This window comes from Pseudomonas sp. MF09156 (genome assembly GCF_059862305.1).
Map to the genome: position 1 here is coordinate 1 of NZ_JCBCUR010000016.1, position 57,671 is coordinate 57,671.

General features: G+C 60.6%; 44 protein-coding genes, 1 tRNA gene and 3 pseudogenes (1 of these 48 running past the window's edge). 21 read left to right on the top strand and 27 right to left on the bottom strand.

What is annotated here, in order from left to right:
* Positions 1-84: 84 nt before the first annotated feature.
* Both AC19YY_RS24780 and AC19YY_RS24785 read right to left on the bottom strand, forming a co-directional pair.
* Complete coding sequence (locus tag AC19YY_RS24780; RefSeq protein WP_500605028.1) at positions 85-789, bottom strand: hypothetical protein; 705 nt, start codon at positions 787-789, stop codon at positions 85-87.
* A 313-nt stretch (positions 790-1,102) separates the two neighbouring features.
* A pseudogene (locus AC19YY_RS24785) lies at positions 1,103-1,351 on the bottom strand (phage portal protein); the annotation flags it as partial.
* On the opposite strand from AC19YY_RS24785, the pseudogene AC19YY_RS24790 reads away from it, so the two are divergent.
* The 3 genes and pseudogenes from AC19YY_RS24790 to AC19YY_RS24800 all read left to right on the top strand — a co-directional run.
* Positions 1,347-2,546, top strand: a pseudogene (locus AC19YY_RS24790) (DNA cytosine methyltransferase); the annotation flags it as partial. The pseudogenes AC19YY_RS24785 and AC19YY_RS24790 overlap by 5 nt on opposite strands.
* Positions 2,543-2,752, top strand: coding sequence for a hypothetical protein (locus tag AC19YY_RS24795; RefSeq protein WP_500605029.1), 210 nt, complete (start codon positions 2,543-2,545; stop codon positions 2,750-2,752). The pseudogene AC19YY_RS24790 and the gene AC19YY_RS24795, both read left to right, overlap by 4 nt.
* A gap of 94 nt (positions 2,753-2,846) precedes the next feature.
* Positions 2,847-4,013 (top strand): Arm DNA-binding domain-containing protein, encoded by a 1,167-nt coding sequence (locus AC19YY_RS24800; RefSeq protein ID WP_500605030.1) that lies wholly within the window; start codon positions 2,847-2,849, stop codon positions 4,011-4,013.
* Positions 4,014-4,097: 84 nt separating this feature from the next.
* Here AC19YY_RS24800 and AC19YY_RS24805 read toward each other — a convergent pair whose 3' ends face one another.
* Both AC19YY_RS24805 and AC19YY_RS24810 read right to left on the bottom strand, forming a co-directional pair.
* Complete coding sequence (locus AC19YY_RS24805) at positions 4,098-5,438, bottom strand: hypothetical protein (protein WP_500605031.1); 1,341 nt, start codon at positions 5,436-5,438, stop codon at positions 4,098-4,100.
* A 378-nt stretch (positions 5,439-5,816) separates the two neighbouring features.
* Positions 5,817-5,906, bottom strand: a tRNA-Ser gene (locus AC19YY_RS24810).
* Positions 5,907-6,239: 333 nt separating this feature from the next.
* Here AC19YY_RS24810 and AC19YY_RS24815 point away from each other — a divergent pair.
* The 3 genes from AC19YY_RS24815 (at position 6,240) to AC19YY_RS24825 (ending at position 8,919) form a co-directional block, all read left to right on the top strand.
* Positions 6,240-6,929 carry a crotonase/enoyl-CoA hydratase family protein gene (locus AC19YY_RS24815; RefSeq protein WP_169956995.1) on the top strand — a complete coding sequence of 230 codons (690 nt, stop codon included), beginning with the start codon at positions 6,240-6,242 and terminating at the stop codon, positions 6,927-6,929.
* A 216-nt stretch (positions 6,930-7,145) separates the two neighbouring features.
* Positions 7,146-7,868 carry a 1-acylglycerol-3-phosphate O-acyltransferase gene (locus AC19YY_RS24820; RefSeq protein ID WP_500605032.1) on the top strand — a complete coding sequence of 241 codons (723 nt, stop codon included), beginning with the start codon at positions 7,146-7,148 and terminating at the stop codon, positions 7,866-7,868.
* A 79-nt stretch (positions 7,869-7,947) separates the two neighbouring features.
* Positions 7,948-8,919: a magnesium and cobalt transport protein CorA gene (locus AC19YY_RS24825; RefSeq protein WP_169956993.1), complete on the top strand. Its 972-nt coding sequence runs from the start codon at positions 7,948-7,950 to the stop codon at positions 8,917-8,919.
* A 24-nt stretch (positions 8,920-8,943) separates the two neighbouring features.
* On the opposite strand, the gene AC19YY_RS24830 is transcribed toward AC19YY_RS24825, so the two are convergent.
* From AC19YY_RS24830 to AC19YY_RS24840, 3 genes are all read right to left on the bottom strand, one after another.
* Entirely contained in the window at positions 8,944-9,666 is a 723-nt protein-coding gene (locus tag AC19YY_RS24830; RefSeq protein ID WP_169956992.1) for an amidotransferase, read from the bottom strand.
* A gap of 98 nt (positions 9,667-9,764) precedes the next feature.
* Positions 9,765-11,909: a 3-hydroxyacyl-CoA dehydrogenase NAD-binding domain-containing protein gene (locus tag AC19YY_RS24835; protein ID WP_500605033.1), complete on the bottom strand. Its 2,145-nt coding sequence runs from the start codon at positions 11,907-11,909 to the stop codon at positions 9,765-9,767.
* A gap of 16 nt (positions 11,910-11,925) precedes the next feature.
* Positions 11,926-13,131, bottom strand: coding sequence for an acetyl-CoA C-acetyltransferase (locus AC19YY_RS24840; RefSeq protein ID WP_169956990.1), 1,206 nt, complete (start codon positions 13,129-13,131; stop codon positions 11,926-11,928).
* Between the two features lie 686 nt (positions 13,132-13,817).
* Here AC19YY_RS24840 and AC19YY_RS24845 point away from each other — a divergent pair.
* Positions 13,818-14,630: a c-type cytochrome gene (locus tag AC19YY_RS24845; protein WP_500605034.1), complete on the top strand. Its 813-nt coding sequence runs from the start codon at positions 13,818-13,820 to the stop codon at positions 14,628-14,630.
* Positions 14,631-14,666: 36 nt separating this feature from the next.
* Here AC19YY_RS24845 and AC19YY_RS24850 read toward each other — a convergent pair whose 3' ends face one another.
* From AC19YY_RS24850 to AC19YY_RS24870, 5 genes are all read right to left on the bottom strand, one after another.
* Entirely contained in the window at positions 14,667-15,206 is a 540-nt protein-coding gene (locus AC19YY_RS24850) for a C40 family peptidase (protein WP_169956988.1), read from the bottom strand.
* Between the two features lie 144 nt (positions 15,207-15,350).
* On the bottom strand, positions 15,351-15,980 hold the full coding sequence (locus tag AC19YY_RS24855) for a C40 family peptidase (protein WP_057438759.1): 630 nt from the start codon (positions 15,978-15,980) through the stop codon (positions 15,351-15,353).
* A 213-nt stretch (positions 15,981-16,193) separates the two neighbouring features.
* The gene (hda, locus tag AC19YY_RS24860) at positions 16,194-16,898 is read right to left on the bottom strand and encodes a DnaA regulatory inactivator Hda (protein ID WP_029292403.1); all 705 of its coding nucleotides are present in this window, start codon (positions 16,896-16,898) and stop codon (positions 16,194-16,196) included.
* 215 nt (positions 16,899-17,113) lie between these two features.
* Positions 17,114-18,187 (bottom strand): AI-2E family transporter, encoded by a 1,074-nt coding sequence (locus AC19YY_RS24865; RefSeq protein ID WP_500605035.1) that lies wholly within the window; start codon positions 18,185-18,187, stop codon positions 17,114-17,116.
* A 43-nt stretch (positions 18,188-18,230) separates the two neighbouring features.
* Positions 18,231-19,289, bottom strand: a complete 1,059-nt coding sequence (locus tag AC19YY_RS24870; protein WP_170043286.1) for a DUF2066 domain-containing protein — start codon at positions 19,287-19,289, stop codon at positions 18,231-18,233.
* A gap of 358 nt (positions 19,290-19,647) precedes the next feature.
* On the opposite strand from AC19YY_RS24870, the gene purM reads away from it, so the two are divergent.
* From purM to AC19YY_RS24890, 4 genes are all read left to right on the top strand, one after another.
* The gene (gene purM / locus AC19YY_RS24875) at positions 19,648-20,706 is read left to right on the top strand and encodes a phosphoribosylformylglycinamidine cyclo-ligase (protein ID WP_169956985.1); all 1,059 of its coding nucleotides are present in this window, start codon (positions 19,648-19,650) and stop codon (positions 20,704-20,706) included.
* A complete protein-coding gene (purN, locus tag AC19YY_RS24880; RefSeq protein ID WP_169956984.1) occupies positions 20,706-21,356 on the top strand; it encodes a phosphoribosylglycinamide formyltransferase in 651 nt (216 codons plus the stop codon). Before purM ends, purN begins: the two co-directional genes overlap by 1 nt.
* 8 nt (positions 21,357-21,364) lie before the next feature.
* The gene (locus AC19YY_RS24885) at positions 21,365-22,078 is read left to right on the top strand and encodes a DUF3108 domain-containing protein (RefSeq protein ID WP_170043285.1); all 714 of its coding nucleotides are present in this window, start codon (positions 21,365-21,367) and stop codon (positions 22,076-22,078) included.
* A 367-nt stretch (positions 22,079-22,445) separates the two neighbouring features.
* Positions 22,446-22,634, top strand: coding sequence for a hypothetical protein (locus AC19YY_RS24890; protein WP_032857031.1), 189 nt, complete (start codon positions 22,446-22,448; stop codon positions 22,632-22,634).
* 93 nt (positions 22,635-22,727) lie between these two features.
* Here AC19YY_RS24890 and AC19YY_RS24895 read toward each other — a convergent pair whose 3' ends face one another.
* The 6 genes from AC19YY_RS24895 to AC19YY_RS24920 all read right to left on the bottom strand — a co-directional run bounded on the left by AC19YY_RS24895 (position 22,728) and on the right by AC19YY_RS24920 (position 38,470).
* Positions 22,728-23,273 carry a DUF2058 domain-containing protein gene (locus AC19YY_RS24895; RefSeq protein WP_076963006.1) on the bottom strand — a complete coding sequence of 182 codons (546 nt, stop codon included), beginning with the start codon at positions 23,271-23,273 and terminating at the stop codon, positions 22,728-22,730.
* Between the two features lie 25 nt (positions 23,274-23,298).
* Positions 23,299-24,132 carry a nucleoside triphosphate pyrophosphohydrolase gene (gene mazG, locus AC19YY_RS24900; RefSeq protein ID WP_170043284.1) on the bottom strand — a complete coding sequence of 278 codons (834 nt, stop codon included), beginning with the start codon at positions 24,130-24,132 and terminating at the stop codon, positions 23,299-23,301.
* 166 nt (positions 24,133-24,298) lie between these two features.
* Positions 24,299-26,542 (bottom strand): GTP diphosphokinase, encoded by a 2,244-nt coding sequence (gene relA / locus AC19YY_RS24905; protein WP_169956980.1) that lies wholly within the window; start codon positions 26,540-26,542, stop codon positions 24,299-24,301.
* 120 nt (positions 26,543-26,662) lie between these two features.
* Positions 26,663-28,015: a 23S rRNA (uracil(1939)-C(5))-methyltransferase RlmD gene (rlmD, locus tag AC19YY_RS24910; RefSeq protein WP_170043283.1), complete on the bottom strand. Its 1,353-nt coding sequence runs from the start codon at positions 28,013-28,015 to the stop codon at positions 26,663-26,665.
* The gene (cysM, locus tag AC19YY_RS24915) at positions 28,015-28,917 is read right to left on the bottom strand and encodes a cysteine synthase CysM (RefSeq protein WP_169956978.1); all 903 of its coding nucleotides are present in this window, start codon (positions 28,915-28,917) and stop codon (positions 28,015-28,017) included. The genes rlmD and cysM overlap by 1 nt, the downstream gene beginning before the upstream one ends.
* A gap of 193 nt (positions 28,918-29,110) precedes the next feature.
* Positions 29,111-38,470, bottom strand: coding sequence for a retention module-containing protein (locus tag AC19YY_RS24920; RefSeq protein ID WP_500605036.1), 9,360 nt, complete (start codon positions 38,468-38,470; stop codon positions 29,111-29,113).
* Positions 38,471-38,936: 466 nt separating this feature from the next.
* Between AC19YY_RS24920 and AC19YY_RS24925 the strand changes: the two genes are divergently transcribed.
* Genes AC19YY_RS24925 through AC19YY_RS24935 form a run of 3 tightly spaced genes read left to right on the top strand, consistent with a single transcriptional unit; the run spans position 38,937 to position 43,843 of the window.
* Positions 38,937-40,295 (top strand): TolC family outer membrane protein, encoded by a 1,359-nt coding sequence (locus AC19YY_RS24925; RefSeq protein WP_169955621.1) that lies wholly within the window; start codon positions 38,937-38,939, stop codon positions 40,293-40,295.
* A 22-nt stretch (positions 40,296-40,317) separates the two neighbouring features.
* A complete protein-coding gene (locus AC19YY_RS24930; RefSeq protein WP_500605037.1) occupies positions 40,318-42,477 on the top strand; it encodes a type I secretion system permease/ATPase in 2,160 nt (719 codons plus the stop codon).
* Positions 42,478-42,487: 10 nt separating this feature from the next.
* Positions 42,488-43,843, top strand: a complete 1,356-nt coding sequence (locus AC19YY_RS24935; RefSeq protein WP_169955619.1) for an HlyD family type I secretion periplasmic adaptor subunit — start codon at positions 42,488-42,490, stop codon at positions 43,841-43,843.
* A 120-nt stretch (positions 43,844-43,963) separates the two neighbouring features.
* Here AC19YY_RS24935 and AC19YY_RS24940 read toward each other — a convergent pair whose 3' ends face one another.
* A complete protein-coding gene (locus AC19YY_RS24940; RefSeq protein WP_169955618.1) occupies positions 43,964-44,560 on the bottom strand; it encodes a tRNA-uridine aminocarboxypropyltransferase in 597 nt (198 codons plus the stop codon).
* Between the two features lie 2 nt (positions 44,561-44,562).
* Positions 44,563-45,456 (bottom strand): LysR family transcriptional regulator, encoded by an 894-nt coding sequence (locus AC19YY_RS24945; protein WP_169955617.1) that lies wholly within the window; start codon positions 45,454-45,456, stop codon positions 44,563-44,565.
* A 287-nt stretch (positions 45,457-45,743) separates the two neighbouring features.
* On the opposite strand from AC19YY_RS24945, the gene speB reads away from it, so the two are divergent.
* Positions 45,744-46,694: an agmatinase gene (speB, locus tag AC19YY_RS24950; protein WP_170043278.1), complete on the top strand. Its 951-nt coding sequence runs from the start codon at positions 45,744-45,746 to the stop codon at positions 46,692-46,694.
* A gap of 51 nt (positions 46,695-46,745) precedes the next feature.
* Positions 46,746-48,129 (top strand): annotated as a pseudogene (locus AC19YY_RS24955) (sodium:solute symporter family protein).
* A gap of 197 nt (positions 48,130-48,326) precedes the next feature.
* Here AC19YY_RS24955 and AC19YY_RS24960 read toward each other — a convergent pair.
* Positions 48,327-48,449, bottom strand: coding sequence for a PA1414 family protein (locus tag AC19YY_RS24960; RefSeq protein ID WP_003210728.1), 123 nt, complete (start codon positions 48,447-48,449; stop codon positions 48,327-48,329).
* Between the two features lie 139 nt (positions 48,450-48,588).
* Positions 48,589-49,482 carry a putrescine utilization regulator PtrR gene (gene ptrR, locus AC19YY_RS24965; RefSeq protein WP_170043276.1) on the bottom strand — a complete coding sequence of 298 codons (894 nt, stop codon included), beginning with the start codon at positions 49,480-49,482 and terminating at the stop codon, positions 48,589-48,591.
* A gap of 101 nt (positions 49,483-49,583) precedes the next feature.
* On the opposite strand from ptrR, the gene AC19YY_RS24970 reads away from it, so the two are divergent.
* On the top strand, positions 49,584-50,747 hold the full coding sequence (locus AC19YY_RS24970; protein ID WP_500605038.1) for a YbfB/YjiJ family MFS transporter: 1,164 nt from the start codon (positions 49,584-49,586) through the stop codon (positions 50,745-50,747).
* Here AC19YY_RS24970 and AC19YY_RS24975 read toward each other — a convergent pair.
* Positions 50,737-51,144 carry a DUF2177 family protein gene (locus AC19YY_RS24975; protein ID WP_170043274.1) on the bottom strand — a complete coding sequence of 136 codons (408 nt, stop codon included), beginning with the start codon at positions 51,142-51,144 and terminating at the stop codon, positions 50,737-50,739. The two genes, AC19YY_RS24970 and AC19YY_RS24975, sit on opposite strands and share 11 nt — an antisense overlap.
* A 66-nt stretch (positions 51,145-51,210) precedes the next feature.
* Positions 51,211-52,047, bottom strand: coding sequence for a CvfB family protein (locus tag AC19YY_RS24980; RefSeq protein ID WP_038446825.1), 837 nt, complete (start codon positions 52,045-52,047; stop codon positions 51,211-51,213).
* 334 nt (positions 52,048-52,381) lie between these two features.
* Here AC19YY_RS24980 and AC19YY_RS24985 point away from each other — a divergent pair, with 334 nt between their 5' ends.
* The 3 genes from AC19YY_RS24985 to AC19YY_RS24995 all read left to right on the top strand — a co-directional run bounded on the left by AC19YY_RS24985 (position 52,382) and on the right by AC19YY_RS24995 (position 54,433).
* Positions 52,382-52,561: a PFL_1563 family small protein gene (locus AC19YY_RS24985; protein WP_007946007.1), complete on the top strand. Its 180-nt coding sequence runs from the start codon at positions 52,382-52,384 to the stop codon at positions 52,559-52,561.
* Positions 52,562-52,777: 216 nt separating this feature from the next.
* A complete protein-coding gene (locus AC19YY_RS24990) occupies positions 52,778-53,500 on the top strand; it encodes a TorF family putative porin (protein WP_169955611.1) in 723 nt (240 codons plus the stop codon).
* A 66-nt stretch (positions 53,501-53,566) separates the two neighbouring features.
* Positions 53,567-54,433, top strand: coding sequence for a DUF6279 family lipoprotein (locus AC19YY_RS24995; RefSeq protein ID WP_170043273.1), 867 nt, complete (start codon positions 53,567-53,569; stop codon positions 54,431-54,433).
* Between the two features lie 15 nt (positions 54,434-54,448).
* Here the strand turns inward: AC19YY_RS24995 and AC19YY_RS25000 are convergent, their stop codons facing one another.
* The 3 genes from AC19YY_RS25000 to AC19YY_RS25010 all read right to left on the bottom strand — a co-directional run bounded on the left by AC19YY_RS25000 (position 54,449) and on the right by AC19YY_RS25010 (position 57,511).
* The gene (locus tag AC19YY_RS25000; protein WP_500605039.1) at positions 54,449-55,276 is read right to left on the bottom strand and encodes a copper resistance protein B; all 828 of its coding nucleotides are present in this window, start codon (positions 55,274-55,276) and stop codon (positions 54,449-54,451) included.
* A gap of 10 nt (positions 55,277-55,286) precedes the next feature.
* Positions 55,287-57,023, bottom strand: a complete 1,737-nt coding sequence (locus AC19YY_RS25005; RefSeq protein WP_500605040.1) for a copper resistance system multicopper oxidase — start codon at positions 57,021-57,023, stop codon at positions 55,287-55,289.
* A gap of 98 nt (positions 57,024-57,121) precedes the next feature.
* Positions 57,122-57,511 (bottom strand): transcriptional regulator, encoded by a 390-nt coding sequence (locus tag AC19YY_RS25010; protein ID WP_169955607.1) that lies wholly within the window; start codon positions 57,509-57,511, stop codon positions 57,122-57,124.
* A gap of 155 nt (positions 57,512-57,666) precedes the next feature.
* On the opposite strand from AC19YY_RS25010, the gene AC19YY_RS25015 reads away from it, so the two are divergent.
* A protein-coding gene (locus tag AC19YY_RS25015; RefSeq protein WP_170043270.1) for a hypothetical protein crosses the window boundary here: on the top strand, positions 57,667-57,671 show its 5' portion. The gene runs 271 nt beyond the window's last position; 5 of the gene's 276 nt are visible here — the first part of the coding sequence; the start codon lies at positions 57,667-57,669; its stop codon lies beyond the right edge, outside the window.

Here is a 57,671-nt window from a genome sequence, read left to right on the forward strand (position 1 = left end):
TTAACACGGAGAACCGGGCGGAAAACGCTCCGCTGCACACTGTATTAGGCCGTTTTCAGGGAATAGCGCTGATTGCCTGGTGAATTACGGCCTGCCATCGCTGCGCGGCAAGTTGATCGGAGCATCCTTAGCAGTTAACGCTGCAATAGCAGTTTCAAGCAGCTTTGCCTCGTAAGCCGCTGTCAGCGACTTATGCCGCTCATAAATTATATCGTCGTCAGCGGTCACTCCTTGCCTACGGAGACGAGACATACCTTTGGCAAAATCAATAGGTGTCTTACCAATAGGGTTGCTACCATAAAATACTTCGCTTGCTTTAATCTGCTCTTGGAGATCGGCACTCTTTTGTGCGATCAGAGCATTGTGCAAAGACAGCTCATGCGTAAGTTTCTCAACTGGCGTATTACCGGAATCTGGATTGCTTGCCTTTAATTCTTCAATCTCTTCCTTTAGCAAAGTTTCCTGATTTTTTAGCACCGCTTCATACTGCTGCTTGATTTTAGACTCTTGCGCACCAAGCGGCCCCCTTACCATGCCAACCCAACGCGCACCTCCAGGGCGATTTTCAGGATCAAATCCCAATAGCTGTGTCCATTTTTCATTGTGGGCACGAAGGGAATTATCACTATCATAACCCCCACCCATTCCATACATTGAAAACTTTGGAATTTTCCCTGCGGTGATAATAGTAGGCCCGATTTCTAATGGCCCCCCAGAAGTAAATCCACCGGTTCCACCGGACGTAGGCGGAGTAATAGGCACTTTTACAAGAATGTTCTTTTCTGTCATATCGATTTCCTTTTCAACTTAACTAAAGTAAACCTGGTCAAATGTTTAAACCAGAATTTCCGGGTTTCCTTACCTGACAGTTCTCAGCATCAGTGATGTTTAAGAGGGAGAAAGCAAGGCACACAAACACTGTACATAAACACAGTTAAAAACATCAAGAAAAATATGCACTGGTGCATATTTTTCCAGATGAACGGTATTGATATACGTTTGCATTTACTGCTAAGGCGACCGTCAAAACCAGTTTTTTGACGGCTAAGGACGGGCCGCAGTTGACGCGTAGGTTTGACTCCTCGTTTGCTGCGCAAGGGGTTTAAGCCCCTGCAGGAACTGCATAGGGGTTGAAGCGAACAACCTCCTCCCCGAGCCATTCATTCACTTGCGACATACGAGCCTGAATCGGCTCCAGCTCATTGGCCGCTTAGATCTGCGCCGCCTCCCTGATCGATCCAAACCCACCCGCGTTTTGCGGCACGATGCCCATCAGTTGCGGAGGAATGCGCAAGCTTGCAAGCACGTCGTCACGGGTCTGATTTTTGATCGAGTTGAATTCGTCTTTGGCCACCCGTGGCCGGCACCTGCTGGACCAAATCAACAAGCTGCTGAACCACTACGGTTATGCAGTTGCAGAAACCACTCACGACTGCGGCGTAATCGGCGGCCTGGCCCAGAGCCGCAAGCGTTTCTTGCTCGTTGCCAGGCACATCGAGAAGGTGCCGCCCTTCCTGTACGAGCCACAGAAAAAGACGCTCAAGTCTGTGGGTTCGATCCTGGACCGCATGCCAATGGCTGGCGATGTTGCCGCCGCGGGCCCAATGCACCGGGTTCCGGCGCTGCAATGGAAAACGTGGGTTCGCCTCGCCCTGGTCGAAGCTGGTAAGGACTGGCGCTGCCTGAACGATTTAGCGATCGAGGACGGCTACCTACGCGATCTGGTCATTGTTCCCCAGTTCCGTGACGGTTTCCTGGGCGTGCATGACTGGAACGAAACCGCCGGTACCGTCGCCGCACGCAGCGGCCCAACCAACGGCAAGTTTTCGGTAGCTGATCCACGGGCCAGAGCCGGCGCACTGCAATACCAGCAGTACGGTGTCCGGCGCTGGGACGAAACCAGTGGCGCGGTAATCGGCGTCAAGTCACCCGGGCAAGGGACGTTCAGCGTTGCTGACCCACGTGACCCTGGTATCGGACACGCAAAATACAACGTGGCTCAGTGGGATGGCACCTCACGCACCGTAATTTCCGGCAGCACCACAGGCCAGGGCGCTTTCGCCGTTCAGGATCCACGCCCCGGCATGAAACGCACCAAAGGCGATGCCTACCTAACTGGCGGCCATTACGGCGTTGTAGGTTGGAGCGACCAGTGCGGCGCGGTTTCAGCCAGCGCCCGCCAGGACAATGGGCGCTGGTCTGTTGCAGATCCCCGCATGCCAGAAGCCAACGAGCGGCTGACCTGCGTTATCGAAAGCCTCGACGGCACCTGGCACAGGCCGTTCACCACGCTGGAGCTAGCCGCGCTGCAAAGTCTGGTTGAGCCAGAGGAATGGTTTGAGCTGGACGGCCTGAGTGATCAGGCATGGCGAGAGCGGATCGGGAACGCAGTTCCACCGGCAGCCGCCGAAGCAATCGCCCATGTGATGGGCACCACCTTGCTGCTGGCCCAAGCCGGCGAAACTTTCATGCTCAACAGCATGCCAATTTGGGTACAACCAGTCGCGATTGCCCTGAGCGTGGCAGAGCGGGAGGTCGCTCTATGAACAACGGTAAATCCTTCCCCTGGAACCTCGACTTGACTGGCGTCTGCGACCAATGCGGCAGATCGCGTGCCCACGGCAACCACCAGAAATGCAGCAAAACGCGCCAGGCCCTCAACGCCAAGCGGCGTGCCGAGGAGGCTCAAGCAGGGGCCACACCGGCACCTAGAAAAAGTGCTGGCCTGTTCTGGTTACTTCGCCAGCAGTGATCGGCAACACTAAAACCGCAATACATCAGGCCCGGCAACGGGCCTTTTTTCTTCCTGTTGGCAGAATCTTTCGATACTTCGCGTGGGGACGCATATGGCAGATGGCGTAGAGGCCCGTGGCAATTCGGTACGGGTCTATTTTCGTTTCAATGGCGAGCTGTGCCGGGAGCTGGTGCCCGGCGGCAACACTCCGGCCAACCGGGAGCACGCAAAGCGCCTGGTCACGGTGATCGAGTACGAAATTCAGGCCGGCACCTTCGATTACCGCCGGCATTTTCCAGAGTCGAGCAAATTGGCCGAGAACAGTTTCGGGCATTACCTGGACCTGTGGCTGACCATCAAGAGCAACAGCGTGGCGGCGACCTCTTTCCGTGGGTACAAGAACAAAGCCGAGGTGCATGTGCGGCCGCGCTGGGGTGACATTCAGATCGATCAGATTGACCACCTGGACCTGCAAGAGTGGATTCAAGGACCGCTGTCGAAGCGCCTGAAGAACAAGACGATCCGCGACATCATCAGCAACGTACGCCAGGTGTTCCGGCTGTACCGCACCAGGAAGAAGGTCGCACACGACCCAACCGAGGGATTATTCGTCCGCCTGCCCGATCCAGAGGCACCGGACCCGTTCACCAGGGCGGAAATCAAGCAGATCCTCGAAACACACACCAGTCGTACCCAGGAGCTGCTGATGGTGCAGTTCATGATCTGGGCGGGCCCCCGGATGTCGGAGACCATTGCGTTGGCCTGGGAGGACGTCGACCTGAAACAGGGGACAGTGACTTTCCGACGTTCCAAGGTGCGCGGGGCCTACCGCGTGACCAAAACCCGGCGCTCGACGCGTAAGGTACAACTGCTGGAGCCCGCGTGGGATGCCCTGCGCAAACTAGACGCCATCAACCAGCTCAAAACTGTGGACACGGTCAACGTCGTCGAGCGGGACAACAAGACCGTCCGTAAGCACAAGCTGCACTTTGTATTCCTCAACACCAAAAGCGGCCTGCCGCACGTCAGTGACTTCGTCGTGAGGGACAGGTTCTTCAAAGCGCACTTGAAAACGGCCGGCGTTCGCTACCGCGGCCCAGGCCAGTGCCGCCACACCTACGCCAGCCAGTTGCTGACCACCGGCGTGGCATCGGTTGACTGGATCGCCGAGCAGATGGGTCATACCAGCGCGAACATGATCCGGCAGCACTACGGCATGTGGATCAACGAGGATGGCCCGGATGTGATAGGTATGTTGCAAATCGCTTTAAATATTTAAAACTGCTTAATACCTACTATACAAATCATTAAAAAACCACCTCGAGTATAATTTCGGCAGTGCTTTTCTCCCCTAATAAAAAATTTATTCACCCTCTGCGTCCTCAGGCTCAAAAACATCATCCAGCTCTGCATATACGTCAACAAACTCAAAACCGCCTAAAGATCTCTTTCCAACTTTAAGCCGACTCCTAATCTCGACTGATATATTCATTGTTCGCATAGGCGCAACGCTGTACTTCCTATGAGCCCCCTTCGCGTAGGCTTGGAACTTGGTAGTAAACCCCAGCTCAAAGACTGATATATTTACAGCTTCAAACTCCACCTCATCAAAGATTGAATCCGACTCCGCTATCGCGATCGCAACACTATCAAAATTAAACAGAGAATACTTATTCTCTTCAAAAAACCCTATAGCCCTCTCTTCTAAAGCATCCAAATCAACCAATTCAAAAGGGAAATCATCAAACATCATCAAAACGTGATCAAACAACAAATCCGAAGTTAGGTTAACACTGCGAAAACCTTCTACAAACACTATATTCTCTAACTTTCCTGCCAAATCATCCGAATCATAATAAATATACTCAACATTGGAAAAAGCGTCATTATTAAAACCATCATCATCCAATACAGACTGAAAATCTTTATAACCAAAAATCGCCGCCACCACCTCACCAATAGACATCAGCGAGAGGGTTATATCATCCGACTTCAGGCTATCATCTAATTTAGACATAAAAACATAGACCGAAGGAAAACGATGCGAAGCTAGCGTCGCTCTTAACTTAGCACTAGTTACATTAAATTTCTGCTTATCCAGTTCTGCTTGCTTTTTCTTACTATCTTCTTCGAGTTCAGCAATAGCAGCCCTGCTTTTCGCCTCAGCGGTATTCGCCTCCGCTTCAACTTTTTTCCTCTCCTGCTCGTCAAGTTTCGCTTGCAAACGTTCGGTACGCAACTTTATATGCCCTAGCACCTCAACCTTACGGTCAATATCCCATTGAACAGTCTGCTCTAAAAACTGTTTTTCGGGGTTAGAGCGCAACCTAGCTTTATTCAACTCTTCTTGCTGCCGTATATTATCAAGCTCTACATCAACCGCCTGCTTATGCAGCCGATCATTAACATTTTTTAATATATACTTAAAAACCAAAGACAACCAAGGAAAAGCAAACAGGTAAAATAATGCGAGCATTAACGGAATAACAAACACTGAATTAAAACCAAAAAGACCAGTCAGAGAGAGATATTTTTGAAATTCATTCACCCTGTCGGATACCGTTCCACCGCCCCACAAAAGAAGAGCTATATGATTCCAGTTACATATAATCCATGAAATGGTAAATGTTCCAATAAACGGATCACTAACCCTAGTTTTAGCAACGCCAGACAAAGAAGCTAAAATATCATCCAGAACTTTCACAACCGAATCATCCTTGTTTTAGTAGAGACATTTAATTCACGCTAAAAATTAGTGCCCCTACCACTGCCTTTGGATACCACATTTGAACGTTTAAGAAGCCACATAAGGCCAAAATTCAAACGCCCATAGCAGCAGCTCACTCTAGGGTTAGGCCTGGTCGACTACCAATACCCACCCCAGTCGATAACACATCAACGCTAATGCGTTCCTTTTGCACGCCAGTTCGACAGAGCCACCATATAGACACCACTCTATCGTACATCAAGCGAATATCGAATTTGTTCCCATACCTGTTCCCATATGAGCTTTTTTCAGACGCCAAAAACCACAAACCCCCGACTTTCTCTAGGAAAATCAGGGGTTTGTGTTTACAGAATGTGGCGGTGAAGGAGAGATTCGAACTCTCGATACAGTTTCCTGTATACACACTTTCCAGGCGTGCTCCTTAAGCCACTCGGACACTTCACCGTATCTCGTCAAACTGATTCAGTCTGTCGAGGCGCGCTAATGTAGTCGAAAGCTTTTCCGATGGCAAAGGTTTTTTTCAGAATTTTCATGCGCTTAGACGGTTATCCCATGCCGCCTCCCTCTGGCACGGCGTGGAGGGCGGCGATTGTGCCATTCTCAAGGCGTGTCGGTATGGGGCCAAGGTGGCTGGCGAGCCCTGACGTAGCCTACTCTGGGCCGGGAGGTTGGGAAAAGTCTGACTGGCCAGTCAGTCATGGCGCTTTACCGGGGCGGCCATGCTGGGTAACGTCTGCGGCCTGCCCTTCTATTAAACGTATTACAAGGAATCGCGTCATGAGTGAGTTGATTGCCTACCACCTCGAAGACGGTATCGCGACCCTGACCTTGAGCAACGGTAAGGTCAATGCCATTTCCCCTGCCGTGGTCAGTGCGTTTAATGAAGCGCTGGACCAGGCCGAGAAGGATCGCGCGGTGGTGATTATCACCGGTACGCCGGGGATTCTGTCGGGTGGTTATGATTTGAAGGTGATGACGGCCGGCCCTAAAGAGGCGGTCAGCCTGGTGACGTCGGGTTCGACCCTGGCGCGTCGCCTGTTGTCGCACCCGTTTCCGGTGATTGTCGCGTGCCCTGGGCATGCGGTGGCAAAGGGGGCGTTCCTGTTGCTGTCGGTCGATTACCGGATTGGTGTCGAGGGGCCCTTTAGCATTGGTCTGAATGAAGTGATGATCGGCATGACCATGCACCATGCCGGGATTGAACTGGCCCGCGATCGCCTGCGTAAGTCGGCGTTTCATCGTTCGGTGATCAATGCCGAGATGTTCACCCCGCAAGACGCCCTGAGCGCCGGTTTCCTCGATAAGGTGGTGGCACCCGAAGAGCTGCAAGCCGCGGCCCTGGAAGCGGCGCGGCAGTTGAAGAAGATCAATATGAACGCCCACAAGCAAACCAAGCTGAAGGTGCGTAAAGCCCTGCTGGATCTGCTGGATAACGCGATCATTCAGGACCAGGAACATCTGGGCTGAGTCTCCCGAGACCGCATCAAACAAAGCCCGACCCTGTGTCGGGCTTTTTCTTACAGCGCGTTCTGAATCACCTTGCAGCCGCTCTAGATGGCATCTGTCTCCATCTGCTGAAACATGTACTTAAACATCGCCCATCTCCTACCTCTACAGGGGTAATTGCCGAATACAGTGCACGTCCGTACACTGCGCCACCTTTTGTCCCGATGGTCCGTGTCGATGCTCTATTGTTTACGCATGTTATTGATGGGCCTGCATTTTCTGATTGCCGGCGTGCTGGGCGTGCTGCTGGGGATCTGCCGGCCATTCAACCCGGATAACAGCCGCCTGTGCGCACGCCTGTATGCTCTGCCGGCCATGTGGATCCTGCGGCTGCGGGTCAAGCCGCAAGTGGACTCGCTGCGCAACAAGCCGAGCAGTTGCGTGATTATTGCCAACCACCAGTCCAACTATGATTTGTTCGTGTTCGGCAATGTGGTGCCCTATCGCACCGTGTGCATCGGCAAAAAAAGCCTGAAGTGGGTGCCACTGTTCGGGCAACTGTTCTGGCTGGCGGGCAATGTGTTGATTGACCGGGGCAATGCGCAGAAGGCACGGCGGTCGATGTTGACCACCACCCATACCCTGCAACACGAAGAAACCTCGATCTGGGTGTTTCCGGAAGGCACACGCAACCTGGGTGAATCGTTGCTGCCGTTCAAGAAGGGCGCGTTCCAAATGGCGATTGCCGCCGGAGTGCCGATTGTGCCGGTGTGCGTCAGTACCTATGTGACGCAGATGAAGCTCAATCGCTGGAACAGCGGCGATATCTTGATCCGGTCATTGGCGCCGATTCCTACAGCAGGATTGACGATGGATGACATGCCCGGGCTGATGGAGAAGTGCCGGACGCAAATGGTCGAGTGCATTGAAGCCATGGATAAAACACTGCAAAAAACCTGACGGCAAGCCGGCTCCTACAATGTGGCGTTTCAGGCTAAGCTGGCCGGTTACTGCCACTTGTGAAGAAGCGATCAGCATTATGGGTAGAGTTGTTGCGGCGGCCGTCTATAGCGCCGGTAAAAAAGTCCGGGATATCACCCTCGATGAAGGCGCCGCCTGGGCGGCCAAGCCTGATCACTTTGTATGGATCGGCCTGGAAGAGCCCGACGCCCAGGAACTGGCCAACCTGCAACGCCAGTTCAACCTGCATGAACTGGCCATCGAAGACGCCCTCGAAAAACACAGCCGGCCGAAGCTGGAAACCTTTGGCGACGCACTGTTTATCGTGACTTATTCGCCGGTGCGCCATGAAGGCAAGCTGGAGTTTATCGAGACCCATATTTTTGCCGGCAACGGCTATATCATCACCGCGCGCAACGGCCACTCGGCGTCCTACGGCTATGTACGCCAGCGCTGTGAGGCGCGGCCGCTACTGCTGGAGCACGGGGAAGATTTCGTACTCTATGCCCTGCTGGATTTTGTCACCGAAAACTACCAGCCCGTGAGTGAGGCGATTCATGCCGAGATCGATGCGCTGGAGCACAACGTGTTGTGCAACTCCCTGAACGAGCGCGATATCCAGAACCTGCACGGCCTGCGCCGCGACGTACTGCGGCTGCGCCGGCATGTGGCGCCAATGGTGGAAATCAGCGAGGAATTGCAAAAGCTGAGCTTCCCGTTTATCGACAAGAACATGCGCCCATACTTTCGCGATGTAGAGATCCACGTCACGCGGCAGATGGAAGACCTTTCGACCCTGCGCGACATCGCCAGCCAGACCATCGAGATCGGCGTGCTGCTCGAAGCCTCGCGCCAGAGCGTGGTGCAGCGCAAGTTTGCAGCCTGGGCGGCGATCCTCGCCTTCCCCACGGCGGTGGCCGGGATCTATGGGATGAACTTCCAGAACATGCCGGAACTGCAATGGCACTACGGCTATTTTGCGGTGCTGGGATTTATCGCGGTGGGGTGTACGGGCCTGTGGGCCAGCTTCAAGCGCTCGGGGTGGCTGTAACCTGCCCACCCCGGCCGGCCGGGGTCAGGCGACCTGCGGCTTGTGGGCTACAAAACGCATCATCCATTCCGCCACGGTTACCCCGTGGTGGTCATGAGCAAGGCTGGCGACGCCCTGCTGGTAGATCTGTTCGCCAAGGTTGAGCTGGCGAATGTCGAGCAAGGCCCGGGAGTAATCGTGGATAAACTCCGGATGCCCCTGGAAGCACAGCACCTGATCATTGATGTGATAAGCGGCAAACGGGCAGAAATCGCTGGAGGCGATCACCGTGGCGTTTTCCGGCAAGGCGGTGACCTGGTCCTGATGGCTGATCAATAGGGTCAGTTCTTCTACCACCGGGCTCATCCACGGCGCCTTGGCGGCCAATTGATAGTTGTGCGTGCCCACGCCCCAGCCCTGGCTCGCCCGCTCGCTCTTGCCGCCCAGCAACAGCGCCAGCAGTTGATGGCCGAAACAGATGCCGAGCAGCTTGTCGCCCCGCTCGTAACGGTTCAGCAGGTAGGCCTTGAGGGTTTCGATCCACGGATCGGTAGCGAAGGAATCCGCCTTGCTGCCCGTGACCAGGTACGCGTCGAACACTTCGCTGTCCGCCGGGTAGTGGCCTTGCATCACGTTGTAGACGACGAATTCGGCGGCAATCGGCTGCTGCGAAAACAGGCGCTGGAACATCTGCCCGTAACCTTGATATTGATCGACCAGTTCCGGACGCAGGATATCGGTTTCCAGAATGCAGACGCGTAGCGACATAAAAAATACCTGACACGGTGATGGGAATAACGCACACCCGCCAGCCTGCCCTGAAATACCCTTTCAAGGCAAGCCCCCACCCATGGCCTGTCAGGAGGTTAGAACGTTGTGCCCTGGGCGGCCTTTTCCAGCAACAAGGCTGGCGGGGTGAACCGTTCGCCGTATTGCTCGGCCAGGTAACGCGCTCGCGCCACGAAGTCGTTCAAACCGTACTGGTTGATAAACTGCAGCGCCCCGCCGGTCCACGCCGCAAAGCCGATGCCGAAGATCGAACCGATATTGGCATCGGCGGTGGACATCAACACGCCCTCCTCCACACACCGCACCGTTTCGATGGCCTGGATAAACAGCAGGCGGTCGCGCACATCCTGTGCCGAAATCTGCTGGCCGGGCTTCTCGAAGCGCATCTTGAGTTCTGGCCACAGGTATTTCTGGCCACCGCTGGGGTATTCGTAGAAACCACCGCCCGCCGCCTTGCCCGGGCGTTTGTACTCATTGAGCAACAGGTCGATCACCGCAAACGCCGGATGCTCGGGCAGCGTCTTGCCTTCGGCGTGCAGATCCTTGGCTGTCTGCTGACGGATATGGCTCATCAGGCTGAGGGAAACTTCGTCAGAAATCGCCAGCGGACCAATCGGCATCCCGGCCTTGCGCGCTTCGGTCTCGATCATCGGCGCAGCCACGCCTTCGCCGAGCAGGGTGATGCCTTCGTTGGTGAAGGTGCCAAATACCCGCGAGGTGAAAAAGCCGCGACTGTCGTTCACCACAATCGGGGTTTTCTTGATTTGCAGTACGAAATCAAAACCACGAGCCAGGGTTTCGTCGCTGGTATTGGCGCCTTTGATGATTTCCACCAGTGGCATTTTTTCCACCGGGCTGAAGAAATGCAGGCCGATAAACTTGCCTTGGTTTGGCACCGCATTCGCCAGGCCGCTGATGGGCAAGGTGGACGTATTGGAAGCAATCACCGCGTCAGCGCCTACCACGCGCTGGGCCGCCGCCGAGACCTTGGCCTTGAGGTCACGGTCTTCGAATACGGCCTCGATGATCAGGTCGCAACCGGCCAGGTCGGCATCGCTGTCTGTAGGATGGATCCGCGCCAGGGTGCTTTCCCGCTGCTCAGGCGTCAGTTGCCCACGGCTGACTTTCTTGTCCAGCAGCGCCGCCGAGTGGGCCTTGCCCTTCTCTGCCGCCGCCAGCGTCACGTCCTTGAGCACCACTTCCACTCCCGCCAATGCACTGGTGTAGGCAATCCCCGCGCCCATCATGCCGGCGCCGAGGATGCCGACCTTGCGCGTGACATACGGCGCAAACCCCGCAGGCCGTGAGCCACCGGCGTTGATTTCGTTGAGCTGGAACCAGAAGGTGCCGATCATATTCTTCGCCACCTGGCCGGTGGTGAGCTCGGTGAAGTAGCGGGTCTCGATCAGGTGCGCGGTGTCGAAGTCCACCTGGGCGCCCTCCACGGCCGCACAGAGGATTTTCTCCGGCGCCGGGAAGCAGCCATTGGTTTTGCTGCGCAGGATCGACGGCGCAATGGCGAGCATTTGCGCGACTTTTGGATTGGACGGTGTGCCACCTGGAATCTGGTGACCCTTGATATCCCAAGGCTGTTTGGCCGTCGGGTTGGCCAGGATCCAGGCCCGGGATTTGGCCAGCAGTTCATCGTGATCCGCCGCCAACTCGTCGATCAAACCGGCTTGCAGGGCCTTCTGCGCGCTGATCTTCTTGCCTTCCAGCAGGTACGGCAAGGCCTTCTCCAGACCCAGCATGCGCACCATGCGCACCACCCCGCCGCCGCCCGGCAACAGGCCGAGGGTGACTTCCGGCAAGCCGATCTGCACGGCTGGATGATCCAGCGCCACGCGGTGCTGGCACGCCAGGCATAGCTCCCAGCCACCGCCGAGGGCGGCGCCGTTGATCGCGGCCACCACCGGCTTGCCGAGGGTTTCCAGGCTGCGCAACTGCGCCTTCAGGCCCAGGACCATGTCGTAGAACGCCTTGGCATGGGGCTTGTCGACTTTGATCAGCTCATTGAGGTCACCGCCGGCAAAGAAGGTTTTTTTCGCCGAGGTGATTATGACCCCGGCAATCCCATCCTTTTCCGCATCCAGGCGTGCGACCGTGGCGGCCATGGCCTCGCGGTAGGCCGCGTTCATGGTGTTGGCACTCTGGCCGGGCATGTCGAGGGTCAGCACCACGATCTGGTCCTGGCCTTTTTCGTAACGAATGGCGTCGGTCATGACAGATTCCTTAGGCTCAGAGGCGTTCGATAATGGTGGCGATACCCATGCCGCCGCCCACACAGAGCGTGGCCAGGCCGTAGCGCTGCTGGCGCACCTCCAACTCGTCGAGCAAGGTGCCGAGGATCGCGCACCCCGTGGCCCCCAGCGGGTGGCCCATGGCAATCGAGCCACCATTGACATTGACCCGGGCGGCGTCGATGCCCATGTCCTTGATGAACTTGAGCACCACCGAGGCGAAGGCTTCGTTGACCTCGAACAGGTCGATGTCCTCGACCCGCAGGCCGGCCTTGGCCAGGGCCTTGCGGGTGGCCGGCGCGGGGCCAGTCAACATGATGGTCGGATCGGTACTGGTGACGGCGGTGGCGACGATACGCGCACGCGCTTGCAGGCCCAATTCACGGCCCCGGGCCTCGGAGCCGATCAGCATCAAGGCCGCGCCATCGACAATCCCGGAACTGTTACCCGGTGTGTGCACATGCTGGATGCGCTCGACATGGCTGTAGACCCGCAAGGCCGTGGCATCGAAGCCCATCTGCCCCATCATTTCGAAGCTCGGCTTGAGTTTGCCCAACCCTTCGAGCGTCGAGTCGCCACGGATAAATTCGTCGTGATCGAGCAGTACGATGCCGTTCTGGTCCTGCACCGGGATCAGGGATTTGTTGAAGGAACCATCTGATCTGGCCCGCGCCGCTTTCTGCTGGGAGTGTAAGGCGAAGGTGTCGACATCTTCGCGGCTGAAGCCTTCCAGGGTGGCGATCAGGTCGGCGCCAATCCCCTGGGGCGTGAAGTGGCTGTGCATATTAGTCTGCGGGTCCAGCACCCAGGCACCGCCATCGCTGCCCATGGGCACGCGGGACATGGACTCGACACCGCCGACCACCACCAGGTCCTCGAAGCCGGAACGCACCTTCATCGCCCCAAGGTTGACCGCCTCCAGGCCCGACGCACAGAAGCGGTTGACCTGCACACCGGCGACGCTGACGTCCCAGTCGGCTACCAACGCGGCGGTCTTGGCGATATCCGCGCCCTGGTCCCCGACTGGCGTGACGCAACCGAGCACGATGTCATCCACCTGGCGCGTGTCCAGGTCACTGCGCTGTTGCAGGGCGCTGAGCAAGCCGGCCAGCAGGTTCACCGGCTTGACGCTGTGCAAGGCGCCATCGGCCTTGCCTTTGCCCCGGGGCGTACGTATCGCATCAAAGATCAAAGCTTGGGTCATGACGTCCTCGAACCACTGTGCAATGGAGCTCTCAAGGGGAGAGCCGACCGTGCCCTTACCTTAAGCGCCGCCAGGGCAGATTCAATGACCGATGCGCTCATTGGCCTTGACGAGCACGCTCAGACGAACGGTAGGAGGCTCGCGAAAACCCCAGGTTAATCGTTTTAGCTGTCTAGCCAAGGGGCTGGCGCGAAGATGGCCATATGCCTCATGCGCTTTTAAAAGGATTTCAATCTAAGTTGATATGAAAGCGATCTAAGCCACGCCCGACATGGGCTCTAAGGTTGAATCAGTAAGAAGTGTATGACGCTGCTGCCGGGTCTTGCTGGAGCAGCTGTAAGAAAAATGCCATCTCGCAGGCCTAACGTAGTCAATGATGGTGCTTGCATCGGCGCATTTGACGCTCAGGAATAACAACAAAAGGCAGTCAGCCATGTTCAAACAATCGAAAGTCCGCCAGGCGGGGCTCATTCTCTTCGCCACCACACTGATTCTGATTTTGCCCAACCTGACCAAGATCATTGGTTGAGCGGGCCGATCACACCTAGACATTGCAGCCTTTGGCAGCACCGCCCGGGAAACCGCGTAGAGCGTTCCCGTGGCCGGGGCTGTCTTTTTTGCGTACGGTTTCGTCGTCGATGTCCGGTATCCTGAGCCCAGACCGCCACTGCCACATGGGACTCGCCTTGAAACACATTATCGTCCTGCTGATGCTGATCCTGGCCTACCCCGCCAGCGCCGCGTCGTTGACCATCGAGCTGGATCACAGCCGCACAACCTGGCAAACCGCCGAGTTGCTCAAGCACCCGGCAGCGCAAACCGTGCAGATCGTTGATGACGTTTCCTACAAGCGCAACATGACCTATCGCGCAGTACCGCTGGCCGTACTCTTGCCGGGCGTGTTGGCGCAGAACCATGTGCAGGCGGTAGCGCTCGATGGTTTCGCCGCCGAACTGGCTGCCGCGCCGCTGCTTTCGCAAAGCGGCGCCCAGGCGTGGCTGGCGGTGGAGGATCCGGCCCAGCCATGGCCCCCGCTGGCCAAGGGCAAGCCCAGCGCCGGGCCGTTCTACCTGGTGTGGACCCAACCCCAGGCGAGCGGGATCAGCCCGGAACAATGGCCCTTCCAGATCTCGACGATCAAACAGTTGAAAACCGTTGCCGAACGCTTCCCGGCGCTGCTGCCGGACCCTGCGCTGGCGGTGGACGATCCGGTCAACCAGGGGTTCGCCCTGTTCCAGAAGAACTGCCTGGCCTGCCATCGCCTAAACGGCGCGGGTGACGCGCAGGTAGGCCCGGACCTGAATCTACCCTACAGCCCCACCGAATATTTCGGCGGCGACTTTCTCAAGCGTTACATCCGTGATCCCCAGAGCCTGAGGCATTGGCCGCAAGCCAAGATGCCGGCGTTTACCGCCAGCGTGTTGCCAGAGGCCGACCTGGAGTTGCTGGTGGGCTATTTGAAGCATATGGCCACTCGCAAAACCGACGCCCCCTTGTAGGATTCGGCTTGCGGACTCCTGCAAGGAGGCGTGTTTCTAGGGGTTACGCGCCAGATGCTCCGACGGCAATACGCGCTTGGCGCTCAGATAGGCATTCTGCCAGTAGGCCTTGGACAAGGTATCAAGCTTCACCGTACCGCCGGTTTGCGGTGCATGGACGAAACGCCCTTCACCCACATAGATGCCGGCATGGCTGACCTGCGAGCCGCCGCCCGTGGCGAAGAACAGCAAGTCACCGGTCTGCAGCGCATCTTCACGCACGTCCTGGGCCCGCATCACGATCAACTCGCGAGTGGTGCGCGGCAGGGAAATACCAGCGGCATCGCGGTAGACAAAACCAATCAGGCCACTGCAATCAAACCCCGAATCCGGCGTATTGCCGCCCCAGCGATAAGGCGTGCCGACCAGGCCCAGGGCGCGAAACAGCACATCTTCAGCCGCTGGCGAAAAGTTCTGGGTGGCGTAGTTGAAGACCGGCTTGGGCTTGACGGCCACAGGCGCAGGTGGAGGACGGCTGGCGCAGGCACTGAGCAGTGCGGCGCAAACAAGAAGAATTAGGCGGGCCGAGGTCGACATGGGCAGAACAATCCTGATCTGGATGCGGCTTTCGCTGCCGAACGCTGAAAACTAGACCGCGCAAGCAAGCTTGCGCGGTCAGGTTCGCAACAATATCTCAGGATTCTAGCGGTTACGCGTCAAACTTCAAGTATCACTTTAACTTTACTTGCGAGCGGTAACGGTAGTCGGGGCCATCGCCAATGCACGCTTGGCTTCGATGAAGGTTTTGCTCCAGTAGCTGTCGCCCAGCTTATCGACCCGCACCCCACCGCTGCGGCGGCTGCTGGAGTGGATGAACTGGTCATCGCCCAGGTAGATACCGGCGTGGCTGACACGACCACGGCCATTGGTACTGAAGAAAAGCAGATCGCCAGGCTTGAGGTTGTTCCGTGCGACCAACGGTGCATCCACGTTGATCATTTCGCGGGTGGAGCGCGGCAGGTTCATGCCGGCCTCTTCACGAAACAGATAGCCGATAAAGCCACTGCAGTCGAAACCGGCTTCAGAGGTACCGCCGAAACGGTAACGGGTACCGATCAGGGACATGCCGCGTTCGAGAATGCTATCGGCCAGCAGCGGCAGCTGATAAGGCTTGCTATCGGCGAACTGGGCCAGTTCTTTTTCGGTCGCCACCTCTTCTTCATAAACAGAAGAAGACTGTGCTGCGACGAATTTGGCTTGATGCTGTTGTTGCGGCTTTTGCTGCTCGACCACCTGCTGGGGGTGGGTGGCGCAACCAAACAACAGGGTAACGAGTGCGAGAGGCACGAGGGGTGCGAAGCGATTTAGCATGGGCACGACCGTGGCTGAGATGTAAAGAAGTCGAGACTATGCCTTCTATGACATCGATTTGCAAATTCAATCGTGATCTATGTGACTTCTTGTTTGACCTATGTCATCTAAGCCCTTACACCCCATTTAAACCCTTTTGCGTGGCCATAGCGGCTCAAGCACAGGTTTTCTGGCGCCTGGAATTTGCCAGGAGCACCGGTTTCAAAGGGCTGGCTACCAGCCGAGGGTTTCTTTGAGAAAGGGGATAGTGAGCTTGCGCTGGGCCTGCAAGGAGGCCTGGTCGAGCTGCTCGAGCAAGTCGAACAGCGCGCTCATGCTGCGGGTACCGCGGGTGAGGATGAAATGCCCGACTTCATCGGTCAGGTGCAAGCCACGGCGCGAGGCACGCAGTTGCAGGGCCCGCAATTTGTCTTCGTCGGACAGCGGGCGCATCTGGAAGATCAGCGCCAGGGTCAGGCGCGACTTGAGGTCTGCCAGCTTGACCGGCAATTCCCGTGGCGAGGTAGACGCGGCAATCAACAGGCGCCGGCCACTGTCGCGCAGGCGGTTGAACAGATGGAACAGTGCTTCTTCCCAGTCTGCCCGGCCGGCGACCGCTTGCAGGTCGTCCAGGCACACCAGTTCGTATTGCTCAAGGTTGTCGAGGATGCCGATGCCACGGTCCAGCAGCTCGGCCAACGGCAGGTACACCGCCGGCTCACCCAACTGCTCAAAACGCAGGCAGGCGGCCTGCAACAGGTGGGTCCGCCCCACGCCGTCCTTGCCCCAGAGGTAGATCAGGCTTTCCGTCCACCCGGCGTCGGCTTCGCAGAGCCGCTCGACATAGCCGAGTGCAGCGGCATTGGCGCCTGGGTAGTAATTGATGAAGGTAGCGTCGTCACGCAGACGCACACCTAGGGGCAGCTGAATCGGTTTCATGCTGACTGAACGGTTCCAATCGAACCGTTAGTGGCCTCTGTGAAAAGTTTGCAAAGTTTATACCCGTGACGCCGGGCGCACAATGCAACAGACCACAAGCAAAATCAAAGGTTTGCGTTAACTCATTGGATTTTTTGGAGATTGTTTGACGCGATGGCTAAATGCCAAGCCCTAGAGGTAACAAACCCGGCCTTGAGCCGGGTTTGTGATCAGCCTTACAACTGAGGGTCATCGGCGCCCGTATAGACGTCCGAATCCTTGTACACATCATGCACATGGCGCACCAGCACCATGATCACCGCCGCCACCGGCAGCGCCAGGAGGATGCCGGTAAAGCCAAACAGCTCGCCGCCCGCCAGGATCGCAAAGATCACGGCCACCGGATGCAGGCCGATGCGGTCGCCCACCAGCAACGGCGTCAGCACCATGCCTTCCAGGGCCTGGCCGACCATGAACACCGCGACAATCCCCAGCATCGGGTACAAGTCGCCGCAAAACTGGAACAGGCCGGCCACCAGCGCCGCGCCAATCCCGATGACAAAGCCCATGTACGGCACAATCGCCGCCAGGCCGGCAATCATGCCGATCAACAGGCCCAGTTCCAGGCCAATCGCCATTAGCCCGCCAGCGTAGATAATCCCCAGCGCGACCATCACCAGCAACTGCCCGCGAACAAACGCACCCAGTACCTCATGGCACTCCCCGGCCAGGGACACGATGCGCTCCTCGCTATCACGGGGCAGCAGGCTGCGGATCTTGGCCATCATGATGTCCCAGTCACGCAGCAGGTAGAACGCCACCACCGGGATCAACACCAGGTTGGTCAGCCAACCGATCAGCGCCAGACTGGAAGCCGTGGCTTGGCTGAGGATCACCCCGACGATATCGGTGGTCTGGCCCATATGCTCGCTGATCGCGGCCTTGACCTTGTCGAACTTCCAGAAGCCATCGGCCAGGCCGAGCTTGGACTGCGCCCACGGCATGGCCGTGTGTTGCAGCCAGTCGAGCATTTGCGGCGCCAATTCGTAAAGGCGGATCATCTGCTTGGCCAGCATCGGCACCAGCACCAACAGCAGCGCCATGACGATCAGGGTAAACAGCGCAAATACCGCCACCACGCCCCAGGTGCGCGACAGGCCGAGTTTTTCCAGGCGATCGACCACCGGGTCGAACAGATAAGCCAGCAGCAACGCGACCAGGAACGGCGTCAGGATCGAATGCAGCAAGAACACAAAGACGCACAGCAGGACAATCCCGCCAAGCCACACCCAACGACGCGTATCCGCCATAAACCACTCCATCTGTCAGTTGCTTCTATATAAGGAAGAACATTTACCAACGAAAACGCAGCTGCGGCTCGGGCTCGGCTTGCGGCACGGGTGCCGGTGAAGCGCCTTCGACCACTGGCGCCGGCACAGGTTGTGGCGCGAGGGCCTCGCCGGCCGGCACTTCCTGCAGCTTGGCCAGGCTCAACTGGCTGCGCAGTTGCTCGCTGCTGCCATTGACCCGATAGACGATCCGGTCGCCATCCACTCGCTGCAACTGCGCACCAAAGGGCTCCAGCAGGTGACCGAGGGCGGCGTAGCGTTCCAGGGTCATGCCCTGCACTTGCAGCAACTGCTCGCTCGACACCCCGGCTTTTACCGCAAACCGTGGGGCAAGCCGCTCACTGACCGCCAGCAAGACGGCATCGGCCAAGGCCGCAGTGTCGGCGCCCTGTACGGTGCCCTGCTCGGCTTTGTCACCCAGCCACAGGCGCCACTTGGCTTGCCATTGGCCCGCGTCTTCACGGGCATGCACCGCCAGCAGCGCGTCAGCGCCATAACGCTCGGAGGCCGAACGCAGGGGCGCGGGATCTGCGCTCTCAAGATTAGGCGCGGTGGCAACAATCTGTTCATCGAGGTCACCCAGCGGCAGGCGCAACGGCAAGCCCCGGTGCTGGGCCGCACGGCGCAGCGGCTCGGCAGCGGCCTGGCCATCACCCACCAGGCTGCTGCCTTCGGTGGAATCGCTGAGCCACCAGCCAAGGATCGATGGCCGATTGTTACCCCACAGCGCCAGGCCGGCATCGCGCAGGGCGCGGTCGGTGCTGACCGGATCGAAATCCACTTGCAGGCTTTCCGGCGGACCGGCGTCGTAGCCGTACTGGCTGATGATCTGTTGCGGATCCTTGCGAATTGCCGCCAGGCCAGGGCCCTGGGCGGCCTTGGTGTCGCCGGTGAGGCGGATCACCAGGGTTTCCAGGGCGCGCTGAGTAGCTTGTGCGCGCTCCTCGGGCGCCTGGCTGCTGACCGGCTCCAGCACTTGATAAAGACCATTAACAGTTTCGGCATGACTGGCCAGGCTGACCAACGACAAACAGCCCACAAAAAAATATCTACTCAGACCCATGAAAAAAGATTCCCGAACGACAAAAAAGCGGCTGGAACAGGCCGCGTGAAGAAGGTTAAGCAAGGCTGTGACCACAGCGACCGGCAAAACATTCACAAGGCCCCGGTAAGTTTTCGTACTGTCATAACGATAGCGGGTTAAAGGCTATACCTTAATACAGGCGATCGCGGCGCCGATTAAGGTTTTTTTAGCACCATATGCCCCTGCCCGTCGGCCCGAGGATGGCCGCTGCCCCTCAAGCCTGATAAAATCGCGCGCCTTCGCAGACCGTCAACGGCTGGGCGTCCTGAAGTGTTCGACTTCCGTACCCCCACCGCATCGGTCGTTACCCCTGAATCCCCCCCTAAAGGCCTGGATCATGAGCAAGCAACCCTCCCTGAGCTACAAGGACGCCGGTGTAGACATCGACGCCGGTGAAGCATTGGTCGAACGCATCAAGAGCGTCGCCAAGCGCACTGCGCGCCCCGAAGTCATGGGTGGCCTGGGCGGTTTCGGCGCCCTCTGCGAGATCCCGGCCGGCTACAAGCAGCCTGTGCTGGTCTCCGGCACCGACGGCGTGGGCACCAAGCTGCGCCTGGCGCTGAACCTGAACAAGCACGACACCATCGGCATCGACCTGGTGGCCATGTGCGTCAACGACCTGGTGGTATGCGGTGCCGAGCCGCTGTTCTTCCTCGACTACTACGCCACCGGCAAACTGAACGTGGAAACCGCTGCACAAGTGGTCACCGGTATCGGCGCTGGCTGCGAACTGTCGGGTTGCTCCCTGGTCGGCGGCGAAACCGCTGAAATGCCAGGCATGTACGAAGGCGAAGACTACGACCTGGCCGGCTTCTGCGTCGGCGTCGTGGAAAAAGCCGAGATCATCGACGGCTCCAAGGTAGCTGCCGGTGACGCCCTGCTGGCCCTGCCATCGTCCGGCCCGCACTCCAACGGCTACTCGCTGATCCGCAAGATCATCGAAGTGTCCGGCGCCGACATCGAGAACACCCAGCTCGATGGCAAGCCTTTGACCGACCTGCTGATGGCCCCGACCCGCATCTACGTCAAGCCGTTGCTCAAGCTGATCAAGGACACTGGCGCAGTCAAGGCCATGGCCCACATCACCGGTGGCGGCCTGCTGGACAACATCCCGCGCGTGCTGCCAAAAGGCGCCCAGGCCATCGTCGACGTGGCCAGCTGGCAGCGCCCGGCGGTCTTCGACTGGCTGCAAGAGAAAGGCAACGTCAACGAAACCGAAATGCACCGCGTGCTGAACTGCGGCGTGGGCATGGTCATCTGCGTGGCGCAAGAGCACGTGGAAAGCGCGCTGAACGTACTGCGTGAAGCCGGCGAGCAGCCATGGGTGATCGGCCAGATCGCCACCGCTGCCGAAGGCGCTGCCCAGGTTGAACTGAAGAACCTCAAGGCTCACTGATGCCAGCAACCTGTGATGTCGTGGTGCTGCTCTCCGGCACCGGCAGTAACTTGCAGGCCCTGATCGACAGCACGCGCGCCGGCGACAGCCCGGTGCGCATCGCTGCGGTGATTTCCAACCGCAGCGACGCCTACGGCCTGCAACGCGCCCAGGACGCGGGTATCGATACCCGCTCCCTGGATCACAAGGCGTTCGAAGGTCGCGAGGCCTTCGATGCAGCCTTGATCGAACTGATCGACGCCTTCAACCCCAAACTCGTGGTGCTCGCCGGCTTCATGCGCATTCTCAGCGCTGATTTCGTGCGCCATTACCAGGGGCGCCTGCTGAATATCCACCCTTCCCTGCTGCCCAAATACAAAGGGTTACACACTCACCAGCGGGCCCTTGAGGCCGGCGATACAGAGCACGGCTGCAGCGTGCACTTTGTCACCGAGGAACTCGATGGCGGGCCACTGGTCGTACAGGCAGTAGTTCCGGTAGAGTCTGCGGACTCAGCGCAGAGCCTTGCGCAACGGGTTCACACCCAGGAACACAGGATTTACCCGCTGGCGGTTCGCTGGTTTGCCGAAGGACGCTTGGTTCTCGGTGAACAGGGGGCATTGTTGGACGGCCAGTTACTTGCGGCCAGCGGCCACTTGATTCGTACCTAGGAGATTTTATGCGTCGCGCCCTGCTCTTCGCTTTTGCTCTGCTTGCCCTGCCTACCGTGCACGCGGCAGATCTTCAGCCTTTCTCCGCCAGCTATACCGCCGACTGGAAGCAGTTGCCCATGAGCGGTACTGCGGAACGCAGCCTGGAAAAAACCGCCGACGGTACCTGGAAGCTCAGCTTCAAGGCCTCGATGATGATCGCCAGCCTGACCGAAACAAGTACCTTGACCCTGGACAAGGATACTTTGCTGCCACAGTCCTACCACTTTGAACGGGGTGGGCTGGGTAAAGCCAAGAAAGCCGACCTGGACTTCGACTGGACCGCCAAGATGGTCACCGGTACCGATCGCGGCGATGCAGTGAAGATCCCGCTGAACCGTGGCATGGTCGACAAATCCACTTACCAGTTGGCCCTGCAGCATGACGTGGCCGCCGGCAAGAAAACCATGAGCTACCAGGTGGTGGATGACGGCGAAGTCGACACCTATGACTTCCGCGTGCTGGGTGCCGAGAAAGTCGACACCAAGGCCGGCAAGATCGACGCCATCAAGGTTGAACGCGTGCGCGACCCGACGCAAAGCAAGCGCACCACCGTGATGTGGTTTGCCAAGGATTGGGACTACCTGCTGGTTCGCCTGCAGCAAGTCGAAACCGACGGCAAGGAATACAACATCATGCTGTTGGACGGCACGGTCAATGGCAAGGTTGTGAAAGGCATCTGATCGTTGATAGGTTGAAAGAGCCTCGCTAAATGCGGGGCTTTTTTTCGCCTGGAGTTTGTGGTGAGGCGACTGGCGCTATCTATCGCAGGCAAGCCAGCTCCCACAGGTGAGCGCATTCCAAGCTGGCTTGCCTGCGATAGCGGTGGGATGCCCGGCACACGGCCAAAGCCTCACTCAAACATGAAACTTTTGTCATAAAACCCCGCCCCCTGCGACGCAATGTCGCGGTTTACGTGGCCTGGAGCATTGTTGCGTTTGCTGCAATGAATTGTTGCGCGCAAAGTCAGTTTACTTAGCAAGCTAACAAAATATATAACAAAGGCCTGCGACGCCTTGCCGCAGATCAACCAGAGACTGGAGCAAGCAGATGACAGTAAAAGTAACGGAACGCGACGATGCCCATATGTCCCACGAGGCCCTGGCCCACGGGATTCATATCTGGGATGTACATCAACAAGACCTGCTGGTCGGTATGTTTCACAACGAGTGCGACGCCCATAACTATAAAAACGAGCTCGAAACCCTCGAAATGAGACGCCAGGCATCTAGCTCCTGAATAACTGAAATCCCATAGCCACCCGGCCCACGCAGCCGCAGTGCCTATAAACACAAACCCCGCCTTTTGAGCGGGGTTTGTTGTTTTAACGCCTTACCACATCAGATCGTCAGGGATCTGGTAGGCGGCATACGGATCATCTTCATCCGGCACCTGGGCCTCGGTGAGGATGTTCATCTGCACGATACGCTCAGGGGCGCGCTCCTGGATTTTCAGCGCGGCCTCCCGCGGGATCACTTCGTAGCCGCCGCCGTGATGGACAATCGCCAACGAGCCGTTGCTCAGCTTGTTGCGCATCAAGGTGTTGACCGACAGGCGCTTGACCTTCTTGTCGTCCACGAAGTTGTAGTAGTCCTCGGTGGTCAACTTGGGCAGGCGCGAGGTCTCGATCAATTGCTTGACCTGCGCGGCACGGGCCTTGGCCTCGACCTTTTCCTGCTGCTGGCGGTTGAGCTCCTGGTCGCGCTTGACCTTCTCGGCCTGCGCTTCCAGGGCCAGGCGCTGCTGGGTGTCATCGGCCTGGGCCTGGCCTTTGTGAACCAGGCGCTGCTGCTTCTGCTTGTCTTTGCCGACCTGCTTGGCCTGCTTCTGATTGACCAGGCCTGCTTTGAGCAACTGGTCGCGAAGGGAAATGCTCATGGTGCTTACTCACTTAGGCAACTGCTCAACCGCAGTTGGACACATTCTTTTCCTGGCGTTTGGCTTCGCCCCATAGGGCGTCCAACTCTTCGAGGGTGCAATCTTCCATGGGACGGTGGGTGTCGCGCAATGCCTGTTCGATAAATCGGAATCGCCTTTCGAATTTGGCATTGGCACCGCGCAGGGCGGTTTCCGGGTCCACCTTGAGGTGCCGCGCCAGGTTGACCGCCGCAAACAGCAGGTCACCGACTTCATCGGCAATCGCTGCTGGGTCGTTGTCGGCCATGGCTTGGAGCACTTCATCGAGCTCTTCACGTACGTTATCCACCACCGGCAACGCCGCCGGCCAGTCGAAGCCGACCTGGCTGGCGCGCTTTTGCAATTTGGCCGCGCGGGACAGGGATGGCAAGGCGGTAGGCACATCATCGAGCAGGGACAGTTGCTGCGGGGCGTCGGATTTTTCTGCGCGCTCCTCGGCCTTGATTTGCTCCCAGCGCGCCTTGACCTGCTCTTCGTTTAACTGAGGAATATCCAGCGGCGCATACAGGTCACCGGTGGGGAACACATGGGGATGGCGGCGAATCAGCTTGCGGGTGATGCTGTCGATCACGCCGGCAAACTCGAAGCGCCCTTCTTCCCGGGCCAACTGGCTGTAATACACCACCTGGAACAACAGGTCGCCCAACTCGCCTTGCAGATGATCAAAATCCCCGCGCTCAATGGCGTCGGCGACTTCGTAGGCTTCTTCCAGGGTGTGGGGCACGATACTGGCGTAGGTTTGCTTGATGTCCCACGGGCAACCGTATTGCGGGTCGCGCAGGCGGTTCATCAGGTGTAGCAGGTCTTCAAGTGAATACATCGTTCTCTATCCGATCAAGTGGGAAAACCACCGAGCAAATGTGGGAGCCGGGCTTGCCCGCGATGCAGGCACCTCGGTATCGGGTAGACCGAGGCGCCTGCATCGCAGGCAAGCCAGCTCCTACACAAGCCCGCTCCCACATTTCAGGCCGCACTCATCCAGCGACTCATGGCGTGCGGTTACGCCGGGTCTCGATGATGTTCGGCAACTGGGAAATACGCCCCAGCAGCCGCCCCAACGCGTCCAGCCCCGGAATCTCGATGGTCAGGGACATCAACGCAGTGTTGTCCTCCTTGTTCGAGCGGGTGTTGACCGCCAGTACGTTGATCCGCTCGTTGAGCAGCACTTGCGAGACGTCACGCAGCAACCCCGAACGGTCGTAGGCGCGGATGATGATGTCCACCGGGTAGGTGAGCACCGGCACCGGACCCCAGCTGACCTGGATGATCCGCTCCGGCTCGCGCCCGCCCAGTTGCAACACCGAGGCACAATCCTGGCGGTGAATGCTCACCCCACGGCCCTGGGTGATGTAGCCGACGATCGCGTCGCCCGGCAACGGCTGGCAGCAGCCGGCCATCTGGGTCATCAGGTTGCCCACGCCCTGGATCTGGATATCGCCGCGCTTGCCCGGCTTGTAGCCCGTGGCCTTGCGCGGAATCAGCTCCAGTTGCTCGCTGCCGCGCTCCGGTTCCACCAACTGCTGGGCCAGGTTGACCAGTTGCGCCAGGCGCAAGTCGCCGGCGCCGAGGGCGGCGAACATATCCTCGGCAATCTTCATGTTGGCTTTTTCGGCCAACTTGTCGAAATCCACCTGGGGCAGGCCCAGGCGCCCCAGTTCGCGTTCGAGCAGGGTCTTGCCGGCGGCGACGTTCTGGTCCCGCGCCTGCAGCTTGAACCAGTGGACAATCTTCGCCCGCGCCCGCGATGTGGTGATGTAGCCCAGGTTCGGGTTCAGCCAGTCGCGGCTCGGCGTGCCGTGCTTGCTGGTGATGATCTCGACCTGTTCCCCGGTCTGCAGGCTGTAGTTGAGCGGCACGATGCGCCCGTTGATCTTGGCGCCACGGCAGTTGTGGCCGATCTCGGTGTGCACGCGATAGGCGAAGTCCAGCGGCGTCGCGCCCTTGGGCAGGTCGATGGCGTGGCCGTCGGGGGTGAAGATGTAGACCCGGTCAGGCTCGATATCCACCCGCAACTGCTCGGCCAGGCCGCCGATATCGCCCAGTTCTTCGTGCCATTCGAGCACTTGGCGCAGCCAGGAGATTTTCTCTTCGTACTGGTTGGAGCCCGCCTTGACGTCGGTGCCCTTGTAGCGCCAGTGCGCGCAAACCCCCAGCTCGGCTTCCTCGTGCATGGCGTGGGTGCGGATCTGCACTTCCAGCACCTTGCCCTCGGGGCCGATCACCGCGGTGTGCAGCGAGCGGTAGCCGTTTTCCTTGGGGTTGGCGATGTAGTCGTCGAATTCCTTGGGAATATGCCGCCACAGGGTGTGGACGATGCCCAGCGCGGTGTAGCAATCGCGCATTTCCGGCACCAGCACACGCACGGCGCGCACGTCGTAGATCTGGCTGAAGGCCAGGCCCTTGCGCTGCATTTTGCGCCAGATCGAATAGATGTGCTTGGCGCGGCCGCTGATATCGGCCTCGACACCGGTGGCCTGCAACTCCGAGCGCAACTGGCCCATCACATCGCTGATAAAGCGCTCACGGTCCAGCCGCCGCTCATGCAGCAGGGTGGCGATCTGTTTGTATTGATCGGGTTCGAGGTAGCGGAAGGACAAGTCCTCCAGCTCCCACTTGATATGGCCGATCCCGAGGCGGTGGGCCAGGGGCGCATAGATGTCGAAGACCTCGCGGGCGACACGGTTGCGCTTTTCGTCATCGGCGGTTTTCACCGCACGGATCGCGCAGGTGCGTTCGGCCAGCTTGATCAGGGCGACGCGCACGTCGTCGACCATCGCCACCAGCATCTTGCGCAGGTTTTCCACCTGGCCCTGGGTGCCCAGCACCATCGACTGGCGCGGGCTGAGGCTGGCGCTGATCGCGGCCATGCGCAGCACGCCATCGATCAGCTTGGCCACCACCGCGCCGAAACGCTGGCTGACCAAGGGCAACGCGATATGCCCTTCGCGCACGCCGCGATAGAGCACCGCGGCGATCAGCGAATCCTGATCCAGCTTGAGGTCGGCGAGGATCTCGGCGATTTCAAGCCCGGTACGAAAACTGGAGGTTCCTTCGGCCCAAAGATTCTTGGCCGCATTGTCTTGCTGTTCAGCCTCGCGAGCGAACTCGCAGGCGGCTTTCAAGGCTTCACGGTCCAGTGCCGGATCGACACTGATGGCATGATCCAGCCATGCCTCGAGATTGATACTGCCGTCGGTGTTGATCGGCTGGTGTGCTCTCACCTGTACCATCTTGCTTACCTTCCCTACGACGCGCCTGTAGCGCGTCAAAATCGCTGACCCTTGTACCGCGAACTCCCTGGCAGGTCACAGGCCCTGGAGAACGCAGGCCAGTCGGACTAAGCGAGCATCCTAGCTCGCTTCAAATAACGCCATCGCCTCGACATGCGCGGTTTGCGGAAACATATCGAGGATCCCGGCACGTTTTAGCCGGTAGCCTTGCTTGACCAACTCGACAGTGTCCCGCGCCAGCGTGGCTGGATTGCAGGACACATACACCAGGCGATCAGCCCCCAGAGTGGCGAGCTTGCGCACAACCTCCAGGGCACCATCGCGGGGTGGGTCCAAGAGTACCGCACAAAAGCCTGCTTTGGCCCATTGCGCATCACTCAAAGGCTGGGACAAATCGGCCTGAAAAAACTGCACATTATGCAAATTATTGCTGCCTGCGTTGAGGGCTGCGCGGTCCACCATGGCCTGCACGCCCTCTACCGCCACCACTTCACGCACTTGGCGGGCCAGGGGCAAGGCAAAGTTGCCAAGGCCGCAGAACAGGTCCAGCACCCGTTCGTCGGAACGCGGGGCCAACCAATCCAGCGCCTGGGCCACCATCGCCTCGTTGACCCCGGCATTGACCTGCACAAAATCCCCCGGCCGGTACGCCAGCTCCAGGCCCCACTGCTCCAGACGATAGCCCAGGGCCGCCCCGGCCGCGAACGGCTGCGGCTCGCCCTCTCCATGCAGCCACAACTGGGCGTCATGGAACCCGCAGAATTCTTGCAGCACCAGCAGGTCAGCGTCGGACAACGGCGCCATATGCCGCAGCAACACGGCAATCGACGAGCCGCTGAACAGTTCCACATGCCCCAGGGCCTGAGGTTTGCTCAGGCGCCGCAACATGTTGGGCAGGCGCTGCATGATCGGTTGCAAGGCCTGTACCAGCACCGGGCAATCATCGATGGCGACGATGTCCTGGCTGGCCACGGCGCGAAAACCCACGTCCAGGCGCTTGGCCTTGGCATCCCAACGCACGGCGACCCGCGCCCGGCGGCGATAGCCGAACTCGGGGCCGCTCAACGGCGCTGCCCACTCCTGGGGCTCGACCCCGGCAACACGGGACAATTGCTCGGCGAGCATGCGCTGTTTCAGGGCAAGCTGTTCGGCATGGGGCAGGTGTTGCAGGCTGCAACCGCCACAACGGCCAGCATGCACGCACGGCGCCGGGCGGCGCAGTTCGCTGGCCTGGAACACCCGCTCGGTGCGGGCCTCGACCACTTTGCCATGGGCACCGAGCACCCGCGCCTCGACCTCTTCGCCGGCCAGGGCGCCCACCACAAACCAGGTGCGACCTTCGAAAAACACGATCCCCCGGCCATCATTGGCCAGGCGCTCAATGGTCAGGCGTTGTTTCTTGCCGACCGGGATCTGGGGCGCCCGGCTGCCGCCCGTGGGCTGGAAGCGCAGGCCTCGCTCTTGCTTGGCCATCAGTTGGGCGCGTCGAAAATGCCGGTCGACAGGTAACGGTCGCCTCGGTCACAGATGATCGCGACGATCACCGCGTTTTCCAGTTCTGCAGACAGGCGCAACATGCCGGCCACGGCGCCACCGGAGGACACGCCGCAGAAGATGCCTTCTTCACGGGCCAGGCGACGGGTGGTGTCTTCGGCTTCGCGCTGGGCCATGTCGATGATGCGATCGACGCGGGCAGCGTTGTAGATCTTGGGCAGATACTCTTCGGGCCAACGACGGATCCCCGGAATCGCCGCGCCTTCCATCGGTTGCAGGCCAACGATCTGGATCGCCGGGTTCTGCTCCTTGAGGTAGCGCGAGTTGCCCATGATGGTGCCGGTGGTGCCCATGGAGCTGACGAAATGGGTGATGGTGCCCTGGGTCTGGCGCCAGATCTCCGGGCCGGTGCTGGTGTAGTGCGCCTCGGGGTTGTCACCGTTGGCGAACTGGTCCAACACCTGGCCACGGCCTTCGGCGGCCATGCGCTCGGCAAGATCACGCGCGCCTTCCATGCCCTCTTCCGGGGTCACCAGTACCAACTCGGCGCCATAGGCGGTCATCGCCGCCTTGCGCTCGGCGCTGCCGTTGTCGGGCATGATCAGGATCATTTTGTAGCCTTTGATCGCCGCGGCCATGGCCAGGGCGATCCCGGTATTACCGGAAGTGGCTTCGATCAGGGTGTCGCCAGGCTTGATCTGCCCGCGCTGCTCGGCACGGGCGATCATCGACAGCGCCGGACGGTCCTTGACCGAGCCCGCCGGGTTATTCCCCTCGAGCTTGAGCAGCAAGGTATTGCTGGTGTTACCCGCCATGCGCTGCAAGCGGACCAAAGGTGTGTTGCCGACGCAATCGGCGATGGTTGGGTATTGCAGGGTCATGGCGTATTCGCAATCCAGACTGCGGGGGCGCCTATCATACCGGCAAACGCTGGCGGGCCATATCACGCAAAGTATGGTGCTTATAACTCAATGCGCTAACAGCGCCAAAAACGCCTGTCGGCGATGGCGACCTATTGATCGCCATCGTCGGCAAGCCGGCTGCTGCACAGTGTTTTGCGTTGCAAGGATCCGCTCAGACCGTATCCACCTTCAACGAATGGTCATTCAACATCCCGTTGATGATCGTCGCGGTATCCGCGCCACCCGCAATCAGCCCGCCCGCGCCCGGTGTCACACCGTATTGGGTCGCCAGGTTGAGCCCGGCCAGGTCGATGGTCTGGGTCGGCGTGGCACCGGCCACGGCGCTGATGTCGATGGTGGTCAACAACGTGGCCCCACTGCCCGTGACCTTGAAGTGCAGGTAGTCATCCAGGGACGCCGCCGTCGCATTCTCCCCTTGCAACAATTGCGAGAGGTCCAGCTTGTCGGTGCCCACGCCAAAGTCGGTGATGACATCGTGCCCGCTGTTGCCCGTCAGGTACTGGAACGTATCGGCACCAGGGCCACCGGTCAGGGTGTTGTTGCCCGGGCCGCCGATCAGGATGTCATCGCCACCCTCGCCCTTGAGGGTGTCATTGCCCAGCCCGCCGGAGATCAGGTTGTTGTTGCCGTTGCCAGTGAGGAAGTCATTGAAGTTGGAACCCACCAGGTTTTCCAGGGCCATCAATGTATCGGTCCCGGCCCCTCCGGTGGCTTGCGCGCTCGCCAGGCCAAGGTTGACGGTCACGCCTGCCGTGGCGTGGGCATAGCTGACCGTATCGATGCCCGCCCCGCCATCGAGCAGGTCGTTGCCGATGCCACTGAACAGCAGGTCATTGCCATTGCCGCCGTGCATCTCGTTGTTGCCGTTACCAGCGCTCAGCACATCGTTGCCGTCGCCGCCATTGAGGATGTTGTTGCCCGCTCCGGCCAGGATGATGTCATCGCCGCTGGTCCCGTTGAGGGTGGTGCCGGCCTGGTAGCTGATGTCCACGGCAGCGCTGTCACTGCCGCCGTGGTTATCGCTGACCGAGTAGTTACCGTGGTAGTCCGGCGTGTAGTCCTGGGCGCCGGAGTAGTTGATCTTCATGTTCAACTGGTAGTTTTCGGCGCTATTGACCCCGCTGCCTGTCGGGTTAGTGACGTTGGTGATATGGATCTGATAGGTGCTGTCCATCGCTGCAGCAGGCAAGGTCGTGCCATCGGGAATGACAGTCTCGGGTCCGCCATTGATCGAGTACGCCATGATGACGTTACCGCTCGCCAGGTTGTGATCCAGGTTGAGGGTTTCACCCGCCTTGAGGCTGACCGTAATGCGGTCTTCGGCATTACTGTTGCCGACCGCGCCGAGGTTACCGCTGACCACGAGTAAAGCGGTCATGGCCGCCGAGTCGCGGGCAAAGGAGGTACGCACATCCGCCAGGGTCGTGCTGCTGGGGTTGATGAACGATCGGCTCCCCGACCCGGTAAAGCTGACGCCCTTGGTGGCCACCCAGCCGGTTGGAAAACTGGTAGGGATAGCCGTCAGGGTGTCATGGTTGGCATCGCTGTCATTGGCCAGCAGCAACTCGGCAGGCACCACGATATTGCCCGACAGGATATTGGTGATCACATGGTCATCACCCGCCACCGGCGCCACGTTGGGGTTGACCTTGACCACCAGGCTGGAACTCGCCAGGTCGCCGTCGTTGTCGCTGACGATCACCCCAAAGGTTTCGGTGACCAGCGAGCCGGTCAGCTTGGGCGGTGTGTAGCGGAACTCGCCGTTGTCCATGTCCACTATCAGCGTGCCGCCCTGGTTGGTGGTGATGGTGACGCTGTTGCTGACGGTGTCGAACGTGCCATGCCCGCCCGGCAGGTTGGCGCTCATCGAGCCCCCCGCCGCGGGGTTGTAGGTATAGGTGATGCCGTCCACCGTGAGGGATTTGACGAAGCCACCATCGGCGCCGAACGTGCCGTCCGTCAGCAGGCTGCCGGTGACTGGCGCGCCCTGTACCGTGCCGGCCAGCACTGCATCCAGGCCCGCCAGGTTGGCCACCACCACCGCATTGGTGTTGGTGTGGGTGCTGCCGTCGTACGCCACCGGGTCCAGGTAAATGCTGTTGACGCCGGCCCCCAGGCCGATGGCATAGGCCTTGATGCCGTTGGCATCGAGGAAGGCGCGCCATACACCTTCTTCAGTGGCGTCGATCCCATCACCGTATTCCGGGTTGACCACGTTGCCGGGGTTGTTCGGGTTATTGGTGTTGGACGTGGTGGGGTTACCGTCCGAGAAGAAATACGCCACGTTCTGCGCACCTTCCAGCTTGCCGGCAGTGCCGTAGGCGGTCTGCGCGGTGCCGAGGGCCGAATCGTAGTTAGTGCCGTTGAACGCGGTGAGGCCGTTGACCAAGGACTTGGCCGTGGCGACGCTGACCCACTGGCTGCTCAATTGCTGGGAGCTGTCATTGAAGGTCACGATCTGCACCTTCACATCACCCATCTCGTCATAGCGGTTGAGCAACTCGACGATGGAGGCCTTGGCCAGGTCGAGCCGCGAACCACCGGCCCCGGACGGGTCGTTCATGCTGCCGGAAATATCGATGATCAGCAGCAGGTTGGAATCCACCTCCGTGGCCGTGACCTCACGTGCGCTGGACACCACTTTGGGCACGTCATCGACGATGCTCACCACGATGCTGCTGGTGGTGGAGTTGCCCAGTTGGTCGGTGGCCTTGTAGGTGAAGGTCTCGGTCAGCACATTCGGCCCATCATTGCTGTTGGGCAAAGTCTTGGGAGCCGACGTCAGGGTGTAGGTGTAGGTGCCGTTGGGGTTGAGCAGGATCTGCCCATAGCTGCCCGTTGCGCTGCCCACCAGGCTGAAACTCAACGGGCCACTGCCGCCAGTGGCCGACCCCACCAGGGTGCCGCTGGCGGTTTCGCTGGTGGCGGTCGGGTCGCTGCCGACCACGGTGCCGGGCGCCAGGTCCTGGCCGTCGAGGTTCAAGTCCAGGGCTTTCTCGTAGACCGTGACGTCGCCGTCGACTGTCGCCACCAGGCCGCTGTCGGCCACCGTAATGGTCAGGGTCGTGGTGCTCAAGTCACCGTCGCCATCGCGCACGGTATACACGAAGGTATCCACGGCTCCCGGCGGGCTCACCGAGTTGGGGTTGCTGTGGTACACGGCATTGCCGTTCGCATCCAGGGTCAGGTAACCGAAGTTGCCGTTGATATTCACGCCCAGGCCACCACTGGCCGGGGTGCCGGTATTGCTCCCCGCCCGCACCCCGACCACCGCGCCGGCCAACGTGGGGCTATCGGCGCCGCCGACGTCATTGCCCAGCACATTGGCGCTGACCACACCGCCTTCTGCCACCGAGCGCACGTCAGGGTTGGCGGTGGGCAGGTCGTCGATGATGTTGATATCGATCGTGCCCGTGGCCGTATTGGTGTCGTAATCGCTGGCCGTGACCGTGATGTGCTCGGGCAGGCTGTTGTCACCGCTGGCATTGGGGTGCATTTCATTGTCGAGCAGGGTGTAGCGGTAGCTGACCACCCCGGTGTTGGGGTCGTAGCCGACCACCGTAAAATTGTTGCCCAGCAGGGTGCCTTCCGACAGCGGGAAGGTGGCTACGACGCCGTTGGTCACCACGTTCAGGCCGCCGACCGTGAGGTTCTTCAAACCGTCCAGGGCCGTCACGGTGAAGGTACCGGTCTGGGTCAGCAAGGGGGTGTTGGGGCTGGAACCATCGATCAGGTTTTTTTCAAAGACGGTCAACTCACCGCCGGTGAGGTCCAGGCCGGTCAGCACCACCGGATCGTTGTTGTTATGCACCTGTAGCACCAGTTTGGCGGTGCTGGTATCGCCATCGCTGTCGTTCAACTGATAAGTGAAGGTCTCGGTGCCGTTCCCCCCACCGTGAAGGGCGACAAATTGTGGGTCGGTCTTGTCGAGGGTGTAGGTGTAGCTGCCGTCGGCGAACAGCTGCAGGGTGCCGTAGGTACCGACGATGGTGTTTGGCGTAACCGGGCCGGTGGCGATGCGGTCGGCGCCTTGTACGTCGTTACCGAGAACACTGCCGCTCAGGATGAGTTGGCTTTCAGAGGCAATACCCGCCGGATTGTCGTCGACAGCTTTTGGCACATCGTCGACCACATTGACGTCCAGGGAGCCATTGGCACTGCTGTTGTTGCTGTCGGTCGCAACCACCGCAAACGACTCACTGATGCTATTGATACCCGCGCCGGTTGGGTGGCTGTCAGTGCCGTTGAGGGTGTAGCTGTAGCTGATCACCCCAGTGCTGGCGTTGTAGCCGGTGATGGTCAGGGTGTTGCCGAAACCGGTAGGTTCCGACTGCGGGAACGTCGCGGCAACACCGTTGGTGACGACGCTAATGCCGCCCACAGTGAGGTTTTTCAGGCCGTCCAATGCCGTCACGGTGAAGGTGCCGGATTGGGTCAGCGCAGGCCCGTCAATAGCACTGCCCAGCGGCAGGTTTTTCTCGTAGACCGTGACCTCCCCGCCATTCACCTCGAGTCCCGTCAGCACCACCGGGTCGTCGTTGTTATGCACCTGTAGCACCAGCTTGGCGGTGCTGGTATCACCGTCGCTGTCGTTCAGTTGGTAGGTGAAGGTTTCAGTGCCGCTGCCACCGCCATTTAGGGCGACGAATTGTGGGTCGGTCTTGTCGAGGGTGTAGGTGTAGCTGCCATCGGCAAACAGTTGCAGGGTGCCGTAGGTGCCGACGATGGTATTTGGCGTGACGGGGCCGGTAGCGATGCGGTCAGCGCCTTGTACGTCATTTCCCAGCACGCTGCCGCTCAGGGTCAGCAGGCTCTCGGAGGCGATACCAGCCGGATTGTCGTCGACGGCTTTTGGCACATCGTCGACCACATTCACGTCCAGTGAACCGTTGGCGCTGCTGTTGTTACTGTCAGTGGCAACCACCGCAAACGACTCACTGATGCTATTGGTGCCCGCTCCGGTTGGGTGGCTATCGGTGCCGTTGAGGGTGTAGCTGTAGCTGATCACCCCAGTGCTGGCGTTGTAGCCAGTGATGGTCAGGGTGTTGCCGAAGCCGGTGGGTTCCGACTGCGGGAACGTCGCGGCGACGCCGTTGGTGACGACGCTAATGCCGCCCACAGTGAGGTTTTTCAGGCCGTCCAATGCCGTCACGGTGAAAGTGCCGGATTGGGTCAACGCAGGCCCGTCGATAGCACTGCCCAACGGCAGATTTTTCTCGTAGACCGTGACTTCGCCGCCGGTGACGTCTAAGCCGGTCAACACCACCGGGTCGTCGTTGTTATGCACCTGTAGCACCAGCTTGGCGGTGCTGGTATCGCCGTCGCTGTCGTTCAGTTGGTAGGTGAAGGTTTCAGTGCCACTGCCACCGCCATTTAGGGCGACGAATTGTGGGTCGGTCTTGTCGAGGGTGTAGATGTAGCTGCCATCGGCAAACAGTTGCAGGGTGCCGTAGGTGCCAACGATGGTAGTTGGCGTAACCGGACCAGTGGCGATGCGGTCGGCGCCTTGCACGTCATTGCCCAACACGCTGCCGCTCAGGGTCAGCAGGCTCTCGGAGGCAATACCAGCGGGGTTGTCGTCGACGGCTTTGGGCACATCGTCGACCACATTGACGTCCAGGGAGCCATTGGCACTGCTGTTGTTGCTGTCGGTCGCAACCACCGCAAACGACTCACTGATGCTATTGGTGCCCGCTCCGGTTGGGTGGCTATCGGTGCCGTTGAGGGTGTAGCTGTAGCTGATCACCCCGGTGCTGGCGTTGTAGCCGGTGATGGTCAGGGTGTTGCCAAAGCCGGTGGGTTCCGACTGCGGGAACGTCGCCGCGACGCCGTTAGTGACGACGCTAATGCCGCCCACAGTGAGGTTTTTCAGGCCGTCCAACGCCGTCACGGTGAAGGTGCCGGATTGGGTCAGCGCAGGCCCGTCAATAGCACTGCCCAGCGGCAGGTTTTTCTCGTAGACCGTGACTTCGCCGCCGGTGACGTCTAAGCCGGTCAACACCACCGGGTCGTCGTTGTTATGCACTTGCAGCACCAGGTTCGCGGTGCTGGTATCGCCGTCGCTGTCGTTCAGTTGGTAGGTGAAGGTTTCAGTGCCACTGCCACCGCCATTCAGGGCCATGAACTGCGGGTCAGTCTTGTCGAGGGTGTAGATGTAGCTGCCGTCGGCGAACAGTTGCAGGGTGCCGTAGGTACCAACGATGGTGTTGGGCGTAACCGGGCCGGTGGCGATGCGGTCGGCGCCTTGTACGTCATTGCCCAGCACGCTGCCGCTCAGGGTCAGCAGGCTCTCGGAGGCGATACCAGCCGGATTGTCGTCGACGGCTTTTGGCACATCGTCGACCACATTGACGTCCAGGGAGCCATTGGCACTGCTGTTGTTGCTGTCGGTCGCAACCACCGCAAACGACTCACTGATGCTATTGGTGCCCGCTCCGGTTGGGTGGCTATCGGTGCCGTTGAGGGTGTAGCTGTAGCTGATCACCCCAGTGCTGGCGTTGTAACCGGTGATGGTCAGGGTGTTGCCGAAGCCGGTGGGTTCCGATTGTGGGAACGTCGCGGCAACACCGTTGGTGACGACGCTAATCCCGCCCACAGTGAGGTTTTTCAGGCCATCCAACGCCGTCACGGTGAAGGTGCCGGATTGGGTCAGCGCAGGCCCGTCAATAGCACTGCCCAGCGGCAGGTTTTTCTCGTAGACCGTGACTTCGCCGCCGGTGACGTCTAAGCCGGTCAACACCACCGGGTCGTCGTTGTTATGCACCTGCAACACCAGGTTCGCGGTGCTGGTATCGCCGTCGCTGTCGTTCAGTTGGTAGGTGAAGGTTTCGGTGCCGCTACCACCGCCATTCAGGGCCATGAACTGCGGGTCAGTCTTGTCGAGGGTGTAGATGTAGCTGCCATCGGCAAACAGTTGCAGGGTGCCGTAGGTGCCAACGATGGTAGTTGGCGTAACCGGACCAGTGGCGATGCGGTCGGCGCCTTGCACGTCATTGCCCAGCACGCTGCCGCTCAGGGTCAGCAGGCTCTCGGAGGCGATGCCTGCGGGGTTGTCGTCGACGGCTTTTGGCACATCGTCGACCACATTCACGTCCAGGGAGCCATTGGCACTGCTGTTGTTGCTGTCGGTGGCGGTCACCGTGAACGACTCGCTGATGCTATTGATGCCCGCGCCGGTTGGGTGGCTATCGGTGCCGTTGAGGGTGTAGCTGTAGCTGATCACCCCGGTGCTGGCGTTGTAGCCGGTGATGGTCAGGGTGTTGCCAAAGCCGGTGGGTTCCGACTGCGGGAACGTCGCGGCAACACCGTTGGTGACGACATTGATGCCGCCAACGGTGAGGTTGTTCAGGCCATCCAACGCGGTCACGGTGAAAGTGCCGGACTGGGTCAAAGCAGGCCCATCGATAGCACTGCCCAGCGGCAGGTTTTTCTCGTAGACCGTGACCTCCCCGCCATTCACCTCAAGTCCCGTCAGCACCACCGGGTCGTCGTTGTTATGCACCTGCAACACCAGGTTCGCGGTGCTGGTATCGCCGTCGGCATCCGTCAGGGTGTAGGTAAACGTCTCCGTCCCATTGCCGCCACCGTGCAACCCCAGGAAGTCGCTGTCGGCCGGGTTCAGCGTGTACACATAAGTGCCATTCGCCGCCAACTCCAGCGTGCCGTAGAGCCCCGTGAAGGAGCCCGGTGTCACCGGCCCGGACGCGACCCGATCAGCGCCTTGCACGTCATTGGTCAACACCGTGCCGCTCAGGGTCAGCAGGCTTTCGGAGGCCACTTGTGCATTGCTGTCATCGGCAGCGGTCGGTACATCGTCCACCACGCTCACGTGCAGGGTGCCGGTGGCGGTGCTGTTGTTGGTGTCATTGGCGATAACGCTGAAGCTCTCGGTCAGCTCATTCACCCCTCCTGCCGACGGGTGCGCCTCGGTGCCGGTCAGGGTGTAGCTGTAGCTGATCACCCCGGTGGCCGGGTCAAACCCGGTGATGGTCAGGGTATTGCCCAGGCCGGTGGCGATCGATTGCGGGAAGCCGGCGGCGACACCACCGGACACCACGTTGATACCGCCCACGGACAGGTTCTGCAAACCGTCCACGGCCGATACGGTCAGGCTGCCGGTACGGGTCAGCGCGCCAGCGTCGGGGCTGCTGCCATCCACCAGGTTTTTTTCGTAGAGGGTCAGGTCAGCGCCATTCACGCTGATGCCGCCGATCACCACCGGGTCGTCGTTGTTGTGCACTTGCAGCACCAGGTTGGCGGTGCTGCTGTCGCCATCGGCGTCGGTCAGGGTGTAGGTGAAGGTTTCCGTGCCATTACCGCCGCCCTGCAGCGCGACAAAATCAGGGTCGGCGCTGTTCAACGTGTAGGTGTAGCTGCCATCGGCCGCCAGCACCAAAGTGCCATATTGACCCGTGAACGTACCGCCCGTGATCGGGCCACTGGCGACTCGGTCGGCGCCCTGGGTGTCGTTGTCCAGGACGTTGCCGCTGAGGGTCAACAGGCTTTCCGAAGCGCTGCCCTCATGGCTGTCATCCAGCGCCTTGGGCACGTCATCGACAATGGTGATATCCAGCGAGCCGGTGGCGGTGTCGTTATCGCTGTCGGTGGCCACTACCGCAAATTGCTCGCTCAGGCTGTTGGTGCCGCCACCTGACGGATGGGCCTCGTTGCCGGTCAAGGTGTAGCTGTAGCTGATCACCCCGGTGGCCGCGTTATAACCGGTGATGCTCAGGGTATTGCCCAGCCCGGTGGTGATAGTTTGCGGAAAGCTGCTGGCCACCCCGCCGCTGACCACACTGATGCCGCCCACCGTCAGGCTTTGCAGGCCGTCGGGCGCTGTGACGCTGAAGGTGCCGCTTTGCACCAGCGCCGCCGGGTTGCTGGCCGAGCCTTGGGCAAGATTGGCCTCGTTGAGCGTCAACTCGCCGCCCTCGACCTCCAGCCCACCCAGGCTCACCGGGTTGTCGGGAGGCACCACCACAGGCTGGCCGTTGCCGGTGTCCGGCTGGCCGGCGACCTGGAACAACGGGAACTCGGGAATCCCACCAAACCCTGCCGTAGGAAAGCCGATGACCGGCTCCACGCGCCCGGCGACTTCGGTCAGCAGCACAAAGGAGTGCCCGCCGCCCAACTCACCCGCCGCCGTGCTGCCGGTTTGCCCGGCAGCCGTGGCTTCAGCGGTCTGGGTCGGGTCGTCACCGGCGGCGATGGCTTTTTGCAACTGCTGCACATCGGTCAACTGCGCCTGGCTCGGCGCAAGGTCTTCGGAGGCGTGAATCTGCGGCGCCTGGCCAGCCAGCAATTGCGGGGAAAGGCCCAGGCTGCTGTCGCGCCCCAGGGTCAGCTCATGGCCGTTGGTCAGTTGCACCGCCACCGCACCGGCCGCGCCGGTCTGCAGTTGCTCGCCGGCAAACAGTCGGTCGCCTTCGACCAGGCTTCGGCGGCTGCCATCTCCCGCCACCGCGAAGACTTCCCCAACCACCTTGCTGACAACACCGATTAACTTGGCCATGTGCTTATCTCCCTGTCCGACCCCAGTAGTCGGCACCTCGGTTACGTGCACAAGCGCAGTGGATCGGGTGGCCCGCAGGTGGCACAAAACTGATTCAAATCAGCCGCCAACCAGCGCTTTGACCCACCTGCAGAGAGCCTTCCAAGGGAACAAGTGACAAAAAACCGTCACCCTGAAATTCCCTTTTTTCCGCTACCCCATCATCCGCTTGCACTTGCGATTGAACTTTCCAAGAGCCTCAAAACGCGCCGAAGCGCACATAACTCAAGGCTTGTGCTTTGAACAATGTCTTGCTTCGCGCAGAACGCATAAGTTTTTTTGGACATAACCATTATGAGAAATCCTTCTTAGGTCCTCCCGCAAATGTTCTTAGCTCTGTTGTTACAAGCCTGAGACGGTTTGACCCCTTAAATTCGTCAAATAAATGGCGACAGACCAGCAACATTGATACACAGGAGAGGTACCCATGCGCGTCTTTACCCCCCTCTGCAGCGCGATTCTGATCGCCATGGCCTGCACCAACACCCAAGCGATGTCGCTGACCCAAGCGATCCAAAGCACGCTGGACACTCACCCGGAACTCAATGCCAGCCGTAATAGCCGGCTGTCGGCTGATGAAGATGTGAAAGTCGCCAAGGGCGGTTTCTACCCCAGCCTCGACCTCAACGCCGCCTACGGCCGCGGTTACAGCGACAACAGCACCACCCGCGCCCGTGGCGGCAACCACCACACCGAGACCGACAACTACACCCAGTCGGAACTGCGCCTGCGCCAGATGCTGTTCGACGGCTTCAACACCTCCAACGAAGTGCAGCGCACCGGGGCGGTGGTCAACTCCCGCGCCTATTACACCCGAGGCACCGCCGAAAGCCTGGCCCTGCGCACCGTCGAGGTGTACCTGGAAGTGCTCAAGCGCCGCGACCTGCTGACACTGGCCAAGAACAACCTGCAGGCGCACCTGCGGGTCACCGACCAGATTGGCCTGCGCACCGAGCGCGGCATCGGCAGCACCGCTGACCGCGATCAGTCCACCGCCCGCCGGGCCCTGGCAGACAACAACTACCAGACCGCCCTGGTCGACCTGCAAGACGCCGAATCGAACTTCTACAGCGTGGTCGGGCGCATGCCGGACGAACTGGAAAGCCCGGCCTCGATCAAGGGCGAACTGCCCAGCGACCAACTCGGCGCCCGGCGCAGCATGCTGGAGAACAACCCCTATCTGAAATCGGCCCAGTCCGACGTGATGGCCGCCGAGAGCCAGTACGAAGTGGCCAAGTCGCCGTTCTACCCACGCTTCGATGCCGAGGCGGCGGTGGGTGCCAATAACAATGTGCAGGGCGACCTGGGCCACGACAACGAATGGCGGGTGGGCGTGGTGATGAACTACAACCTGTTCCGTGGCGGCAGCGACAAGGCCCGCCTGGCGTCGGACTCGCACAAGATCAACCAGGCCATGGACATCCGCAACAACGCCCTGCGCATGCTCAACGAGAACCTCAACCTGGCCTGGCATGCCATGGACAACGCGCGCATCCAGACTCCCACCGCCCGCGAATACGCCGAAACCACCCAGCGCGTACGCGCGGCCTACCAGGACCAGTTCGGCCTGGGCCAACGCACCTTGCTGGACCTGTTGGACAGTGAAAACGAGCTGTACAACGCCAATCGGCGCTACACCGAAGTGCGCTACACCGAAGAGTTCTCCATGTACCGCGTGCTGGCCAACATGGGCGAGTTGCTGAACAAGGAGCGCGTGGTGGTGCCGGCCGAAGCCATTGCCCAGTCGGAAGTCAGAAGCGAAGCCCACCTGCCTGACCTGAAGTAGCCAACACGTGGAGCAGATCGCCGTGAGCCAGATGGAACCGCTGAACCCGGGTGTCGACCCGCGCCAGAGCTTTGATGACCCGTTGCTCGACGGCCTGCTGATCCTGTGCAAGCTGCACGGCTGTACCGTCAGCCGCTCCAGCCTGAGCGCCGGCCTGCCCTTGGCAGAGCAACGCCTGAGCCTGGACTTGCTGCCACGGGCGGCGGCCCGGGCCAGCTTGCAGGCGCGGGTATTGCGCCGGGACTTGAAGGCCATCTCGGCGTTGAACCTGCCAGTGCTGTTGCTGCTCAACGAAGGCCGCTGCGCGGTGCTGCGGCGCTGGGGCGAGGATGGCCAGGCGCTGATCCTGCCCAGCGAAGCCGAGGGCGGCGAACAGTGGGTCAGCCGCGAGGAGCTCGAAGCGGCCTACAGCGGCCAGGCCCTGTTCGCCCGGCCCCGGCACGAGATCGAAGACCTGCGCGCGCCGCTGGTGCCCCGGGTCGAGGCGTGGTTTCGCGACACCCTGAAGCTGTCGCGCTGGCTGTACAGCGATGCGATCCTCGCCAGTTTGCTGATCAACCTGCTGGGCCTGATGGTGCCGCTGTTCGTCATGCAGACCTACGACCGCGTGGTGCCGAACCAGGCCACCTCGACCTTGTGGGTGCTGGTGATCGGCCTGCTGATCGGCACGGGCTTCGAACTGGTGCTGCGAGTGGCACGCGCCCATCTGCTGGACACCGCCGGCAAAAAGACCGATGTGATTCTTTCCGCCACCCTGTTCGAGCGCATCACCGGCATGTCGATGAAAGCGCGCCCCGCGACCATCGGCGGTTTTGCCCAGAGCATCCATGACTTCCAGGGCCTGCGCGAATTCCTCACGGCCGTGACCCTCACCAGCCTGATCGACCTGCCTTTCGCCGTGCTGATGCTGGTGGTGATCGGCCTGCTCGGTGGCTGGCTGGTGATCATCCCGTTGTGTGCGTTCCCGCTGACCATCGGCTTTGCGATGCTGATCCAGGCGCGCCTGCGCGACACCGTGCAAAAAAGCCTGAGCCTGGGCGCCGAACGCCAGGCGCTGTTGATCGAAACCCTCAGCGGCCTGGAAACCCTCAAGGCCTGCAGCGCCGAAAGCGAGCGCCAGCACCAGTGGGAAAGCACCCACGGCGCCCTCACCCGCCTCGACAGCCACGCGCGCAACCTCTCGGCGCTGGCCACCAATGGCACGCTGTTCATCCAGCAGTTTTCCGGGATGGCCACGATTGTCGCCGGGGTCTACAGCATCATCGCCGGCAGCCTCAGCGTCGGCGCGCTGGTGGCCACCTACATGCTCGGCAGCCGGGTACTGGCGCCGCTGGGGCAGATCGCCGGGTTGATCACCCGCTACCAGCAGGCGCAGTTGACCATGCGCAGCACCGACGCGCTGATGGCCCTGCCCCAGGAGCGCGACCCGCAGCAGCGCCCACTGGAACGCACGCAACTGAGCGGCGCCCTGGAAGTCAGCCAGGTCACCTTCCGCTACGCCGGGCAAAATGCCCCGGCCCTGAGCCAGGTCAGTTTCCAGCTCAAGGCCGGCGAACGCGTGGGGATTATCGGCCGCAGCGGCTCGGGCAAAAGCACCCTGGGCCGCCTGGTGATGGGTTTTTACGCGCCAGAAGAAGGCCAGTTGCTGCTCGATGGCCTCGACCTGCGCCAATTGGATGTGGCCGACCTGCGCCAGCAAGTGGGTTATGTGGCCCATGACCTGCCGCTGTTGGCCGGCAGCCTGCGCGATAACCTGACCCTGGGCGCGCGCTACATCAGCGATGCGCGGATGCTCGAAGTGGCCGAATTGACCGGTGTCAGCGAACTGGCCCGCCAGCACCCACAAGGCTTCGACCGGCCGGTGGGCGAGCGCGGGCAGTTGCTATCCGGCGGCCAGCGCCAGGCGGTGTTGCTGGCCCGCGCGCTGCTGCTCGACCCGCCGATCCTGCTGCTGGACGAACCCACCAGCGCCATGGACAACAGCAGCGAAGATACCCTGCGCCAGCGCCTGGAACTGTGGGTCAAGGGCAAGACGTTGCTCTTGGTCACGCACCGCACCTCGATGCTCAGCCTGGTCGACCGCCTGATCGTGCTGGACAACGGCCGCATCGTTGCCGATGGCCCCAAAGAAAGTGTGATCGATGCTCTGCGCAAGGGCCGTGTCGGCTCGGCCGCCGTCTAGGAGCCCCACCATGTCAGCCACTCCCACGTCACCGGGCTATTTCAAGAGCTTTGGCAAAACCGCCGACAGCGAATTCATGCCCGAACTGGCGGGCGCTGCGCTGCAGGACTCGCCGCGCCGCTCACGGATTATCGTGTGGCTGACCGCCGGCCTGATCATCTGCGCCCTGCTATGGGCCAACTTTGCCGTACTCGATGAAGTGACCATGGGCGAAGGCAAGGCTATCCCGTCGAGCAAGGTGCAAGTGATCCAGAACCTGGAGGGCGGCATCGTCACCCAGATTTATGTGCGTGAAGGGCAGATGGTGGACAAGGGCGACAAACTGCTGCAACTGGACGACACGCGGTTCCGCTCGAACAAGGGCGAGAGCGAAGTCGACCGGTATGCCCTCACCGCCCAGGTCGAACGCTTGTCGGCCGAGGCCGAGGGGCGGCCGTTCAAATTGTCCGATGAAGTGATCGCCAAGGCCCCGCAAGTGGCCGAAGACGAACGTTCACTGTTCGAACAACGCCAGCGCCGCTTGAGCAGCGAGCAACGGACCTTGAGTGAACAACTGCGGCAGAAAACCCAGGAACTGGCGGAGTTTCGCTCCAAGCAGGGCCAATTCAGCTCCAGCCTGGCGCTATTGCAACAAGAGATGAACATGTCGGCGCCCCTGGTGGGCACCGGTGCGGTATCGCCGGTGGAAATCCTGCGCCTCAAACGCAGCGCCGTGGAGATCCGCGGTTCGCTGAACGCCACCACCCTGGCGATCCCCCGGGCGGAGTCGGCGATCAATGAGATCAAGAGCAAAATCGACGAATCGGTACAGACCTTCCGCTCGGAAGCCGCCAAGGAACTCAACGAAAAACGCACCGACCTGTCAAAAATCACCGCCACCAGCATCGCCATCGATGACCGCGTCAGCCGCACCACCGTGGTCTCGCCGGTGCATGGGGTGATCAAGCAATTGAAGGTCAACACCATCGGCGGCGTCGTCCAGCCAGGCAGCGACATGGTGGAAATCGTCCCGCTGGAAGACAACCTGCTGATCGAGGCCAAGGTGCGGCCCCAGGACGTGGCGTTCTTGCATCCGGGGCAGAAGGCGATGGTCAAGTTCAGTGCCTATGACTACACCATCTACGGCGGGCTGGCGGCGAAACTGGAACTGATCGGCGCCGATACGATTACCGACGACAAGGGCAACAGCTTCTACCTGATCCAGGTGCGCACCGATAAGAACCATCTGGGTGGGGAGAAAAAACCGCTGCTGATCATCCCGGGGATGGTGGCGACGGTAGATATCATTACCGGGGAGAAAAGCGTGCTGGATTACTTGCTCAAGCCGGTGTTGAAGGCACGCACGGAGGCGATGCGCGAGCGTTAGCGGTGTTTGGGTGGGCGCCATCGCCGGCAAGCCGGCTCCTACACTGACCGCGCATGTCTTGAGCAACGCGGTCAATGTGGGAGCTGGCTTGCCAGCGATGGCCCCACCTCGGTGCCCCTGCTAGTCACCCCCATGATTGCGCTGGAAAACCTCTTCCCCCATCGCCGCAATCTGCCCCTCGATCAGCGCCTCGAACGGCCGCAACAAGGGCTCGAATGACTGCGGCGCCTCCAGCACCTGCAACGCCTGCACGATCGCCTCCACCGTCGACAGCGCCCCCGGCCCCGGTGCCTTGCGCAGCCGGTAGCGGGACACGGCCCCTTCAGCCAGCGTCACCCGTGGCAACGCCGCCAGCAGCGGGTTGAGGTGCAGCAACTTGCGCGCCTTGCGCCAGGTGCCGTCGGGCACCACCAGCAGCAACGGCTGGCTGGATGGGCTGTAGGCCTGCAAAGGCTGCGCATCCTCGGCGGGAAACAGCAGCCGCGCCTGATAGCCCGGCGGGTTGAGCAAGGCCTGCAAGTCTTCGAATATTTCACCTACCACCAGTTGCGCATTCACGAGGCCCAACGCGGCCAGGCGTGCGGTGTTGAGCGCATGGTTGACCTCGCTGGGATGCTGCAACAGCAACACCCGGGTGCGGCTGTCGAGGCGCGGGATCAGTGCGCACAGGCAGTGGGTGGTTGGCCGCAGGCAGCGGGGGCATTGGGGTCTGGACATGTTCAGGCCTGATTGAGCTGTGCTTTGAGTAAATCGCGGAAGGTCTGGATCAACGGCTCGCGGCTGCGCCCACGGCGCATGATCAGCGAAAACGGCGCCTGGTAGCCAAAGGTCGCCGGCAGCAGCACCCGCAAGTCGCCCTTGTCGGCCCAGGCCTGGGCGTAGTGTTCGGGCAAATAGCCGATGTAGGCGCCGGACAGCACCAGGATCAACTGCGCCTCCATACTTTCTACGGTGGCGGCGCTGTGCTTGAAGCCGTGGCGCGCCAGTTCCGCCTGGCTCCAGTAACCGCGCCCGACCATGCGTTGCTGGGTGATCACCTGCTCCGGAATGCGCCTTTCGCTGAACAGCGGATGCCGCGAGCTGCAATAGAGCCAGTGCTGCTCGCGGTACAGCGGCATGTAGACCAAGCCGCTCATGCGGTTGGAGAACGCGCCGATGGCCAGGTCCAGGCGATTGTCCTGCACCCCCAGTTGCAGTTCGTAGGGGCTCATGACCGATAAGTGCAGATGCACCGCCGGGTGCTCAAGGCTGTAGGCGCCGATGACTTCGGCGAATGGCAGGGCCTTGTCGCTGACCGTGGAGTCGAGCACACCCAGCTTGAGCGTGCCGCGCAGTTCGCCCTTGAGCGCCGCCGCGTATTGCTCGAAGCCCTCCAGTTCGCCCAGCAGGCGCAGGGTCTCCTGGTGAAACAACTCACCCTTGCTGGTCAGGCTGAAGCCGCCACGCCCGCGATGGCACAACACCAGGCCCAACGCGCCTTCCAACTGGCTCATGTAGGTACTGATGGCCGAGGTCGACAGGTTGAGCTCGTGCTGGGCACTGGCAAACCCTTGGTGGCGCACCACGCTTGCGAAGATGCGCAACAGTTTCAGGTCGGGCAAGGCGCTGGCCATGGAACCTCCAGGCAAAAAATCGGCTGACAGGCCCATTCCCTGTAGGAGCGAGCTTGCTCGCGAAAAACCTGAGAGCGCCGCGTACATTCTGAACGCCCGCGTAATCGTTAACGTTTTTCGCGAGCAAGCTCGCTCCTACAGGGAACAGGGTTTGCAACCCGGTGGAGTCTACCCCAGGCATTAGTTCAGAAAAATCTGAACTAAGTATTTCCCCACAGCGATTCTTCCCTTGTCTGGCATTTCGCAGAATCGCCCCCTGATAACCACAACAACGATGAGGCCCTGCCGTGGACAAGATCTTTCACCAACCACTGGGCGGCAACGAAATGCCGCGCTTTGCCGGCATCGCCACCATGATGCGCCTGCCCCACCTGCAAACCGCCGCCGGCCTGGATGCGGCCTTTATCGGCGTGCCCCTGGACATCGGTACTTCACTGCGCGCCGGCACCCGCTTCGGGCCGCGTGAAATCCGCGCCGAATCGGTGATGATCCGCCCCTACAACATGGCCACCGGCGCTGCGCCGTTCGACTCGCTGTCGGTGGCCGATATCGGCGATGTGGCGATCAACACCTTCAACCTGCTGGACGCCGTGCGCATCATCGAAGAGTCCTACGATGAGATCCTCAAGCACGATGTGATCCCGCTGACCCTGGGCGGCGACCATACCATCACCCTGCCGATCCTGCGGGCGATCCACAAGAAGCACGGCAAGGTCGGGCTGGTGCATATCGATGCCCACGCCGACGTCAACGACCATATGTTCGGCGAGAAAATCGCCCACGGCACCACCTTCCGCCGGGCCGTCGAAGAAGGCCTGCTCGATTGCGACCGCGTGGTGCAAATCGGCCTGCGCGCCCAGGGCTATACCGCCGAAGACTTCAATTGGAGCCGCAAACAGGGGTTTCGCGTGGTCCAGGCCGAAGAGTGCTGGCACCACTCCCTCGCGCCGTTGATGGCCGAAGTCCGGGAGAAAGTCGGCGGTGGCCCGGTGTACCTGAGCTTCGACATAGACGGCATCGACCCGGCCTGGGCGCCGGGCACCGGCACCCCGGAAATCGGCGGGCTGACCACCATCCAGGCGATCGAGATCATCCGTGGCTGCCAGGGCCTGGACCTGATTGGTTGTGACCTGGTGGAGGTTTCGCCGCCCTACGACACCACCGGCAACACCTCGTTGCTGGGCGCCAACCTGCTGTACGAAATGCTCTGCGTACTGCCGGGCGTCACGCACCGTTGATGTAGCGCTACCTGATCAGTCAATAAAAACAATAACTGGAGAAGCGCCACCATGGCCCTGGATCTGTTCGTCGTACTTATCTACGCCGCCGGCATGCTTGTGCTCGGCTATTTCGGCATGCGCCGGGCCAAGACCCATGAAGACTACCTGGTCGCCGGGCGCAACCTGGGGCCGACGCTGTACATGGGCACCATGGCCGCGACGGTGCTGGGCGGCGCGTCCACGGTGGGCAGCGTGCGCCTGGGCTATGTGCATGGCATTTCCGGTTTCTGGCTGTGCGCGGCGCTGGGCACAGGGATCATTGCGCTGAACCTGTTTCTGGCCAAACCCTTGCTCAAGTTGAAAATCTTCACCGTGACCCAGGTCCTGGAGCAGCGCTACAACCCCACGGCCCGCCAGGCCAGCGGCCTGATCATGCTGGCCTACGCGCTGATGCTCGCGGTGACCTCGATCCTGGGGATTGGTACCGTATTGCAAGTGATGTTCGACCTGCCGTTCTGGGCTGCCATCCTGCTGGGCGGTGGCGTGGTGCTGGTGTATTCGACCATCGGCGGCATGTGGTCGCTGACCCTGACCGATATCGTACAGTTCGTGATCAAGACCATCGGCCTGATGTTTATCCTGCTGCCGATCTGCCTGTACCGCGTAGGCGGCTGGGATGAGCTGGTGGCCAAGCTGCCGGCGGCCAGTTTCAGCTTCACCAGCATCGGCTGGGACACCATCATCACCTACTTCATGATCTACTTCTTCGGCATCCTGATCGGCCAGGACATCTGGCAACGGGTATTTACCGCCCGCGACGCAAAGGTCGCCCAGTATGCGGGGACCTTCGCCGGTTTCTACTGCATCCTCTACGGCCTGGCCTGCGCCCTGATCGGCATGGCGGCCCACGTGCTGATCCCAGACCTGGACAACGTCAACAACGCCTTCGCCGCCATCGTCAAACTGTCGTTGCCCGATGGCCTGCGCGGCCTGGTGATTGCGGCGGCCCTGGCGGCGATGATGTCCACCGCCAGCGCCGGCCTGCTCGCCGCATCCACTGTGCTTACCGAGGACCTGCTGCCGCGCCTGCGCGGCGGCAAGCAGTCGAGCCTGAACATCAACCGCCTGTTCACCCTGCTGACCGGCTGCGCCGTGCTGGCTATCGCCCTGGTAGTCAGCGATGTGATCAGCGCACTGACCCTGGCCTATAACCTGCTGGTTGGCGGCATGCTGATCCCATTGATCGGGGCGATCTACTGGAAACGTGCCACTACGGCGGGCGCGATCAGCGCCATGGCATTGGGGTTTGTCACATCCCTGGGGTTCATGATCAAGGATGGTTTGGAGGCAAACACACCGATCTACTACAGCCTGGGTGTGAGTGTGGTGAGTTTTGTGCTGGTGAGTGTGCTTGTCGCGTCGGCCAGAGGTGGCGGCGGCCGACGCAGCCTGAGTGAAGCTGGCTTGAGCGGGTGCGATAAACATCAAACAAAAAATGGGAGCGGGCTTGCCCGCGATTACGGTAGGTCAGTCAAACTTTCAGTGACTGATTTAGCGTAATCGCGAGCAAGCCCACTCCCACATCGAATCTGCGGTGTTGCGTGCTCCTACAACCGCGCTCAAACCCTGTGTCTGAGCGCTTTTGCGGACTTACCTGCGACGCGGGCGGCGCTGTTCGTCATCGGTGCGGATTGGCACCGGTTGCAGCGGTGGCTCGATCAAGCCGAGTGCGACGCCGAGGTCGTGCAGCCAGTTTTGCAGTTTTTCTTTCATGGTGCCCCCTTTGAGGGTAGTGCCGAGCAGCTGGAATTCTGTGGCTGCTTCCTACAGATAGTAGTACTAAGTCCTACGCAATGCTTGCCTGAAACCGCAACGAACCATTACTGAATTGATACAAATCCTGACGGGGTGGTCAGGCAATCGCGTGCGCCTGCTGTTCTGGACGCGTCTTGCCCGCTTGCTGCAGGTCAATCCACGCGTTGAGATTAGCGCCGAGCATGCCCTTGCGCCACATCAGCCAGGTGGTGGCATGGGCAAATGGCTCGGCCAGGGGGTGGATCGACACACTGTCCTTGCCCGGCAGACTGTCGAGCATTGACTCGGACATCAACGCGACCCCGGAACCGGCGATCACGCACGCAAGCATGCCTTGATAGGACTCGATCTCGATGGCCCGGCCCATGGCCACGCGATCGTGGGAAAACCACGCCTCCAGGCGCGCCCGATAGGAACAACTGCGTCGGAAGGTGAACACCGCGCGCCCGGCCACATCCTGCGGGCCGCGTACCGGTGGGTGGTCCGCCTCGCAAATCAGCAGCAAACGTTCCTCGCACAATGGCACACCATCCAGGGTCGCCAACGCCAGCGGGCCATCCACCAATGCCGCATCCAGGCGCCCGGTGATCAGGCCCTCGAGCAGCTCGCCACTGGGCGCCGACTGCACTTGCAGGTTCACCATCGGGTAAGCCTTGTGATAGCGCGCCAGCAGTTTTGGCAAATGGATCGCGGCGGTGCTGTACATGCTGCCCAGCACAAAGTCCCCGGCCGGCTGCCCGCCCTGCACGGCGCCGTGCGCTTCATCATGCAGGGCCAACAGCCGCGTGCTGTAGTCGAGCAGCACCTTGCCCGCGGGCGACAGTTGCAGGCGCTGGCGCTCGCGCACGAACAACTCGACACCCAATTGCTCTTCCATTTGCTTGAGCCGGGTCGAGAGGTTCGACGGCACCCGGTGCAGACGCTCTGCAGCACGGGTGATGGAGCCCTCCTCGGCCACGGCCTGGAAAATACGCAATTGGCTGAACTCCACGACCATTCTCCTTAACTGAACAAGTTGCTCAGTATTATTCATTTTTACTGAACAACAATCCACCTTAACCTGGGGTCATCGCTTCTGCAGGAAGGTGCCCCATGTCTCCCCTGATCCGTTTACTCGCCAGTTTTATCGCCCTGATGATGGCCATGGGCATTGGCCGCTTCGCCCTTACCCCACAGATGCCGCACTTGCTCAGCGAAGGGCAAATCGACCTGACCGAGGCCGGGCTGATCGCCGCAGCCAACTACTTGGGCTACTTCGTGGGGGCCGTGGACTCGATGTTCGCGCGCAGTCATCACCACATACGCGGGCGGTTGCTCGGCGGGTTGTGGTTGTGTGTGCTGCTGACCCTGGCGTCGTTCTGGGCCAACGGCTTCTGGTCGCACCTGCTGCTGCGCTTTGGCACGGGCGTGGCCAGCGCCTGGGTGCTGGTGATGATTACCGGCCTGAGCCAACCCCTGGCGATTGCCGCCGGGCGCCCGCGGCTGGGCGCATTGGTGTTTGCCGGGCCGGGGCTGGGGATCCTGCTGACGGGATTGCTGGCACTGGCCTCCAACCTGCTGGGCAAGGATTCGGCGACGCTGTGGCTGGTGTATGGCGTGGTCGCTCTGGGCATGTTGCTGGTGATCCTGCCATTGCTGCCCAAGCCGCACAGGGGGGAGCTACAAAGCAGCGCCGCTGCCGGGCGCAACGCCAGCATCGCGCATCTGGGCTGGGTTTACCTGCTGTATGGCCTGGGCTACATCATTCCCGCCACCTTCCTCTCGCAAATGGCCAGCGCGCAGTTCCAGGGCGCCTGGCAGGCAGACCTGTTCTGGCCATGCTTTGGCTTGGCGGCGGCCCTGGGCGTGTTGCTGGTCAGCCTGCGCAAGCCCAACCCCGACACCACGCGCTACTGGTTGATGGCCACACTATGGCTGCAAGCGGCTGGCGTCTTCGCGTGTTTGTTGGGCAATGGCGTGGGTTTGGCCCTGGGCGTCGTGCTCTGCGGGCTGCCGTTCCTGGCGTGCATGCAACTGGTGATGCAACGCCTGCGGGAAATCGCGCCCCACGCGGCGCAACGCGGCACGGGGTTGCTGACGGCGTGCTTTGCCCTGGGCCAGTTGAGTGGGCCGTTGCTGGCCTCGTTAAGCAGTCACCTGAGCGGCGGCTTGCAACCGGCGCTGATGGTGGCGGGCAGCGGCCTGATACTGGCCGGCGCATTGCTGCTTCGACCTGCCCGGGCACTGATTGATTGCCGCGCGCGGGTCAGCCGCTGACGCGGCGCGCCGCCCCGTACCCCAACGAACAACAGGCCGCCGTGAGGCAGGTGCCCCACGCCATGTCCATCAATGCGAGGCCCGCAGACCAACCTTGCAAGGTCGCCCAGTTGCTCAGGTCATAGGTGCCATAGGCGACCAACCCGAGCAACGCGCCCAGGCGGGCTGCCCGTTGCCAGCCACCACTGGCCAGCGCCGGCACCACCACAAAGGCTACACAGCCCAATACATAAAGGAAGTAGAACAGCGCCGCCGGCAGCCATCGCGGTTGTTCAAGCATCAGCGGTCCCAGCAAAGCCTTGTAGGTCGGCCCCATCAACACGCCAAGCCAGAGGCCATCGAGCACCAAAAAAGCCAATAACGTACCGAGGTAAGCAAACACGACTTTTTTGCCCATGGCGACAACCTACTGTAGGAGCCGGCTTGCCGGCGATAGCGACTCCCACCCAAGAGCAGCTTGCAGTCAGCTTAGTTCAATGCGATCGGCATGAATCACGATCTGACCCTGCTTATACAGCGCACCAATGGCCTTCTTGAAGTTGCCCTTGCTCACGCCAAACAAGTTGCTGATCACGGTCGGATCGCTCTTGTCGCTGACCGGCAGGCTGCCGTTGTTTTCACGCAACTTGGCGAGGATCTTCGAGTTCAGGCTGGACGCCGCTTGCTCGCCGACCGGCTGCAGGCTCAGGCTGATATTGCCGTCGGCGCGGATTTCCTTGATGAAGCCCTTCTCTTCCTTGCCCGGACGCAGGAACTTGAACACTTCGTTCTTGTGGATCAGGCCCCAGTGCTTGTTGTTGATAATTGCCTTGAAGCCCATATCAGTGGCTTCGGCAACCAGCAAGTCGACTTCCTGGCCCACGGTGTAGTTGGCCGGCGTCTTGTCCAGGTAACGGTCCAGGCGCGCGGTGGCGGTGATGCGCTTGGTGTGTTTGTCGAGGTAGACGTGCACCACACAGTATTCACCGGCGGTCAGTTGGCGCTTTTCCTCGGAGTAAGGCAGCAGCAGGTCCTTGGGCAGGCCCCAGTCGAGGAACACCCCGATACTGTTGACTTCGACCACTTTCAGGCTGGCAAACTCACCCACCTGCACTTTTGGTTTTTCAGTGGTGGCGATAAGTTTGTCATCGCTGTCCAGATAAATAAAAACGTTAAGCCAGTCTTCATCTTCACTGGGAATATCTTTGGGAATATAACGATTGGGCAAGAGGATTTCGCCATCTTGCGCACCGTCCAGATACAAACCAAAGTTAGTGTGTTTAACCACTTGCAAACTGTTGTAGCGCCCGACTAAAGCCATTTCCAATACCCTCATTGCGTGGGCGGCATTCTACCCGAGTTGAAGGCGGCGGTCCCGTGTCCGGGCGCGCAACCCTGAAAAATCGCGGGTTTGCCGGGCAGTTGTGGGCAATTGTCCCGCTCGTCAGGTCAAGCCCGAGCTGAGCAGCAATGGCCAGGTGCTATTTTTACCCATGGTTTCTATTTAAAACAGCGAGTTAGGGCCTTCGATCAAAGACCAACTTCGGGCTTTTATAATAGCGCAGCTTATTCCTGGGAGATATTTACCAAGCAATTGTCAAGCTTTTCATGTACGATGCCTGGCCAAGTTAATTTTCTACAGGTTAGTGGCCGCCATGCGCGTAAAAGCATCCAACAGCAAAGCAAAGCCAGCTCCCGCCGTTGAAACCAGCGAATCGATCAACAACCAAATCGCCGCGTTCCTCAAGTCCGGTGGCGAAATCCAGCAGATCGCCAAGGGCGTGAGCGGCCAGACTTTCGGCCCGTCCAAGCAGATCACCCTGGGTAAAAAGTAAGCGCGCAGCCGCCTACGCACCCCACCTGGTCCCTAAGCGCCTTGCCATCAAGGCGCTAGGACTAGAGCAAGCAACCTCCCCCTGACACACATTCAACTGCGCCAATCGACGAACGGGCCTCAACCCCGGACTTTCGCCGGTATGCTTGCACACCTCTAGAACGGGCGTTTGCCCGATTCCTTCGGTTACTGCTCCTCGCTTTTCATGGAGTGACGCATGCTCAAGCCCTGCATATTCCTGGTCAGCGCCCTGCTCGCCAGCCCCCTCGCCCAAGCGCAGGTTTTCCAGCGTGAACTGGGCGACTTCGACTTGAAACTGGGAACCACCCCCAGCCGCAGCATGGCCCAGGGCCTGGTCAAACCCACCGCTCCGGGCAGCAACTCGTTCCACGGCGGCCTCGACCTCACCCACGCCAGCGGCCTGTATTTCGGCCAGTTTTCACCGAGCATGGGCCTGTCGCCCGCCAGCAACCTCGAAGTCGATTCCTACATGGGCTTCAAGCGCCCGTTCGACCAGACCCTGGGCTATGAGCTGGGGATGATTCACTACAGCTACCCCAAGCTCAGCCCCCTCGACAGCCAGGAGTTCTACGGCGGCCTGAACCTGCTGGGCAATCGGTTTGGCGTGTCACTGGGCAACGACCCCGACCGGCGCGACAGCACCCTGTTTGCCGACCTGGGCGGGACCCAACCCTTCGGCATTGGCGTGAGCATGAAGTACACCACTCATCAGTTGGGCGCCCCAGCCTCGGTGGAGGGCGGCTCAATCCGCAGCTTCAGCGACTGGTCGGTGAAATTCTCGCGGCCATGGATGGGCATGGACCTGGACCTGATCTACAGCGACTCCAGCCTCAACGGCAGCGACTGCTCGGCCTACTCCGGACACAATTCGCAATGTGATGGCCTGTTGACCCTAAAGGCCGAGCGGTCGTTTTATTGATGGGCTGAACTGTCACGCCCCCGGCGGGTTCAGATAAACATCCCTGGTCTGTGCAAGGACTCGCCCATGCTGCGTCGGTTAAGAATCCTGGTGGCCTTGCTGGCCCTGAGCGTCCTGCTGGCCGGCTGCAATCGCGTGGGTCTGGCCTATCGCAATCTCGATGTGATCATCCCCTGGACCCTCAACGACTACCTGGACATGAACGCCGGGCAGAAAAGCTGGTTCAACGACACCCTCAAGGAACACCTGGCCTGGCACTGCACCACCCAATTGCCCGGCTACCTGGACTGGCTCGACCGCCTGCAACAGATGGTCGACAACCATCAAGTCAGCGATGCCGCCCTGCAAACCCGCACCCTCGAAGCCAAGCTGGCAATCGCCGACGTCGCCCGGCAGATCACCCCGTCAGCCATCGAGTTGCTGCGCGGGCTGGATGAGCAGCAGGTGCGCGAGATGGATCAAGCGCTGGCCAAGGACCTGCGCAAACGCCAGGACGAATACCTCAAGCCGCCCTTGGAACAGCAGATCAAGGACCGCAGCGAGCGCATGAGCGAACGCCTGAATGCCTGGCTTGGCCCGTTGAGCACCAGCCAGCAGGAGCGTGTGCGGGCCTGGTCCACCGCCCTCGGTGCGCAGAACCAGCAATGGATCGGCAACCGCGCCCATTGGCAGGCGCAGTTCATCGCAGCAGTCAATCAACGGGCCAGTAGCGATTTCCCGCGCAAGATGGAGCAACTGCTGGTGGACCGTGAAAGCCTGTGGACGGCGGACTATCGCCAGGCCTATGCCCAGACCGAAGCGGCGGCCCGCAGCCTGCTGGTGGACTTGATGGCCGAAAGCACCGTGCAGCAACGCCAGAAGCTGGTGCAGCGGATCGATAAGGTGCGCAGCGACTTCCAGTCACTCAAGTGCCTCAAGGGCAGCGCGGCCTAGGCGACTGCAGCGCCCTCAGAACCACAGGCGCACGCCCAGGACCCAGCGCACTTCACTGCGGTCCTCGCCCTCATCCCTGGCGTATTCGGCCGTCTGGCCATAGGCGCGATTCCAGGTCACGCCGACATAAGGGGCAAACTCGCGGCGGATTTCGTAGCGCAGCCGCACCCCGAGTTCGGTGTCTGCCAGGCCGGAACCGATCCCACGCCCGGGGTCGTTTTTCCCATAGAAGTTGGCCTCGGCGGTGGGCTGCAAGACCAGCCGGTTGGTCAGCAAAATGTCGTAGTCACCTTCCAGACGCGCGGCGCTCTGGCCGCCTTCGCCGACAAACAGCGTGGCCTCGGCTTCAAAGTTATACAGGGCCATGCCTTGCAGGCCGAAGGCCGCCCACGTCTGACTGTCGCCTGGCTTGAAGTCCTGGCGCATACCGGCCACCACATCCCACCAGGGGCTGATAGCGTGCCCCCATAACGCCTGGACCTCGGCCTTTTCGGTCTTGCCCTTGGCGCGCTCGCCCTCGGTGCGCAACCACAGGCGATCAACATCGCCGCCCACCCAGCCGTTGACATCCCACCCCAGGGCATTGCCATCGTCGGAGCCCTGCCATTCCAACTGATTGATGACAAACAACGAGTTGAGACCGCTGTCATGCACCTTGTGCCCACCCGGTGCGTTGTAGACCGCTGCACGGTCTGCGTCGGTCAACACCGGGATCGGCGTGCGGCTCTGGCTGGGCGGCGTCATACCGTGCATCTGGCTGTGGTCCATGGTTTGAGCGGTTGCCAGCGCTACGGGGGCGAATGTCGTAATCAGCAGCGCAACGCGGCGAAATAGAGAGTTCATGCTCGGCTCCTCACTCTTGCACCCGGACTTCACGGAACATGCCCATTTCCATGTGGTACAGCAGATGACAGTGGAAGGCCCAGCGCCCCAGGGCATCGGCCGTCACCCGGTAGCTGCGGCGGGAACCTGGCGGCATATCGATGGTGTGTTTGCGCACCATGAACTGGCCGTTTTCGTCTTCCAGGTCGCTCCACATGCCATGCAGATGGATGGGGTGGGTCATCATGGTGTCGTTGACCAGCACCAGCCGCACGCGCTCGCCATAGGTCAGCCGCAGCGGCTCGGCATCGGAGAACTTCACCCCGTCGAAGGACCAGGCGAACTTCTCCATATGCCCGGTCAGGTGCAACTCGATGGTACGGCCGGGTTCGCGGCCATCGGGGTCGGCAAAGCTGCTGCGCAAGTCGGCATAGGTCAGGACCCTGCGCCCGTTGTTGCGCAGGCCCATACCCGGATCATCGAGCTTGGGTGAGGTGCTCATGGCCTGCATGTCCACCAGCGGGTTATTGGTTTCGCTGGCCGGGTGGCCTTGCATCGGCATCGCCATCCCTGCCATTGCGCCGTGGCCCATACCGGGCATCGCACTGTGGTCCATGCCAGGCATAGCCCCCGTGGCACCGTGATCCATGCCGCCCATGCCCATGTCGTCCATGGTCAACCAGGGGCGCGGGTCCAGCGCGGGAACCGGCGCCCGCAAGCCCGGCTGGCGGCTGAGAGTGCCGCTGGCGTAGCCGGTGCGGTCCATGGATTGGGCGAACAGGGTGTAGGCGGCGGCGCTCGGTTCGACGAGCACGTCGTAGGTCTCGGCCACGGCGATGCGCAACTCGTCCACACTGACCGGTTTTACCGGCTGGCCATCGGCAGCCACCACCGTCATCTTCAGGCCCGGAATACGCACATCGAAGTAGGTCATGGCCGAACCATTGATCAACCGCAGACGGATCTTCTCACCGGCGCGAAACAGCCCGGTCCAGTTTTGCGCAGGTGGCTGGCCGTTCATCAAGAAGGTGTAGGTCGCGCCGCTGACATCCGCCAAGTCCGTGGGATTCATCTTCATTTGCGCCCACATCAGACGATCGGCAGCGGTGGCCGACCAGCCCTTGTCGGCCACATCCTTGATGAAGTCGCCCACGGTGGGTTTATGGAAGTTGTAGTAATCGGACTGTTTCTTCAGCGTCTTCATCAGGCTGGCGGGATCTTCATCGGTCCAGTCCGTGAGCATCACCACATAGTCGCGCTGGTAGGTGAAGGGTTCCGGCTCCCGCGGATCGATCACCAGCGGGCCATAGACCCCTTGTTGCTCCTGGAACCCGGAGTGGCTGTGATACCAGTAGGTGCCGTGCTGGTTGACCTTGAACTGGTAGACATACACCCCGCCCGGCTCGATCCCCTTGAAACTCAGGCCCGGCACGCCATCCATATTGGCCGGCAGGATAATCCCGTGCCAGTGGATCGACGTCGGCTGCGCCAGGCGATTGCGCACGCGCAGGGTCACGGTATCGCCTTCACGCCAGCGCAGCAGCGGGCCCGGCAGGCTGCCGTTGATCGTCAGCGCGGTGCGCACGTGGCCGGTGATATTGACCGCAGTCTGGCCGATAGACAGCTCGAACTCGCGGCCCGCCAGCACACCCGGCTCCCCGGGGCTGGCCAGGGCCCAGACCGGTGGCCGCCACAGGCCTGCGCCGCCCAGCAGGCCGGCCGCAGCCAAGCCTTTGACGAAGGTTCGTCGAGAAGTGTTGGGGTGCATGCCGATTCCATTCCCGTCAATTGAATGACCGCAGAGTAGGGACCGGCGCCTGTCAGTTGGCTTAGCGCCAGATTACCTATTTGACAGTTTGCGAGTGCTCAGGCGATCTGCGCCTTGGAGGCCACCACCTCGAACGTCGCCGGGTCCAGCGCGTCAGCCTGCTCGTCCAGCACCTGGCGCGGATGATTGTTACCCGGGATGGAGCTGTCGATCAGCGCCAGCAGCCGCGCACCCAGCGGCGTCAAAATGAAGTTCTCACCGTTGCCGCCCTCATCCTCGGGCCGGGACTCGATAAAGCCGCGCTTGAACAACAATGCCTCGTAGTCGGCGGCAGTCTTTTTCAGCGCATCAAGGTCACCGTTGAACTCGCCGGCCGTGGCCTTCTCGGCGGCTTCCTGTTCGGCATATTTGCGCGGGGCAAAGCTGCCCTCGCCGTTTTGCACTTCATGCAACAGACGTTCGATCAGATCCCAATTGTAAGTGCTCATCCTCAATCCTCCTGCAGGCACACCGGCTGGCTGCCTTCAAAGGTTGTGACCTGTGGGTGCGGGCACCGTTCAGCCGGGTCGACGGGCGTGATTGCACTGAACTTTTCGCCGGCCGGTGCCCTCAACCGGGTATCACCGCCAAGGAGGTCTACCCCATGAA

Bases quoted from the DNA above. Each gene is read 5' to 3' on its own strand.
- AC19YY_RS24780 (WP_500605028.1), bottom strand. From the start codon at position 789: ATGACAGAAAAGAACATTCTTGTAAAAGTGCCTATTACTCCGCCTACG.
- AC19YY_RS24795 (WP_500605029.1), top strand. From the start codon at position 2,543: ATGAACAACGGTAAATCCTTCCCCTGGAACCTCGACTTGACTGGCGTC.
- AC19YY_RS24800 (WP_500605030.1), top strand. From the start codon at position 2,847: ATGGCAGATGGCGTAGAGGCCCGTGGCAATTCGGTACGGGTCTATTTT.
- AC19YY_RS24815 (WP_169956995.1), top strand. From the start codon at position 6,240: ATGAGTGAGTTGATTGCCTACCACCTCGAAGACGGTATCGCGACCCTG.
- AC19YY_RS24820 (WP_500605032.1), top strand. From the start codon at position 7,146: ATGCTCTATTGTTTACGCATGTTATTGATGGGCCTGCATTTTCTGATT.
- AC19YY_RS24825 (WP_169956993.1), top strand. From the start codon at position 7,948: ATGGGTAGAGTTGTTGCGGCGGCCGTCTATAGCGCCGGTAAAAAAGTC.
- AC19YY_RS24830 (WP_169956992.1), bottom strand. From the start codon at position 9,666: ATGTCGCTACGCGTCTGCATTCTGGAAACCGATATCCTGCGTCCGGAA.
- AC19YY_RS24835 (WP_500605033.1), bottom strand. From the start codon at position 11,909: ATGACCGACGCCATTCGTTACGAAAAAGGCCAGGACCAGATCGTGGTG.
- AC19YY_RS24840 (WP_169956990.1), bottom strand. From the start codon at position 13,131: ATGACCCAAGCTTTGATCTTTGATGCGATACGTACGCCCCGGGGCAAA.
- AC19YY_RS24850 (WP_169956988.1), bottom strand. From the start codon at position 15,206: ATGTCGACCTCGGCCCGCCTAATTCTTCTTGTTTGCGCCGCACTGCTC.
- AC19YY_RS24855 (WP_057438759.1), bottom strand. From the start codon at position 15,980: ATGCTAAATCGCTTCGCACCCCTCGTGCCTCTCGCACTCGTTACCCTG.
- hda (WP_029292403.1), bottom strand. From the start codon at position 16,898: ATGAAACCGATTCAGCTGCCCCTAGGTGTGCGTCTGCGTGACGACGCT.
- AC19YY_RS24865 (WP_500605035.1), bottom strand. From the start codon at position 18,187: ATGGCGGATACGCGTCGTTGGGTGTGGCTTGGCGGGATTGTCCTGCTG.
- AC19YY_RS24870 (WP_170043286.1), bottom strand. From the start codon at position 19,289: ATGGGTCTGAGTAGATATTTTTTTGTGGGCTGTTTGTCGTTGGTCAGC.
- purM (WP_169956985.1), top strand. From the start codon at position 19,648: ATGAGCAAGCAACCCTCCCTGAGCTACAAGGACGCCGGTGTAGACATC.
- purN (WP_169956984.1), top strand. From the start codon at position 20,706: ATGCCAGCAACCTGTGATGTCGTGGTGCTGCTCTCCGGCACCGGCAGT.
- AC19YY_RS24885 (WP_170043285.1), top strand. From the start codon at position 21,365: ATGCGTCGCGCCCTGCTCTTCGCTTTTGCTCTGCTTGCCCTGCCTACC.
- AC19YY_RS24890 (WP_032857031.1), top strand. From the start codon at position 22,446: ATGACAGTAAAAGTAACGGAACGCGACGATGCCCATATGTCCCACGAG.
- AC19YY_RS24895 (WP_076963006.1), bottom strand. From the start codon at position 23,273: ATGAGCATTTCCCTTCGCGACCAGTTGCTCAAAGCAGGCCTGGTCAAT.
- mazG (WP_170043284.1), bottom strand. From the start codon at position 24,132: ATGTATTCACTTGAAGACCTGCTACACCTGATGAACCGCCTGCGCGAC.
- relA (WP_169956980.1), bottom strand. From the start codon at position 26,542: ATGGTACAGGTGAGAGCACACCAGCCGATCAACACCGACGGCAGTATC.
- rlmD (WP_170043283.1), bottom strand. From the start codon at position 28,015: ATGGCCAAGCAAGAGCGAGGCCTGCGCTTCCAGCCCACGGGCGGCAGC.
- cysM (WP_169956978.1), bottom strand. From the start codon at position 28,917: ATGACCCTGCAATACCCAACCATCGCCGATTGCGTCGGCAACACACCT.
- AC19YY_RS24920 (WP_500605036.1), bottom strand. From the start codon at position 38,470: ATGGCCAAGTTAATCGGTGTTGTCAGCAAGGTGGTTGGGGAAGTCTTC.
- AC19YY_RS24925 (WP_169955621.1), top strand. From the start codon at position 38,937: ATGCGCGTCTTTACCCCCCTCTGCAGCGCGATTCTGATCGCCATGGCC.
- AC19YY_RS24935 (WP_169955619.1), top strand. From the start codon at position 42,488: ATGTCAGCCACTCCCACGTCACCGGGCTATTTCAAGAGCTTTGGCAAA.
- AC19YY_RS24940 (WP_169955618.1), bottom strand. From the start codon at position 44,560: ATGTCCAGACCCCAATGCCCCCGCTGCCTGCGGCCAACCACCCACTGC.
- AC19YY_RS24945 (WP_169955617.1), bottom strand. From the start codon at position 45,456: ATGGCCAGCGCCTTGCCCGACCTGAAACTGTTGCGCATCTTCGCAAGC.
- AC19YY_RS24960 (WP_003210728.1), bottom strand. From the start codon at position 48,449: ATGAAAGAAAAACTGCAAAACTGGCTGCACGACCTCGGCGTCGCACTC.
- AC19YY_RS24970 (WP_500605038.1), top strand. From the start codon at position 49,584: ATGTCTCCCCTGATCCGTTTACTCGCCAGTTTTATCGCCCTGATGATG.
- AC19YY_RS24975 (WP_170043274.1), bottom strand. From the start codon at position 51,144: ATGGGCAAAAAAGTCGTGTTTGCTTACCTCGGTACGTTATTGGCTTTT.
- AC19YY_RS24980 (WP_038446825.1), bottom strand. From the start codon at position 52,047: ATGGCTTTAGTCGGGCGCTACAACAGTTTGCAAGTGGTTAAACACACT.
- AC19YY_RS24985 (WP_007946007.1), top strand. From the start codon at position 52,382: ATGCGCGTAAAAGCATCCAACAGCAAAGCAAAGCCAGCTCCCGCCGTT.
- AC19YY_RS24990 (WP_169955611.1), top strand. From the start codon at position 52,778: ATGCTCAAGCCCTGCATATTCCTGGTCAGCGCCCTGCTCGCCAGCCCC.
- AC19YY_RS24995 (WP_170043273.1), top strand. From the start codon at position 53,567: ATGCTGCGTCGGTTAAGAATCCTGGTGGCCTTGCTGGCCCTGAGCGTC.
- AC19YY_RS25000 (WP_500605039.1), bottom strand. From the start codon at position 55,276: ATGAACTCTCTATTTCGCCGCGTTGCGCTGCTGATTACGACATTCGCC.
- AC19YY_RS25005 (WP_500605040.1), bottom strand. From the start codon at position 57,023: ATGCACCCCAACACTTCTCGACGAACCTTCGTCAAAGGCTTGGCTGCG.
- AC19YY_RS25010 (WP_169955607.1), bottom strand. From the start codon at position 57,511: ATGAGCACTTACAATTGGGATCTGATCGAACGTCTGTTGCATGAAGTG.